The organism is Pseudomonas sp. PDM21, assembly GCF_014852505.2.
Lineage (GTDB): Bacteria > Pseudomonadota > Gammaproteobacteria > Pseudomonadales > Pseudomonadaceae > Pseudomonas.
The window spans coordinates 2,312,613-2,369,521 of record NZ_CM181223.1 but is presented as its reverse complement, the minus strand read 5'-3'; the positions used below and the strand labels follow the sequence as shown (position 1 = coordinate 2,369,521).

The window sequence follows — 56,909 nt, the reverse complement described above, 5'->3', positions numbered from 1 at the left end:
AGAGCAACATTCCCAAGCGGCTGATCCCGGCGACCATCGCCCTGGGCGCGTTCAGTTTCACCATGGATGCCCTGCCCGGCACCCCGCAGATCCAGAACATCATCCCCACCGCCTTCTTCAACACCACCGGCTGGGCCGCGCCCTGGCTGGGGCTGATCGGCAGCCTGTTCGTGTTCACCGTCGGCATGCTGTTCCTCCGTCGCCAGGCCGGCAAGGCGCGCGCCGCCGGCGAGGGCTACGGCAGCGAGCTGCGCAACGAGCCGGAAACCGCCGACGACATCCGGCTGCCCAACCCGCTGCTGGCGCTCTCGCCGCTGGTGCTGGTGGGCGTCGCCAACCTGCTGTTCACCCACTGGATTCCCCAGGTCTACGGCAAGACCCACAGCCTGCAACTGGCCGGCATGGCCGCGCCGGTGGCCAGCGACGTGGCCAAGCTGACCGGCATCTGGGCGGTGCAGGCGGCGCTGCTGCTGGGCATCCTGCTGGTGCTGGTGACCAGCTTCGCGGTGATCCGCAGCAAGCTTGCAGAGGGCAGCAAGACCGCCGTGGGCGGCGCGCTGCTGGCGGCCATGAACACGGCTTCGGAATACGGCTTCGGTGCGGTGATCGCCTCGCTGCCGGGCTTCCTGGTGCTGGCCGATGCGCTGAAGAAGATTCCCGATCCGCTGATCAACGAAGCCATCACCGTCACCACCCTGGCCGGCATCACCGGCTCGGCGTCGGGCGGCATGAGCATCGCCCTGGCGGCCATGTCCGAGCAGTTCATCGCCGCCGCCCACGCCGCCAACATCCCGCTGGAAGTGCTGCACCGGATCGCGGCCATGGCCTCTGGCGGCATGGATACCCTGCCGCACAACGGCGCGGTCATCACCCTGCTCGCGGTTACCGGCCTGACCCACCGCGAGGCCTACAAGGACATCTTCGCCATCACCCTGATCAAGACCCTCGCGGTGTTCGTGGTGATAGGTACCTTCTACGCCACCGGGATCGTATAAGAATCCGCTTGTGGCTAGCTGCGCGTCGGCATAACTGCGTCAAAAGCAGGCGATGACTGCTCATTGACTACACGTCAACTCCGCGCCCTCGCCTGCTTGTTCCCTGTTCTGCTCCAGCTCGCAAGGCCACAAACGAATTCTGGGCAGTCCTGTGTATTGATAGTCGCAGCAATGCGGCCAACCCGTTCCAGAGGAGATTTGCATGACTCTCAAAGGCAAGACCGCACTGGTCACCGGCTCCACCAGCGGCATCGGCCTGGGCATCGCCGCGCGTCTGGCACAGGCGGGTGCCAACGTGGTGGTCAACGGCTTCGGCGATATCGACGCGGCGGTACGCGAGCTGTCGGTACATGGCACACGCATCGGCCACCACGGCGCAGACATGGCGCAACCCGAGCAGATCGGGCAGATGATCGAATACGTCGAGCGCGAGTTCGGCGGCCTCGACATCCTGGTCAACAACGCGGGCATCCAGCACGTCGCGGCGCTGGAGGAGTTCCCCGTGGAGCGCTGGAACGCGATCATCGCCATCAACCTCTCCTCGGTGTTCCACACCACCCGCCTGGCGTTGCCGGGCATGCGCCAGCGCGGCTGGGGGCGCATCCTCAATATCGCCTCGACCCACGGCCTGGTCGCCTCCGCCGGCAAGAGCGCCTACGTGGCCGCCAAGCACGGGGTGATCGGCCTGACCAAGACCACCGCCCTGGAAACCGCCACCAGCGCCATCACCTGCAACGCCATCTGCCCAGGCTGGGTGCTGACGCCGCTGGTGCAGCAGCAGATCGACGCGCGCATAGCGGCCGGTGTCACACCCGAACAGGCACGCCACGACCTGCTGGCGGAGAAGCAGCCGTCGCTCGACTTCGTCACTGCCGACCAGCTGGGCGAGCTGGCGCTATTCTTGTGTTCTGAAGCCGCCGCCCAGGTCCGCGGCGCCGCCTGGAACATGGATGGCGGTTGGGTCGCGCAGTGATCCACCCGCAGCGGCGAAGCACTTCCGGCGACGCTTCGTGTCAAGATGATGGGGGCCGCTGGTCGGCGGTGCCCACCGTTCCTTCGCTGGAGTCGTCGTCAATGAACCCACTGCTCTGGACACCCTCCCCCGAACGCATCGCCGCCACCCGGATGGACGCCTTCCGCCGCAAGGTGGCGCAGCAGCACGGAGTCGACCTGCCCGACTACGCCGCATTGCACGCCTGGAGCATCGCCGAGCGCGAAGCCTTCTGGCTGGCCATCATCGACACCTTCGGCGTGCAGTTCCACGAGGCACCCACGGCAGTCCTCGAGGAAGGCCCGGAAATGCCCGATGCGCGCTGGTTCCCCGGCGCCACCCTGAACTTCGCCGAACACCTGCTGCGCCGCCGCGACAACAAGCCGGCGCTGATCGCCATCAGCGAGGATGAGCGTCGCGAGGTGATCAGCCATGCCGAGCTGGCCGCCCAGGTCGCCGGCCTGCAGCGTGCCCTGCGCGAAGCCGGCGTGGGCGTCGGCGACCGCGTCGCGGCCTTCATGCCCAACACCTGGCAGACGGTGGTCGGCATGCTCGCCACCACCAGCCTCGGCGCCACCTGGTCGAGCTGCTCGCCGGACTTCGGCACCCATGGCGTGATCGACCGCTTCGGCCAGATCGAACCCAAGGTGCTGATCGCCTGCGCCGGCTACCGCTACGCCGGCAAGATGCTGGACCTCAGCGCCAAGCTCAACGAAATCCTCGCCCAGCTGCCCACCCTGGAGCAGCTGGTGATCGTCCCCTACGCCAACGGCCACGCGCGACGCAGCGACTTCCAGACGCCGGCGCTGGTCAGCCTCTGGCAGGACTTCTTCCACAGCGGCGGCGAGCCGGTATTCACCCCGGTGCCTTTCGACCACCCGCTGTACATCCTCTACTCCTCCGGCACCACCGGCGTGCCCAAGTGCATTGTCCACGGCGCCGGCGGCGTGCTGCTGCAGCACCTGAAGGAGCACGGCCTGCACGTCGACCTGGGCAACAACGACACGCTGTTCTACTACACCACCTGCGGCTGGATGATGTGGAACTGGCTGGTCTCGGGACTCGCCGTCGGCGCGACACTGGTGCTCTACGATGGCTCGCCCTTCCACCCCGGCCCCGAGCGCCTGATGGACCTGATCGACGCGGAGAACATCAGCGTGTTCGGCACCAGCGCCAAGTACATCGCCGCACTGGAAAAGGCCAACGTGCGGCCACGCCAGAGCCACTCGCTGGAGCGTCTGAAGACCCTGCTCTCGACCGGCTCGCCGCTGGCCCACGAGAGCTTCGACTACGTCTACCGCGAGGTGAAGCCCGACCTCTGCCTGTCGTCGATCTCCGGCGGCACCGACATCGTTTCCTGCTTCGCCATCGGTAACCCGACCCTGCCGGTGTGGCGCGGGGAAATCCAGTGCAAGGCACTGGGTATGGCGGTGGAAGTCTGGGACGAGGCCGGCAGGCCGGTGCGCGGCGAGAAAGGCGAGCTGGTCTGTGTGCGGCACTTCCCGTCGATCCCGGCGGGCTTCTGGAACGACGAGAACAACGAGAGATTTCTCGATGCCTACTTCGCCACCTTCCCCGGCGTCTGGGCCCATGGCGACTACGCCGAGGAAACCGCACACGGCGGTCTGGTGATCCATGGCCGTTCCGATGCCGTGCTCAACCCCGGCGGCGTGCGCATCGGCACCGCGGAAATCTATCGCCAGGTGGAGAAGATCGAACAGGTGCTGGAGTCCATCGCCATCGGCCAGGAGTGGCAGGGCGACGTGCGCGTGGTGCTGTTCGTGCGACTGCGTGGCGGCGTAGAACTGGACGAAGCGCTGCAGGAACGCATCCGCCAGACCATCCGCAGCAACACCACCCCACGCCACGTGCCGGCGAAGATTCTCGCAGTCGCCGACATCCCGCGCACCATCAGCGGCAAGATCGTCGAACTGGCGGTACGCAACGTGGTGCACGGCCAGCCGGTGAAGAACACCGACGCGCTGGCCAACCCGCAGGCGCTCGAGCTGTTCAGGGATCGGAAGGAACTGGAGAGTTGAGGTTCTCAGGTGACACCGTACCGATGCACTCCCCTCACCCCAGCCCTCTCCCGGAGGGAGAGGGAGCAGATTGTGCCGGCTGACGCCATGGATGCTCACTACACCGAACGGTCCCCTCTCCCGCTTGCGGGAGAGGGTTAGGGTGAGGGGCTCTTGCTCTTGTAGGAGCAAGCATGCTCGCGCGCCCTACACCGACAAATCAGAGTCGTAGGGCGCATAACCTGGAACAGGTTATCCGCCACCAACCCTGCGGCGGATAACGCTGGCGCTTATCCGCCCTACCAGAGCGGCCCGAGCGTCAGCCAAGCAGTCACCGCCCGGATGCGTGGTCCGGGCGGCGCTGATCAGGCGTCGCCCAGCGACTCGGTGCCCAGCTCGTCCCACACCGCCTCGGCGAGGTGGAAGGTGGCGTTGGCGGCCGGGATGCCACAGTAGATCGCGCTCTGCAGCAGGACTTCCTTGATCTCTTCGCGGGTCACGCCGTTGTTGCGTGCGGCGCGCAGGTGCAGCGTCAGCTCGCCTTCGCGGTTCATGCCGATCAGCATGGCGATGGTGATCAGGCTGCGGGTGTGGCGCGGCAGGCCGGGACGGGTCCAGATGTCACCCCAGGCATGACGGGTGATCATTTCCTGGAACTCTTCGTTGAAGGCGTTGCGCTTCTGCAGGCTGCGGTCGACGTGGGCGTCGCCCAGTACCGCGCGGCGCACCTGCATGCCGGCTTCGTAGCGTTCTTTCTCGTCCATCTCTAACTCCTACAAGAGCAAAAGCGATCAGGCACGCAGGAAGTCCAGCACACGCTGGCTGAAGGCATCGCCGGCCTGCACGTTGGACAGGTGCGCGGCGCGGAACTCCACCAGCTCGGCGCCGGGAATGCGTGCCTGCAGGAAGCGGCCGTCCTCGGTGGTGGTCACCGGGTCGGCAGCGCCGCAGACCACCAGGGTCGGCGCAGTGATCGCACCGATCTCGCCACGAAAATCGGCATCACGCACAGCCGCGCAGTTGGCTGCATAACCTTCCGGCGAGGTCTGCGCCAGCATGCCGACGATAGGCTCGACCTTGCCCGGCTCCGCCTCGGCGAAGTCCGCAGTGAACCAGCGCGAGATCGACGCGTCACGCAGGTTGCGCATAGCCTCGGCGCCGCCACTGAGCACGGTCTCGATGCGCGGGTTCCAGACTTCCGGGGTGCCGATCTTCGCGGCGGTGTTGCACACCACCAGACGCTCGATGCGCTCCGGCGCATGGATGGCCAGCCACTGGCCGATCAGGCCACCCATGGACAGGCCGCAGAAATGCGCGCGCGGGATGTCCAGCGCGTCCAGCAGGGCCAGCACGTCAAGGCCGTTCTGCTCGATGCTGTACGGACCGGGGGTGACCAGTGAGCCGCCGTGGCCACGGGTGTCATAGCGCAGCACGCGGAAGTGCTCGGCGAAAGCCGCGACCTGCGCGTCCCACATGTGCAGGTCAGTACCCAGCGAGTTGGACAGCACCAGCACGGGGGCGCCGGCGGGCCCTTCAAGAAGGTAATTCAGGTCGCCATCGGCGAGATGTACGGCAGGCATGCAAGGCTCCTATGGGGATTCTTTGCGCAAGGAAAGTACTTGGTGTTCGGCCAGCGCGCGCTCGACCCAGCGGCGCGCCTGGCCCAGGTAATGGGCGGGATCGAGCAGGCGATCCAGCTCTTCGGCAGTCAGTTGGGCGGCGACTTCGGCGTTGGCGCCGAGCACCGTGCGCAGGTGCGCGCCCTCCTTCACCGCCTGCTTGCAGCACTGCTCCACCAGGTGGTGCGCGGCGTCGCGACCAATGCGCTGGGCCAGGGCGATGCTCACGGCTTCGGCGAGCACCAGGCCACGGGTCAGGTCGAGGTTCGCCAGCATGCGCCCGGCGTCGACCTCCAGGCCTGGCACCAGGCTCAGCGCCTGTTGCAACGCACCGGAGACGAGGCAGCACAGCTCCGGCAGGCTTTCCCATTCGGCGTGCCACAAGCCGAGGCTGCGCTCGTGCTCCTGGGGCATGGCGGCGAACAGGGTCGAGACCAGGCCCGGCGCGCGGGTCGCCGCGCCAATCAGCACGGCAGCGCCCACCGGGTTGCGCTTGTGCGGCATGGTGGAGGAACCACCCTTGCCCGGCGCGGAAGGCTCGAAGACTTCGCCGGCCTCGGTCTGCATCAGCAGGCTGAGGTCGCGGCCGAGTTTGCCGAGGCTGCCGGCGATCAGGCCGAGCAGGCTGGCGAACTCCACCAGGCGGTCGCGCTGGGTGTGCCAGGGTTGTTCGGGGAGTTGCAGGTTGAGTTCTTCAGCCAGCGCTTCGGCCACGGCGAAGCCTTGCTCGCCCAGCGCGGCGAGGCTGCCGGACGCGCCGCCGAATTGCAGGCACAGCAGGCGCGGCTTGAGTTCGTTCAGGCGCTGGCGATGACGGGTGATCGCGCCCAGCCAGCCGGCGATCCTCATGCCGAGGGTGACGGGCGTTGCGTGCTGCAGCCAGGTGCGGCCGACCATGGGCGTGCCGGCGTGGGCTTGTGCTTTTACGGCGAGCGCGTCAGCCAGCCGGGCGAGGTCGCCTTCGAGCAGCTCGATGGCGCCACGCAACTGCAGGACCAGCCCGGAGTCCATGGCGTCCTGGCTGGTGGCGCCCAGGTGCACGTAGCGCTCGGCTTCGGCGTCTTCGGCGGCGATGCGCTTGCCCAGCGCCTTCACCAGCGGGATCGCGGAATTGCCGGCGCTGCAGATGGCCTGCGCCAGTGCGGCAAAATCGTAGAGTTCGGCGCGGCAGGCGGCGGCGATGGGCGCCACGGCGCTCGCCGGGATCACGCCCACACGGGCCTCGGCACGAGCCAATGCGGCCTCGAAGTCGAGCATGCCCTGCACCCGGCCGTGGTCGCTGAAGATCGCGCGCATGGCAGGCTGGGTGAAGTAGGCGTCGAACAGAAGGTGGGTGCTCACTGGGGTGGCTCCGGAGATCGGCGGGCGTTGTCGGACAGTATGACCGGAGAGCTGGCGTAGGGCGCATAACCTGGCACAGGTTATCCGCCGGCTACTCGACGGATAAGCGCTGGCGCGTTATGCGCCCTACGGTCTACACGGCTGAGCGATTACACGCGCTCGACGACCAACGCCACGCCCTGCCCTACGCCCACGCACATGGTGCACAGGCCGAGCTTGCCGCCGGACTTCTGCAGCTGGTGCACAGCGGTCAGTACCAGGCGCGCGCCGCTGGCACCCAGCGGGTGGCCGAGGGCGATGGCGCCGCCGTTGGGGTTCACCCGTGCGTCGTCATCGGCGATGCCCAGATCACGGGTCACCGCCAGGCCCTGCGCGGCAAAGGCTTCGTTCAGCTCGATGACATCGAACTGGTCGACCGACAGGTTCAGGCGCTCCAGCAGCTTGCGCACCGCCGGCACCGGACCGATGCCCATCACGCGCGGAGCGACGCCAGCGCTGGCCATGCCGAGCACTTTCGCCCTCGGCGTCAGGCCGTGTTTCTTCACCGCCTCGGCGCTGGCGAGGATCAGCGCCACGGCGCCGTCGTTCACGCCGGAAGCGTTGCCGGCAGTAACGGTCTTGCCTTCGCCGTTGACCGGCTTGAGCTTGGCCAGCGCTTCCAGGGTGGTGTCCGGGCGCGGGTGTTCGTCGGTGTCGACGACGGTCTCGCCCTTGCGGCCCTTGATCACCACCGGGACGATTTCCTCGGCAAAGTAGCCGTTGGCCTGGGCGACGCCGGCACGCTGCTGGCTGCGCAGGGAGAAGGCGTCCTGGTCAGCGCGGTTGACGTTGTAGTCATCGGCCACGTTGTCGGCTGTCTGCGGCATGGCGTCCACGCCGTACTGCGCCTTCATCAGCGGATTGATGAAGCGCCAGCCGATGGTGGTGTCCTCGATCTTCTGGCCGCGGCCGAAGGCGCTGTCGGCCTTGCCCATCACGTAGGGCGCGCGGGACATGGACTCGACGCCGCCGGCGATGACCAGCTCGGCCTCGCCGCTGGCGATGGCGCGGAAGCCGGTGCCTACCGCGTCCAGGCCCGAGGCGCAGAGACGGTTGAGGGTCACGCCCGGCACGCTTTCCGGCAGGCCAGCCAGCAGCAGCGCCATACGCGCCACGTTGCGGTTGTCCTCGCCGGCCTGGTTGGCGCAGCCGAGGTAGACCTCGTCCAGCGCGGCCCAGTCGACTTGCGGGTTACGTTCCAGCAGCGCCTTCACCGGCACGGCGGCGAGGTCGTCGGCGCGCACACCGGAGAGCGAGCCGCCGAAACGGCCGATGGGCGTGCGCACGGCGTCGCAGATGAAGACCTCGCGGCTCATTCCTCACCTCCCAGCTGGCCGTGGGCGGCGGCGGTGCGGGCTTCGAGGGCGCGCAGGGCTTCCAGCTCGACGTCGGTCGGCGCGACGGTCTCGGTCACCTGCTCGGCGAAGCGGATCGCCCAGCCGGTGTTCTCGACCACCTGCTCGCGGGTCACGCCCGGGTGCAGGGTGGTGACGATGAATTCGTTGCTGCCGGCTTCCGGCTCCATGATGCACAGGTCAGTGATGATCGCCACCGGCCCCTTGCCGGGCAGGCCGAGCTGCTGGCGGTGGTCGCCGCCCTCGCCGAAGCCGACCGAGGTGATGAAGGCCAGCTTGTCGACGAAGGTGCGGTGGGACTGCTTGAGGATGATCAGCACTTCCTTGGCGGAACCGGCGATCTCCGGCGCGCCGCCAGCGCCGGGCAGGCGCACCTTCGGCTTGTTGTAGTCGCCGATGACGGTGGTGTTGATGTTGCCGAAGCGGTCGACCTGGGCCGCGCCGAGGAAGCCGACGTCGATGCGCCCGCCCTGCAGCCAGTAGCGGAAAATCTCGCCGGTGGGCACCACGGTGTCCGCGGTTTCGGCCAGTTCGCCGTCACCGATGGACAGCGGCAGCACGCTGGGCTTGGCGCCGATGGGGCCGGATTCGTAGATCAGGACCACGTCCGGCGAGGCGGTCAGACGCGCGAGGTTGGCGGCCTTGGATGGCAGGCCGATGCCGACGAAGCAGACGGCGCCGTTCTTCAGACGGCGGGCGGCGGCCACGGTCATCATTTCATTGGTGCTGTAGGCGCTCATTACTTGGCCTCCGCGAGCTTGGCTTTGAACTCGTTGAAATCTTTCGTGCCGCGGATGTAGGTATCGATCCAGGCGTTGAAGGTGTCGCGGTCGCGGGCGATCGGGTCCCAGGCCTGGTAGAAGCGGTTGTCGCGTTCGGAGTAGCCGTGGGCGTAGGACGGGTGCGAACCGCCGGGCACCAGGCAGACGGCGGACAGCGCCCAGGTCGGTAGTACGCAGGAGTTCATCGGCGCATTCAGGTCGTCGACGATTTCCTCGACGGTGACGATGCAGCGCTTGGCGGCCAGGGCGGCTTCCTTCTGCACGCCAAGGATGCCCCACAGCAGCACGTTGCCCTTGCGGTCGGCCTTCTGCGCGTGGATCACGGTGACGTCCGGACGCACCGAAGGCACGGCGGCCAGTTGCTCACCGGTGAACGGGCAGTTGATGAACTTGATGTTCGGGTTGACCTTCGGCAGGTCGGAACCGGCGTAGGCGCGCAGCACGGCGAACGGCAGGCCCGAGGCGCCGGCGACGTAGGAGTTGGCGAGGTCGGCGTGGCTGTGCTCGTCGATCTCCAGCTCCCGCGGCCAGCCCTTCTCCACCGCGTCACGCAGGCGATGCAGCGAACCGACACCGGGGTTGCCGCCCCAGGAGAAGGTCAGCTTGCGCACGCAGCCGGCACCGATCAGCAGGTCATAGACCAGGTCGGGGGTCATGCGCACCAGGTGCAGGTCTTTCTTGCCCTGGCGGATCAGCTCGTGGGAGGCAGCGGTCGGGATCAGGTGGGTGAAGCCTTCGAGCGCGACGGTGTCGCCGTCGTAGACGAAGCGCTCGACCGCTTCGCGGAGAGTCAGGAGTTCAGCCATGGTCGGTCTCGTTGTGTAGGGGTGCCGATGGGAAAACAGTACCGTCGGGGGGATGGACGAACAATGCGATAATCGACTATTGGTGCGAATATCGAACACTTCTCTTAGGGGGCTAACGGCTGGATTGCGGGGCGGATCGAGCGGAGCCAGGCCCGCCACAGCACGAGTTCCAGTGCAGCAGAGCGCTCTGGGTAGGATGGGTGGAGCGCAGCGATACCCATGCTGTCGGCGCACGGATTGATGGGTATCGCTGCGCTCCACGCCATCCTACGGCGGGGTTACCGGCAAGGCCGGACGTTGGCGGGGATCACGCTTCCTGCAGCGCGCGAGGGCGGTTGCTGCGGTCCTCGGCATCGACGGAAACCGCCTGCTGCAGCTGGAAGTCGAACTCGATCTCGGCGAAGCGCCCGTCCACACCACGCGCCTTGGCGGCAGCCGCGTCCTCGACAAAACGCACCTCGCCGATCAGCCCGTCTCGGGTGGCGTAGGCGAAGTCGTCCCACAGGTACTGGTCACCCGCGAGGTTGATCTGCGTGGTCAGGTGGCGATGCCCCGGCGCGGAGATGAAGAAGTGGATGTGCGCCGGGCGCTGGCCGTGGCGACCGAGCTGGTCGAGCAGCTCCTGGGTCGGGCCGTCCGGCGGGCAGCCGTAGCCGCTGGGCACGATGCTGCGGGCCTTGTAGCGGCCTTCGGCGTCGGTGACGATGCGCCGGCGCAGGTTGAACTCGGACTGGGTGCTATCGAAGTACGAGTAGGTACCCTGGGTGTTCGCGTGCCAGAGGTCGACCACGGCGCCAGCCAGCGGCTTGCCCTGCGGGTCGAACACGCGGCCGGAAAGGAACATCACGGTACCCGCGTCCTTGCCGTCGTCCATCCGCGCTTCGCCTTCGGACAGCGGCGCGCCGGCCACATACAGCGGGCCTTCGATGGTGCGCGGGGTACCGCCGCCGATGCCGGCAGCCGCGTCCTGGGCGTCCAGCAGCAGGTCGAGGTAGTGCTCGACGCCGAGGCCGGCGACGACCAGGCCGGCTTCCTGGCGGGAGCCGAGTCGGTTGAGGTAGTCCACCGCTTTCCAGAACTCGTCGGGGGTGACGTTCATGTCTTCGATCAGTTTCGCGGTGTCCTGCAGGATGCGCAGGACGAGGTTCTTCACGCGCGGGTTGCCCTGGTCATTCAGGGCGCCGCTGGCCTCTTCGAAGAACTTCTGGATGTCGGCAGTCTGGGAAATCTTCACGGTCATGATGCGATCCTCAAGTCTTGTTCTTGTTGATTCGTCCGGGACGTAAATCAGCGGTCGTCGGTATGGATCGAGGACGGATGGCGACAGAGCCCGTCGACCTCGATGTCCATGTAGGGGAACAGCGGCAGCTGCATCAGGGTGTCGTGCAGTTCCTCGACGCTGGCGAGGTCGAACACGCTGTAGTTGGCGTAGTGCCCGGCGATGCGCCACAGGTGGCGCCACTTGCCCTCGCGCTGCAGGCGCTGGGCCAGCTCCTTCTCGTCGGCCTTGAGCTGGGCGGCTTTCGCCGGGTCCATATCGACGGGCAATTTCACGGTCATCTTCACGTGGAACAGCATCGGGTCTTCTCCTCTATCGGGCAGTCGGAAAGGGTTGCAAATCAGTGGCGTCGGAAGCGCGCCAGGCGCTCCTCGTCGAGGGTCAGGCCCAGGCCGGGCGTGCGCGGAACGTGCAGCTGGAAGTCGCGGTAGACCGGCGCCTCGGTGACGATTTCCTCGGTGAGCAGCAGCGGGCCGAACAGCTCGGTGGCCCAGGTCAGCTTCTCCAGGGTGAGGAAGGCGTGGGCCGAGGCCAGGGTGCCGACCGCGCCTTCGAGCATGGTCCCGCCGTACAGCGCGATGCCGGCGGCTTCGGCGATCTGCGCAGTGCGCAGCACGGCGCGCGGGCCACCGTTCTTGGCGATCTTCAGGGCGAAGATGCTGGCGGCGCCGTCAGCGGCGAGGCTGAAGGCGTCGGCCACGCTCTCGATGGATTCGTCGGCCATGATCGGCGCCGGGCTGCGCTGGTTCAGGCGCACCTGGCCGCTGCGGTTGATCCGCGAGATGGGCTGTTCGATGAGATCGATGCCGTTCTCGCCGAGCACCTGGCAGCCACGGACGGCCTGGGATTCGTCCCAGCCCTGGTTGACGTCCACGCGCACGCTGGCGCGCTCGCCCAGCGCCTTCTTGATCGCCACCACATGCTTGAGGTCCTGCTCCAGCGGGTTGGCGCCGATCTTCAGCTTGAAGATGCGGTGGCGGCGGATGTCGAGCATCTGCTCGGCTTCGGCGATGTCGCGGGCGGTGTCGCCGGAGGCCAGGGTCCAGGCCACTTCGAGACTGTCGCGCACGCGGCCGCCGAGCAGCTCGCTGACCGGCAGGCCGAGGCGCTTGCCCTGGGCGTCCAGCAGCGCGCTCTCGATACCCGAGCGGGCAAAGGTGTTGCCTTTGATCGACTTGTCCAGGCGCTGCATGCAGGCGTTGATGTTGCTGGCGTCCTGGCCCTTGAGCAGCGGCGCGAAGTGCGCGTCGATGTTGGCCTTGATGCTTTCCGGGCTCTCATTGCCGTAAGCCAGGCCGCCGATGGTGGTGGCTTCGCCAATGCCCTCGACACCGTCGGAGCAGCGCAGGCGGATGATCACCAGCGTCTGCTGCTGCATGGTGTGCATGGCCAGCTTGTGCGGACGGATGGTCGGCAGGTCGACGATGATCGACTCGATGCGTTCGATGACGGGGCTACTCATGGACGGCGTTCCGGTCTGGGATTTGTGGATGGGCCGGGCCGCACTGCGGCGATACCCGACAGGTGTTTTCACGATTGACGAAGGATTGCGCCGGGGCCTGCAGGCAGTCCAATATCGTTGCCATCTTGTTGCATACTCTGGAGGTATCATGGAACTGCGACACCTGCGCTACTTCCGCGAGGTGGCCGGCACCCTCAACTTCACCCGCGCCGCCGAGCGCCTGCACATCGCCCAGCCGCCGCTGAGCCGGCAGATCCAGCAGCTCGAGGAACTGCTTGGCGTGGCACTGCTGGAGCGTGGCCGTCCGCTGCGCCTGACCGACGCCGGGCGCTACTTCCACGAGCAGACCGGCACCCTGCTGGCGCAGCTGGAAAGCATCTGCGAGAGCACCCGGCGCATCGGCCAGGGCGAGCGCCAGTGGTTCGGCATCGGCTTCGCGCCCTCGACGCTGTACGACGGCTTGCCCGAGCTGATCCGCGAGTTGCGCGGCGACGCCGCTCTGGAGCTGGGGCTGCAGGAAATGACCACGGTGCAGCAGGTCGAGGCGCTGAAAAGCGGGCGCATCGACATCGGCTTCGGGCGCATCCGCATCGACGATCCGGCGATTACCCAGCAGGTCTTGCGCGAGGAGCCGATGGTCGCCGTGCTGCCGGCCGGGCATCGCCTGCTGGGTGCGCCGCTGAGCCTGGAACAGCTGGCCGGCGAGGACTTCGTGCTCTACCCCGCCAACCCGCGCCCCAGCTACGCCGACCACGTGCTCGCGCTGTTCGCCAACCACGGACTGAGCGTGCGCGTCGCGCAGTGGACCAACGAGCTGCAGACCGCCATCGGCCTGGTCGCCGCCGGGCTGGGCGTGGCGCTGGTGCCGGCGTCGGTGCAGCAACAGCACCGCGCCGACATCGGCTACGCCACGCTGACCGACGCCGGGGCGGTCTCGCCGATCATCTTCAGCCAGCGCCGCGGCGACGTCAGCGCGCCGCTGCAACGCTGCCTGCAACTGATCGGCGCAGACCTGCCGTAGGCGCATCATGGCGGTGCCTCAGCCCAGGTCGCCGCCACCCACCGGCAGGGTCACGCCGGTGATGTAGCTGGCTTCGTCGGAAGCGAGGAAGAGGATCGCGCCGACCTGCTCGTCGATGCTGCCGTAGCGCTTCATCAGGCTGCTGTCGAGGGTCTGGTCGACGATCTGCTGGTACCAGACCTTCTCCTGCTCACTCTGCTGCGCTGCGTTGCGCGGGATGCGCCGCGGCGGCGCTTCGGTGCCGCCGGGCGCGGTGGCGTTGACCCGCACGCCGCGCTCGGCGGTCTCGAAGGCCAGGCATGCGGTCAGCGCGTTCACCCCGCCCTTCGCCGCACCGTAGGGCACGCGGTTCACCCCACGGGTGGCGATGGACGAGACGTTGACGATGGCGCCCGCGCCCTGCTCGAGCATCGGCACCAGCGCGGCGCGGCAGCACCACAGGGTGGGGAACAGCGAGCGGCGCACCTCGGCTTCGATCTCGTCCTCGGCGTAGTGCTCGAAGGGCTTCGCCCAGATGGTGCCGCCGACGTTGTTGACCAGGATGTCGAGGCGGCCGAAGCGCGCCAGCGCCTGATCGACTACACCCTGGCAGTCGGCAAAGCGCTCCAGGTCGGCAGTCAGGGTGAGCACTTCGCCGTGCTGGCCGAGGGCGTCCTGCAGTTCGTGGACGATTTCCGAGCGGTCCACGGCGATGACCCTGGCGCCCTCTTCCACCAGCCGCTCGGCGACGCGCCGGCCGATACCCTGGGCGGCGCCGGTGACGAGGGCAACCTTGTTGTCGAAACGGGACATGACGTTCTCCTGTCAGTGTGCGGCCACGAGCCCGCCCGAGGGCTTCTCGCTGCCGCGGATAAGGGCCACGGCGATCAGCGCCAGCAGCAAGGGAACGGCCAGCGCCAGGTAGAAACCGGCGACGCCGCCCCATTCGAGGAAGGTTCCGCCCAGGGCGGAACCGATGATGGCGCCCACCCGGCCCAGGCCGATGGCCCAGCCGGTGGCGGTGGCGCGCAGGCTGGTCGGGTAGGCCGAAACCACCAGGTAGTTGAGGGCGATCTGCTGCCCGCCAATGCCCAGGCCCGCGGCGCCGACCAGCAGGAACACCAGCGCCCAGTTGTCGCCGCTCAGGGACAGGCCAAGGCTGACCATCACGCCGAGGGCGAACAGGCCGAGTAGCACGTTGCGGGTGTTCAGGCGCGGCAGCAGGATCGACAGCGGGATGGCGCAGAGGATGAACACCGCATTGACCGTGACGGTGCCCAGCGGCGCCTGCTCTACCGGCAGGCCGGCGGTCTTCAGCACAGTGGGCAGCCAGGAGAGGAACATGAACCAGGCCACCCAGTTGAACAGGTAGGTCAGCCACACGGCGAGGGTATTGCGCGCCAGCCCCGGCCCGAACAGGGCGCGTACGCTGGTGCGGGTGGCGGCTTCCGGCACGCTGAAGCGCACGTCATCGGCGAGCGTCCGCGAACTGATCCGCGCGAGAATGCGGCGCACCTGCGCCGTCTCGCCCGAGCGGGTGGCCAGGAACTGCAGCGACTCCGGCAGCGCGAAGTACAGGCCGACCAGCAGCACCAGCGGCAGCAGCCCGCCTGCGAGGAAGATGCCCTGCCAGCCGATCAACGGCATGAGCTGGGCAGCGAGCAGCCCGCCGAGCATGGCGCCCGCCGGAAGGCCCAGCAGAATGCCGGTGACGATGGCGCCACGCAGGCGCGCCGGACCGTACTCGGAGGCCAATGCCAGCAGCACCGGCGTGGCGCCGCCCATGCCGAGGCCGGCGAGGAAGCGCAGCACCAGGATCTGCTCGGCACTGCTGGCGAAGGCCGTGGCCAAGGTCGCGAGGGCGAACAGAGCGACCGCGCCCATCACCGTCGGGCGGCGACCGAAGCGGTCACCGAACAGCCCAAGCGCCATGGCACCCAGGGCCATGCCGACGATGCCGGCGCTGAGGATCGGCGCCAGGCCACCGGTGGAAAGCTGCAGGGTCTCGATGATCGCCGGGCCCGTGTAGGCAATGGCCTGGGTATCGAAGCCATCGAAGATGGCGACCAGGAAACACAGGGCGAACACGCGCCACTGGAAGGAACTCAAGGCGGCGTGATCTATCACGTCAGGTATGTTGCACGTCTGGCTCATGTGGGTCTCCGCTGCGAGGGCAATGCCTCGCTGATTGTTGTTATGCAGGCCCTGCCAGGGGCCCAGCCCGGAGGCTAGGGCGCGGTGGCACCGAGGAAAAATACTTTGTCGGCATGCCTGCATACCCACTGGGTATGCAGGCGTATTCCGGGCTCAGGCGGCGCTGGCGGCAAACTTCTCGTAATAGAAATTCGCCGGCGTGATGCCCTGCTCGCGGATGTACTGGCTGACCGCCTCGACCATCGGCGGCGGACCGCATAGGTAGATGTCCACCTCGCCGTCGTTCAGATGCACCGGCTCGATGTGCTGGGTGACGTAGCCCTTTTGCGGGTAGCTGCTCTCGGGACTGGCCACGCAGGCGCTCCAGGTGAAGTTGGGGATGCGCGCGGCGAAGGCTTCCAGGCGATCCATCTCCACCAGGTCGAAGTCATGGGTGACGCCGTAGATGAGGTGCAGCGGATACTCGCAGCCGCGCTCGGCGATCTGTTCGAGCATCGCGGTGAAGGGCGCCAGGCCGGTGCCGCCGGCCAGCAGCAACAGCGGCCGCCTGATCTCGCGCAGGTAGAAGCTACCCAGCGGGCCGACCAGGGACAGAGCGTCGCCGGCTTTCGCCAGGCCGGTGAGGAAGCTGCTCATCAGGCCGCCCGGCACGTTGCGGATCAGGAAGCTGACCTCACCGCCCTTCTGCAGCGAGCTGAAGGAGTAGGCGCGGCTTTGCTCGCTGCCCGGCACCTGCACGTTGACGTACTGCCCCGGCAGGAAGGCCAGCTTGCTCAGCGATTCGCCCTTGATCGACAGCGCAATGGTGCTTTCGGAGAGCTGGCGCACTACGCTGATGCTGGCCTCGAAACTGGCCTGGGCGGTCTTGCAGACTTGCGAGGAGGCCGGTACGCGCACCACGCAATCACTCTGCGCGCGCATCTGGCAGGTGAGCACGTAGCCCTGCTCGGCTTCGTCCTCGGTCAGCGCGTCCTCGATGTAGTCCTGGCCCAGGTCATAGCGGCCGGATTCGGCGAAACACTTGCAGGTGCCGCAGGCGCCGTCGCGGCAATCCAGCGGAATGTTGATGCCCTGGCGGTAGGCCGCATCGGCCACGGTCTCGCTGGGGCTGGCGTCGATGAAGCGGGTAACGCCGTCTTCGAAGTTGAGCGCGATCTTGTTCATGTCATTCGCCTCAAAAACGCGGCTTGAAGCGTCGCGAGCGCAGGCCGGGCAAGGCGGAGGACGGTTCGGAAGCGCAGTTCACTCTAGTGAATGAGCATTACGGACCGTTCTCCAACGCAGCACGGGCAAGCGCAGCAGCTTCACGCCGTGTTTTTCAGATGTGGTAGATGTCGATGACTTGCCTGACGTAGTCGTTCTTCAGCACGACCTTCTTCGCCTTTACCAGCGGCTGCTCGCCGCGTACATCGAGCGTGTAGAAGCTGGTGCCGAAGTAGCTGTCGACGGTCTTGTAGCGGAAGCTCAGGGTGTGCCAGTTGAAGCGCACCTGGCACTGCCCGTCAGCCTCGCCGAGCACCTCGATGTTGCTCAGGTTGTGCGAGGTACGAGTGTCCGGCAGGGTCGCGCTGGAGCGCTCGGTCTTGATGCGGAACACGCGGTCTTCCAGGCCGCCACGGCTGCCGTACCAGATCAGCGAGATTTCCCGCTGCGGGTCTTCGGTGAGCTGGTCGCGGTCGTCCCAGGAGGGCATCCAGAAGGTGGCGTCAGCGGCGTACAGCTCCAGCCACGCATCCCAGTCCTTGTCATCGAGGTAGCGCGCTTCGCGGTAGAGAAAGTCGCGAACGGTCTCGTAGCGGCTCATCACACGCCCTCCTCTGTCACGGCGATGCGATTGGCCTGCTCGGCGGCCAGCGCATCGATCATGGTCTGCTGCCAGTACTGGTGCTGCAGCACGAACAGGCCTTCGTCCTCGGTGCGCACGCCGGACAGAGCCGGCGCCAGGTCGATCTCACGCGCTGCGTCGTCGGCGCCGTCGATCCAGTGCTTCGCTCCGCGCGACATGTCGTTCCAGCCACCCGCGCTGCCCTGGTAGGCCTGCTGGCAGGAACGGAACTCCTCCAGGTCGTCCGGCGTGGCCATGCCGCTGACGTTGAAGAAGTCCTCGTACTGGCGGATTCGCTGGGCGCGCGCCTCGCTGCTCTCGCCCTTCGGCGCGATGCAGTAGATGGTGATCTCGGTACGGTTGACGTCGATGGGCCGGGCGATGCGGATCTGCGAGCTGAACTGGTCCATCAGGTAGACGTTGGGGTACAGGCAGAGGTTGCGCGAGTTCTCGATCATCCAGTCGGCGCGGGCGCGGCCATGGTCGCGGGCGAGCTCGTCGCGACGCTCGAAGGCCGGGCGCGCCTCGGGGTTGGCCCAGCGGCTCCAGAGCAGCAGGTGGCCGTGGTCGAAGGAGTAGAAACCGCCGCCGTGCTTGGCCCAGCCACCGGCACTCATGGTCTTCACTTCTTCGCCGGCTTCGCGCTGCTGGCGCTGGCTCTGGGTGGCAGCGTAGTTCCAGTGCACCGAGCTGACGTGGTAGCCGTCGGCGCCGTTCTCGGCGGTGAGCTTCCAGTTGCCTTCATAGATGTAGCTGCTGGAACCGCGCAGTACTTCCAGGCCTTCGGGGGACTGGTCAACGATCATGTCGATGATCTTCGCCGACTCGCCCAGGTGCTCCACCAGCGGCTTGACGTCGGCCTTCAGGCTGCCGAAGAGGAAGCCGCGATAGGACTCGAAACGTGCCACTTTCGTCAGATCATGGGAGCCCTCGCAGTTGAAGCCTTCCGGGTAACCGGCCTCGGCCGGGTCCTTGACCTTGAGCAGCTTGCCGGAGTTGTTGAATGTCCAGCCGTGGAACGGGCAGGTGTAGCTTGCGCGGTTGCCGGACTTGTGCCGGCAGAGCATCGCGCCCTTGTGGCTGCAGGCGTTGAGGAAGGCGTTGAGCACGCCGTCCTTGTTGCGCGCGATGAAGACCGACTGGCGACCGATCATCGTGGTCAGGAAGTCGTTCTTCTCGGGAGTCTGGCTTTCATGGGCGAGGTAGACCCAGTTGCCTTCGAAGATGTGCTTCATCTCCAGGTCGAACAGGCGCGGGTCGGTGAACATCTCCCGCCGGCAGCGGTAGACGCCTTTGGCAGGGTCTTCCTCAAGCAGCGAACGCAAGTAGTCGATACCCAGGGACATGGCCGGGGCCTCCGTTGTTATTGTTCAGGCAGGCTCAGGTTAGGGCTGGGTTGGCGGGGGCAATATCCGCTTTGTGCAGAGTGCTATCCGTTTTCTGCAGGGTTGCCGTGAAGCCGCAACGAAGGCCCGCGCGAGCAGGCCGCCGGGGATTCAGAGGTGGAAGATAACGCCGTATTCAGCGGCCACTTCGACGGTCTTCGGTACGTCCACGGGGCCGGGCGCAAGCTCGCGATCCAGGGCGCGGAACATCTCGATGGCCTGGCTCTGGGCGCCGGTGATTTCGAGCATCTCGCCACCGCCGGGGCCGAAGTTGAAGCCATGCAAGGTGCCGGCGGGAATGTGGATCAACGTGCCGGCCTGGCAGGCGGCCGTGCGTTCGGCGACCGTGAAGACGACTTCGCCGTGGAGCACATAGAAGGACTCGTCCCAGTCATGGGTGTGCGGCGGCGGCCCGGCACCCTCCTCGCCTGCCTGAAAGGTAATCCGCTGCGCCGCCGAGTCGGTGTCGGCGACCAGCACGTTGATACGGATGCCGACGACATTGAGGGCCGGGCTGCGCGCTCCCGGCGAGAGAATGAACGGGGTGGGATTCATGGACGCGACCTCGCTGGGATTGCGCAGGAATTGCGCACGCCTCTTCCCAGTACAGCCCCACCCCGGCAAGCGAAGCGGGGAATCGGAGGAACGGCAGCACGTAGGGCGCATAACCCGGAACGGGTTATCCGCCGGCCACCTCGCGGCGGATAACGCTGGCGCGTTATGCGCCCTACCAATCGGCTTTCGCAGGAATGGCCTGGTGCCCTGCCGCCTTCCCCGGCGAACGCTTGAGTAGGATGGGTGGAGCTTGCGATACCCATGCTGTCGGTGCGCCGGAATTGATGGGTATCGCTGCGCTCCACGCCATCCTACGTTGGTGCTCAAGCATAACCTCGGCGTGAGCCAGCAGAGATCAGCTGCGGCGCTTGAGCGTCTCCGACGGCAGCTCGCCGAACTGCTGGCGGTAGCCTTCGGCGAAGCGCCCCAGGTGCAGGAAGCCATAGTCCAGCGCCAGCTCGGTGACGTTGCGCACCGGGCAGGCCGGATCGGCCAGGCAGGCACGGATGCGCTCCAGCTTGAGGCGGCGGATGTACTGGCGCGGCGTGGCGCCGGCATGCCGCTCGAACAGCGCATAGAGCGACCGCAGGCTCATGGAGGCCTGGCGCGCCAGAGCTTCGACGTCGATGTCCTCGCGCACGTGGCCTTCGATGTACGCCTCGATGCGTTCGAAGGAAGCGCTGGCACCGGCAATGGGTTCGCGGCTGACGTTGGTCTTCAGCAGGGTCAGCAGCTTGCTGGCGACTATCTGCTGGTAGTGCTCTTCGACCCGCGCCAGGCGCTCGCCGGCTTCGGACTCCTGGCAAACCATCGACAGCAGGTTGACGAAGCCTTCCAGTTCGCCCAGCTGGTAGCGGTTCTCGGTGAAGCGCACACCGGCGCGCGGATGGCTCCAGCGCTGCTCGGCACAGATGGATTCGAGCAGCGTCACCGGAATCTTCAGGATGAATTTCTCGCAGTCCTCCGAGTAGGTCAGGTCGACCGGGTCGTCCGGGTTGATCAGCAGCAGCTCGCCCGGCGCCAGGTAGTGCTCCTGGCGCTGGCCGCGCCACAGGCAGTGGCCGCTGAGGAGGATCTGCAGGTGGAAGATGCTCTCCAGCGCCGGCGAGGTGACGCGCACCGCGCCGCCATAGCTGATGCGGCACAGGTCGAGGCTGGCAAAACGGCGGTGGTTGAGGCTGGCCTGGGGATGGCCGTGGGCCGGCAGGCGCAGGTCGTGGGTGCCCACATGCTGGTTGACGTAGCCGGACACTGCATAGGGGTCGGCACGCTCGAACACGCGGCTGCGCTCGCTCAGCAGGCTTTGCATACAGGCACTCACTCTTGTGGCTGGCCGCGTTCTTCGTCGCGGCTCGTGCGCCCAGTCTATGCCGTGGCCCGGAATACGGGCATCGGCCGGGATGGACGGTCATGCGGGCAATCCGGATGCAAGGCAGGCCCGCGAATCCGCTTCACCCTAGGGGTCGGTAGCGGCCGGCGCAATTCGACCTGTGGCGCAGTGTTCGCCAATCGCACGCTTTTGTCGCCCACTCATTGCCAGCAGGTGGTGCCGGTTCCCGTGCCGGTGTTGCTGCGGGTGCCGGCCTGGTCGAGGCTCAGGCTCAGACACGGCGCGTCCTTGGCCTGGGCCCCCGTGGCGGTGGCGGTGAGTGTGTAGGTGGTGGCCGTGATGTTGGAAATGGCCAGGCTGTAGTACTGCAGAGCGTTGACATTGCTGGTCATGTTCAGCCCGGCAGCAGTGCTGGCGTAGGCGTTGTTCTGCGAGTAGTAGCGCTCCTGCCGGGCCGCCGCCTCGCTGAGCACGGCCTGGGCTTCGACCCGGTGGCTGCGCAGGACATAACGCTGGTAACTGGGGAAGGCCACGGCGGCGAGGATCGCTACTATCGCCACCGTGACCATCAGTTCGATCAGGGTGAAACCCCTCTCCCACCGACGTTGATTCATGCTTTCTCCCTGTCAGTTGGCTGGCTGGACCTGCCAGGTGCGCCGGCCGCTCACGATGCCGGAATTGGTGCGGATGGCGTCCGACAGGCCTGTCGTGCTGATGTCGGTGCCGCTGTAGGTGTATCCACCGGAGATGCTGATGTCGCCGCCTCCGGTGATGAAGGCCGAAAGCGCATCGAAGGTGCCGTCGTTGTTCAGGTCGAAGACGTTGTACGGCGTCAGCCCGCCCCGCTCGGGATCGATCGCGTAGCGGGTGCCGGAGAGGCCGGCGGCGCAGGTGCCGGTCTGAGGAGTCGAGCTGCTGAAGATGAGGGCGGAGCCGTAGAGCGTCATGTCATAGATCTGCCGCTCGCCGGTCACCGGGAAGTCGAAGTACCAGCCCCATTTGTTGACGTTGGCGTCGGCGGTGTTGCCGGAGGTGTCGTACCAGACCACTTCGTTGTTGCTCAGGGTGTAGGTCGAGGTGCTGTTGAAAGTCCCCGTGCTGAGCGTCTGTGCCTGCAGGTTGCTGCGAGTGCGCGCCGCCGTCAGTGAGGAGGTGGTGGCCTCGCCGGCGATCTTGCGGTCCCAGATGCCGTAGACACTCTGTTGCGCTGTGGAGGTCTTGTCGGCGGTAAGCAGATAGCGGCCCGTGCCGAAGGCGACGATATAGCCGGTGCCGCTGGGGTGATCGACCAGCGACGGCGCGGTGGTGATCGGTTGGCGCGTACCGCTGGCATTGCGCGCAACGTACAGCGGGTTGCCGCCGAAGGAAACGGCGTATCGCGCCTCCGAGGCCGTGCTGTTGAGCGGGTCGCCCACGCTGGTGTCGATCAGGTCGAAACGCCAGAGGTTGCCCAGCAGGTCGCCGCCGTAGGCATAGTCGGCGATGCCGTCATTGTTGGCGTCGGCTACGAACAGTCGCGACAGGCCGTTGTTGAGGGCATCCAGAGAGGCGGTCTCGGCGGCGGTCAGGCTCGGGGTGGCGGTGATTTTCTTCAGCAACGCACCGGTCTGGATGTCGATGATCAGCAGCGACGCAGTGCTGCTGCCGATGTCGTAGCCATTGGGCACCAGTGCCACCCACTTGCCGTTGTGCAGGCGCGCAATGGAAGGCCGCGCCGCCGTGTAGCCGAGGCTGCTGTCGTTGTCGCTGGTGAACTCCCAGAGCAACCTGGGCGCGGCAGGGTCGGTGACGTCGAGGGCGAACACCTCGCGGCCGCCAGCGCCGAGGCTGCCCAGCAGGACCTTGTGCCAGGCCGAGCCGTAGTAGACGTCGGACACCACGGGCGTGCCGTCGACGAAATAGCGGTGCTCGGTGCCCTGCTGCTTGCCGTAGTCCGGCGCGGTGAGGGCGTTGAGGTTGGGGATCACCGCGCTGGGGATGAAGGCGAAGATTTCGGCGCCGGTGGTCGCGTTGAAGGCGTGCAGCATGCCGTCGTTGGCGCCGACATAGACCACCGAGGGCTTCGCCGCCAGCGCGGTGGCGAAAGCCGCATAGGTGGTGCTGCCCTCCAGGGCGTCGGCGCGCGAGGACAGATAGTCGGAGCCGCTGACCAGCACCGGTGCCGAATTGATCATATCGCCGAGCAGCGTCGTGCGGGTACGGAAGGTGTTGTTCTCGCCGCGCAGGAATCCGACCCGTGCCTGCCCCTGGGTATCCACCACTCCGGCGACGGTGCGGTTGAGCTGGGTCTGCTGGGCGGCAGTCAGGTTGCTCCAGTTGAAGGCGGTGAGCGCTCCGCTCTTGGCGAACAGGATGTTGCGCGTGCTGGGTGTGCCCAGTTGCGCCGACGCGCGCCACAACGTGGTTGTGGTCGTGGTGACGGCGCCGGAGCTGCTGGTGGTCATGGTTCTCTGCTTCTTCAGCAGGTCGCCGGTCCAATCGCCAGTGACGAAGCTGGTGCCGTAGGTGTAGCTGCCACTGTCCAGCGACTGCGAGTCCACCGCCACGGCAGCGACGGAGGTGTTGAGCTGGAGGATGTCGTCGAAGGCCGACTTGAGCTGGGACGCCAGCTTGCTGGGGTTGCTGACCAGGAAGTAGTTGTCCGGCACGCCATCGCCATCGCGGTCCCAGTTGGTGAGGTCGGTCTTGCCGTACTTGGCGGCGTACCACAGGGGGTCCTGCAGGTTGGTCACCGCAGTGGTGGCCGAGGGCGTGAAATTGCGCGTGTGGTAGGCCAGGCGGTTGCCGCTGAGCGCCCCACTGCTGCCGCTCAGGCCGGGCAGCAAGGCGCAGGTGACACCGGTCACCGAGCAGTCGCCGGGGAACTTGCCGTCGGGCGTGTCGAGCCTGTTGCGCACCGAGCCGCTGCCGCCGCCGGTGACCTCCAGGTACACGCCGTCCTTGGTGGTGCCGGCCATGGTGTAGCCCATGTGCGACTCGTCACCGGCCACCGAGTATTCGGTCTGGCTGGTCACGTCCACGGTGCCATCGCTCCTGGCCGTCACGGTGTAGAGCACGATGGCGTCCATGTCGTAGTCACGGCCCTGGGCGGAGTCGTCGTAGACCACGCGAAAGGTGATGGAGGTGAGGTTGCCGGCGCTGTCGCGGGTCAATGTGTCGATGTAGAAGCCGGTGATCTGGCTGACCACGCTCTGGCTGACGTTCATGCTGAACGGCACCAGGCGCAGCGTCCCCTTGCTGGTCTTGATGCGGATGTTGGGCAGGGTCGAGGACTGGGCGATGGAGAAGCTCTGCACCCGGTTCGAACCCGCAGTGGTGAGCGCGTTCTGGCTGCCGAAGAAGGACACGGCCGAGGTCGCGTAGCTGCCCTGGCGCGTGGGCTCTTCGGCAAGCCCGCGGAGGGTGGCGAAGCTGCTGGCGGTCTTGGCGGTGGGCGCCGAGTCATTGGTGCCGCCGGACTGGCCGACGTTCACCGAGGCGCTGCCACCCACCTCGCGGCTCCAAAGGGTGGCGCCGATGCTGGCGAAGTTGAAGCTGATATCGTTGGTCGGCTGGCTGTCGGTGCCCAGGGAGCTGCCCGGCACATCCGAGTCGTAGCTCGGGTTGACGTCGCTCATCAGCGTCATGAACGGCCGGGTGCAGGACGGATAGGTGCTGTAGGGGTTGGCCCAGCTGGTCAGGCTGGAGAGGCCCAGGTTGGTGTCGGCTGTGCCGGCCGCGTAAGCCGCGGTCGGCGCCTTGCCAGCGTAGTAGCGCAGCGTCTCGTAGGCCATCTCGCCGAGCGGGTTGCCCCAGTCGACGCACTTGCCGTTGGTCAGCGGATTGAGGTTGTAGCCGCTGGAGTCAGTGCAGCCGGCGGAAAACACCAGGCGGTCGAGGTTGGCGACTATGCCGCTGTTGTTCACGTAGCAGCGGCCGTTGAGGCAGCCGGTGCCGGTGGTGGAGTCGGTCAGAAAGCGCCCGGTGGAGCTGTTGTATTCGTTGCTGAAGGACGCCGCCGCCTTGCGCACCACGCCACCGCGCAGGTTGTTGGCGTAGGTGCCGGTGACCAGGCCGAAGTACATCTTGTCCGAGGCGCCGTAGTCGTGGAGCACACCGGTAGGTTTGTAGAGACTGCCGTACTGGGCGCAGTTGCTTTCCAGCAGGCCGGCCACGCACACCTGCACCCGGACGTTGAGGTCGTACGCGGGGATGATGGTGGTGTCGCTGTTGGTGGTGCTGGTGACGGTGTTGGTGCCCTGCGCCGACTCGCGCGACACCCAGCCCCAGATCCGGTAAGTGCCCAGCAGCGCCTGCTGCAGGCTGGTGATGATCCGTAGCCTCGGCGCGGCGTTGCTGTTGTAGGAACCCAGCGTGCTGGAGCCGATCGAGGTGTTGGCGAAGAGTACGTACTTGCCGTTGGTGGGGACCGGGATCGGGGTGTAGTCCGCCAGGCTGTAACCGTCGCGGGCGACGCTCAGGTACTCCTTGCCCCAGCTGTGCGCGTCGTTGGGGATGAAGGCGCGCTCGAGCACCGTGGAGAAGGCGCTGTCGGTAGAGCGGTAGCCGCCGTAGAGCACCTTGCGCAGCACATCCTGGCGCGACATGGTGAGGTAGTTCAGGTAGTCGCCGCTCCAGCGGCCGATGGCGCTGGTGCATTTCTTCGTGCTGGTGGTGCTGGACGGCGCGAAGGTGCCGCTCAGCACGTCGTAGACGTAGCACTTGTAGGAATCGAAGTAGCCGGTGTAGTCGATGCTGGGCTTGTAGTAGGTGTCCAGCTGGCCATCGCCGTCGATGTCGGAGGCGTCATTGTAGGCCGGGAAGTACAGTTTCTGGTCGCGACCGACCACCAGCATGTTCATCGGCGGGGCGATGTTGCTGACGAACAGCGGCGTCTGCGCCAGGGACGCGCCCCAGGCCTGGGCGCCCGCCAGGCAGGACAGCAGCAGGAACAACGTCGCGCGCAGCATTCTCATGGTGCAAGCCATGGCGTCGGCATCCTTGTACGAGCGCAACGATTCACTGGATCACCAGCCCGAAGGTCGAGCGCAGGCACAGCGCGTCGGCGCCGCAGGCCTTGCTGGTGGCGGTGCCCTTGTAGGCCTGGGAGTTGACTTCGTAGTAGTAGGTGCACCCCACCTGCCCCTTCGACAGGTAGGAGTTGGCGCTGCCACCCGCGCCACCCTTGCAGTTGTTCGAGATGTAGCGCAGGTACCAGCGCGCACTGCGAAGCAGGCTGGTGCCGCCCTCCATCCCGGAGTACAGGTTGGACTTGCTGAAGTCGGTGCTGTAGTTGGTCGCCGCTGCGGTGAAGCACGGCGAGGTGCCCGCCGTGCAGTTGTCCAGTGCGCGGATGCTCTTGCGCAGGCGCCCTTCCCCTTCGCGCAGCGCGGACTCGGCCGCACTCATCAGCCGCTGCTGCTCCAGGCGATTGCCGGTCATCCGCCCCTCCAGCTGCATGCCACGCATGCCGCTGACGGCGGCCAGGGTAATCAGCAGCAACATCACCAGCGCGACGAACAACACCGCGCCGCGCTGCCGACGGGGAGACAGTCGTTTCATGGCATCAGGTTCCTCAACATGCTGGTACCGCTGACGATGCGTCGCACGGGCCCGTCGCCGTCGGTGCAGGCCTTGCTGCCGTAGAGGTCCTGCCAGCGCTGGCAGGTGGTGGCAACCAACCCGCCGCTCACCGAGCCGCTGCTGGCCAGTAACAGTGCGTAGCGCAGGCTGCGCACCGTCTGGCCGGTGGCTGGCGTAGCGACGTACTGCGTCACCTGGCGGTCGAATTCGTCACTGCTGCTGTCCACCCCGAAGTCGAAGCGCAGCGCCACTACGTTCTCCACCAGGGTGCTGCCGTTGCAGGCCAGCTTGCCGTTGCTCAGGGTGAATTTTTCGATGACATTGTTGCTCGGGCTGTAGTTGCTGTAGGGCTTGTTGACCCCGGCGCGGCTGGCCAGCGAAGCGCCGGTGCAATCGACGTCGGTGGTGTCGCGCGGCTGATAGCGCAGGCAGATGGTATTGGCATCCATCCGCACCAGCGCCTGACCGGCGGCGAAGACGCAGCCGTTGCTGGTCTGCGCGGGAAACGCGGCGGTCATGCGCGAGGACGGCAGGCGCCGGTAACCGGCTTTCGACAGGCGCCCATCGAGCATCTGCTGGGCATAGCGCGCACTGTCCTGGTTCTGCACCTGGCCATCGAAGTAGCGCGAACGGTTCTGCCCGTCGAGGAACATCTGGGTCATGCCCAGGATCAGGAACAGGCTCAGGCCCATGGAGATCATCAGCTCGATGAGCGTCACCCCAGCCTGGGCACGCACGCCTGGCCGGCGCATCCTAGGGTTCCTCCCGCAGCACGTAACGGCAGATGGTGTTGTCGCCGGTGGCGTTGGCGTCAAGGCACTCGCCAGCCTTCACCCGCCAGGCCAGCTGGATCTCGATGGCTGACCCGCTGTTGCTGCACTTGCTGGTGCCGTTGGTACGACACACATAGAACTCGCCGGCCAGGCCGGAGGCGCCGGGCAGCGCCTGGTTCACTCGCTGCGACCAGCAGGCCAGGCGCTGGCTGGCAGTCAGCGACGCCAGTGAGGCGCAGCTGCTGGGGGCAGCGGGAAAAGACGCGCTGGCGGCCTTGTAGTAGCCCCAGCTGGACGGTGGCACCACCTGGGCCGCGCTGCCGTCCTGGGTCGAGTAGATGTCGGTGCGCATCATTTCCATCAGCTCGTCCGCCAGTTCCGCCGCGTTGCTGCGCAGGATGGTGTCATGGGCGTAGCCGGTGGTTCGCCCCTGCATCGCCAGCATGCCGAGCACACCGAAGCAGGTGACCAGCAGAGCCACCATCACCTCCACCAGACTGAAGCCCGCCATGTTCCGCCTCGCCGTGCGCCCTATCATTGGCCGGTTGCTCCCTGCAGGCTGATGTAACCCGAAGCGGCCACCTTGATATTGAACGCCTTGCTGGTGCCGCTGCTGGAGATGCCCAGGTCCGCCGCCGCGGCGCTGCCGTCAGGCTTGAACGAGAGGTTGTTGACGCTGCTGCTCACGCTGAGGCTGCCCGGCAGGTCCAGGCGCTGGCTCACTGAGGTCGTGGTGATCGAACCACAGGTGCTGGCGCGCACGACCACCCACTGCAGATTTCCACTGCTGGGGCAGAGCGTGAGGGTCTGGCGGGTATTCACCGCATCCGCGCGGGAGGCCTGGAGCAGCCGGAAAAGCGTCGAAGCGCCGCTCTGCACCCGGCTGGATTCGATCAGGTAGCGGAAGCCTGGCAGGGCCACGCCGGCGAAGATCGCCAGCAGCGCGACAACCACCATCATCTCCACCAGGGAGAAGCCTTCCTGGCGTCCGGGGCCCCGCCGCGATATCAGGCGGGAAAATAAGCATCCAACTGCATGAAGAACCATGGACTTTTCCAACGATGGTCAGGTGGCCGGGCCCCGTGTGGAGCCCCCCTTCCGGGGTGCCAGGACAAAGATTGGCTATTGGTCCGACAGCAATTTCTTCAGGGAGTTGAATCTAATTCAGCGAAACGGGGTATTTTTTCGACCGCTCATTCCCGCTCAGCGACCGTTCATCCTATTGACGCCAGAACAACCGACATTGCGTCGAGCTCTGCGGCGTAGGAAACGTTCGCCGGCGGAAGAGCCACGACCTTGCATCGCGGCCCCTTCAGACGCGTCCGTCAGGTCGCATCGGCGTGGCTCACCAGCCCCTTGATCAGTACCGCGGCGGTGGCGATGGCGGCGGGCACCATCAGCGCGGTCAGCACCTGCTCGAAGTTCCAGCCCAGGCCCAGCAGCGTGGCGCCAATCCAGGCACCGAGGATGGCGCCGAAGCGGCCGATGCCAAGCATCCAGGACACCCCCGTGGCGCGGCCCTGGGTCGGGTAGAAGCGCGCAGCGAGGGACGGCATGGCCGACTGCGCGCCGTTCACGCACATGCCGGCCGCCAGCACCAGGGTCGCCAGCAGCGTGACGGTGCCCAGGCTCTGCCCGACGCAATAGGCGAACACACCGGCCAGGCAGTAGAAGATGCCGATGACCTTGTGCGGATTGAAGCGGTCCATGGCCCAACCCACCGCCACCGAACTGAGCACCCCGCCGAGCTGGAACAGCGCACCGATGAAGGCAGCCTGCTCCATGCTCGCGCCGGCGTCGCGCACCAGCGTCGGCAACCAGCTGGTGAGCAGGTAGACGATCACCAGGCCCATGAAGTAGGTCAGCCAGAGCAGCAGGGTTCCCGCGCTGTAGGTGCCGGAGAAGATCACCTTGAACACGTTGTGGCTCTGCACCGTCTTCTGCTCGGGCACGCTGAAGTCACGGGCGGCAACCACCTCGGCCGGCGCGATGGGCGCCAGGGCGCGCTTGACCTTGTCCGCGCCGCGATTGCGCACCACCAGGAAGCGCGCAGACTCCGGCAGCCACACCAGCAGCACCACCGCCAGCACCAGCGGCAGCACGCCGCCGAGCAGCAGCAGGCTGTGCCAGCCATAGGCCGGGATCAGCTTGGCGGAGACGAAACCGCCCGCTGCCATGCCCAGGTTGAAGCCGCAGAACATGCTGGTAACCAGCAGCGACTTGAGGCGCTCGGGGGTGTACTCCGAGAGCAGCGTGGTGGCGTTGGGCATCGCCGCGCCCAGGCCGATGCCGGTCAGCAGGCGCAGCGCCATCAGTTGCTCGAGGTTGCTGCTGTAGGCCGAGATCAGGCTGAACAGCCCGAAGAGGAACACCGCCACCACCAGCACGCCCTTGCGCCCGAAGCGGTCGGCCAGCGGGCCGGAACCCAGGGCGCCGAACACCATGCCGATCAGCGCGGCGCTCATCACCGGGCCAAGGCTGGCGCGGTCGATGCCCCAGTCCTGGGTCAGCGCCGGGGCGATGAAGCCCATGGCGGCGGTATCCAGGCCGTCGAGGAAGACGATGAGGAAGCACAGCAGCACGATGCGGCACTGGTACAGCGACAGCGGCTGGGCGTTGATGAAGGACTGGACGTCGAGGGTGCCGGCAGCGGGCACGTGGGCGGAGCTGGTCATGCGAAGACTTCCTGCGAAGGCGTCGTCGCGGGAAGGCCGGCTTTATCGCCCTGCACTCCCGCAAGCTGGACAGGAATGAGGCGCGAGCCGGTGGACGCACGGACCGGCGGATGGGGCAGGCACACAGGGGCCATGGCTGACGCTCATTGTTGTTATTGCCCGTCCGGCTGGACGGGTCGCTCAACAGTACGAAGAGACGTTCAGCCGTTCAATTCGATAATCGCGCCTGTGGGCGGTTAGCGAACAGGGAATAGCAGAGGCCGGCGAAAGACGCTCCGACCTCCCTCACACTCAATGGAACAGCCGCGTGCCCAGTTCGCGGCTGGCCTCCAGCAGCACCGGCAGGAAGCGCGTTTCCAGTTCCTGGCGGGAGACGCGGCCGGCGTGGGTGCCGACGTTCAGCGCAGCCAGCACCTGGCCGGCGGAGTCCTTCAGCGGCACGGCGATGGAGCGCAGGCCCACCTCCAGTTCCTGGTCGATGATCACCCAGCCCTGCTGGCGGATCTCGGCGATGCTCGCGCGGAGCATTTCCGGGGTATGCACGGTGCGGCTGGTCTTCACCTGCAGGTCGGCATGGGCCAGGTAATCCTCCAGCGCATCGTCGTTCAGCCCGGCAAGCAGGATGCGGCCCATGGACGTGCAGTAGGCCGGCAGGCGGCTGCCAACGCTCAGGTCCACCGAGATCAGGCGCTGCGGCGTGGCCGAGCGGGCGATGTAGAGAATCTCGTCGCCCTCCAGCGTGGCCATGGAGCAGGCTTCGTGCAATTGCTCGCTCAAACGGTCGAGGATTGGCTGGGCGGTGACTGCCAGCGGCGTCGAGGACAGGTAGGCGTGACCGAGGGTCAGCACCTTGGGCAGCAGCGAATAGGTGCGGCCGTCGGAGGTGACGTAGCCTAGCTTCATCAGCGTGTGCAGGCAGCGGCGCACAGCGGCGCGGGGTATCTCGGTACGGTGGCTGATCTGTGCGATGGTCAGGTGGCGCTTGCGCTCCTGGAACGCATGAATCACCGCCAGGCCACGGGCCAGCGAGGTCATGAAATTCGGGTCGCCGGTGAAGGCCTCGATGCGCTTGGCGGGCGAAGCGATGATCGGCGGCGCGAGGGGCGGCAGGCTGGCACGGGGAGCGTCGGTCATTGTTGTTGTCCTGGCAGGCGAATGCCGGGCGATTATCGACACGCGCGGGCGATTATCGCAACACGACCGATCGATTATCGAACAGAGCTTATTAGAACACCGCAGGGGCGCGCCACGCACTCGAGCGCAGGCATCGCCTGCCCCTGCAAAGGCAATCCGCCAGACGCTACCTAAAGCGGCTCCAGCTTCAACTGCCGCAACCGACTCAGCGTGCGCGAGAAATCCAGCGCCGCACCGCCCGCCGCCAGGTCCTCCAGCGACACCGTGGCGAACAGCTGCAGCTTCAGCTGCCGGTCGTAGGCGATGTCGATGAAGTTGAGGAAGCGCATGCTCACGTCCGGTGGGTAGTCCGCCAGCGGGCCGAGGCCGCTCACCGCCATGCGCGGGTAGTGCTCGATCAGCCACAGGTAGTCGTTGGCCGAGCGCGGGCGTTCGAACATCTCGCTGAAATCCATCCACGCACAATGATCGTCGTGGGCGTGCACCTTCAGCGGATGGTGGTTGACGCTGAGTACCTCGTCGAACTTCGCGTCCGTCGCCAGCCCCAGCCGGGAACCGATCAGCTCGAGGTCATCGGCGCGCGCCGGCCAGAGGAAGCTACCCCACTCCTCCAGCGATGTGCTGTGCTCGCGGTAGTCCTGTCCGGCGTCCACCGAGATCACGTCGAAGCGCTTTTCGATCAGCTCGATGGCCGGGCGGAAGCGCTCGCGGTACAGCGGATTCGGACAGAGGTTTTCCGGCTCGTAGTTGGACGTACAGACCAGGCCTACGCCTTCGTCCACCAATACCTTCAGCATTCGCCCCAGGAGCATGGCGTCGCCGATGTCGTGCACGTGGAATTCGTCGAAGCACAGCAGCCTGGTTTCTTCAGCGATGGCGCGGGCGACGCGCACCAGCGGGTCCGACTGCCCGGTGATTGCCAGCATGCGCACCTGCAGTTCCTGCAGGAAGGCGTGGAAGTGCACGCGGCGCTTGGCCTGGGTCGGCGCAGCAGCGAAGAACTGGTCCATGACGAAGCTCTTGCCGCGCCCCACCCCGCCCCACAGGTAGACGCCCGCCACCGGCTTGCGCAGGAAACCATGGCGACCGGCAAGGAAGTCGTCGAGCCAGCTCGCGAGGTGGTCCACCGCTGCCATCTGCGCATCATCCGCGCGGTAGCCGCGCTCATCGAGCGCGGCGGCGAAATGCCGCCGGACACGGTCGGCGACCGGCTCGGCGGATGTTTCATGTAGTCGTGTATCAGAAGTCAAAGAACACCGTTTCCGCATTTCCCTGGACGCGGATATCAAACCGGTAAGCGAGCCTTCCGTCCACCTCGCAACGCTTTGCAATGAGGGTTTGCCGACGTTCGGGCTGCTCGATGAGGTTCAGCACCGGGTCCACGGCGTTGGCCTGCGCCTCGTCTTCGAAGTACAGGCGGGTCTGCAGGTGGATGTTGATGCCACGGGCAAACAGCGAGACGTTGATGTGCGGCGCCATGGGCACGCCGGCGGCGTTTTTCACCACGCCGGGCTTGATGGTCTGCACCTGCCACTCACCGGCATCGAAGGTCGTTGCCGTGCGTCCGAAGCCATTGAAGGGCTTCTCCTGATCGTAGGCCGCGTCATACACACCCTCATGATTCGCCTGCCACAGCTCCAGGAAGGAGTCGCGGATCAGATGGCCGTTGCCGTCGTACACGTTACCGATCAGCAGGATGTGTTCGCCGGGCGCGCCGGGCTTGGCCATCTCGCTCCAGATTTCCTGGTCACGGGCCGGGTTGCCAGCGGCGGAAAGCGCCAGGCCGATGTGTACGTAAGGGCCGGCGGTCTGCGAGGGGGTTTCCGGCAGCAGTTCGATAGGCATGGTCGGTCCTCCTCACTTGTTCTCGAAATGGGTCTTGCGTTGGCCGCGCAGCACGATGTCGAAGCGGTAGGCCAGGCAATCCATGGGGTTGGCGTTGCTCATGTCGAGCTTCGCGATCAGCGACTCCACCGCGTCCGGGTTGGCGATGGACTTGACGATGGGGCACATCGGGATCAGCGGGTCACCCTCGAAGTACAGCTGGGTGATCAGCCGCGTGGAGATCGACGGCCCGCTGATGGAGAAGTGGATGTGCGCCGGGCGCCAGTCGTTCGGGCCGTTGCGCCACGGGTACGGGCCGGGCTTGATGGTGCGGAAGACGTAGCGCCCTTCGCTGTCGGTCAGTGCACGGCCGACACCGCCGAAGTTCGGGTCCAGCGGCGCCAGGTAACGGTCGTTCTTGTGGCGGTAGCGGCCGCCGGCGTTGGCCTGCCACATCTCCACCAGGGTGTGCGGCACGGGCTTGCCGTACTGGTCCATGACCCGACCGGAAACGATGATGCGCTCGCCGATGGGCAGGCCACCGTTGTTGAAGTTGAGCAGCAGGTCGTTGTCGTGCTCGCCCATCTTCAGGTGCGAGAAGTCCGGACCGCTGGTTTCGGAGACCGATTGCGGAATGCTCACCAGCGCCTGGCGGGGGGAGCGGGCGATGGAAGTCTTGTAGTCGGGGGTGAGGGCTTTGGGGTGCCAGTTTCGGTCACGAATGACGAAGCGGCTGTTTTCCGCGTCGGACATGTCGGTCTCCTCTTGTTCGATTTATAGGAGCCTGTTGCATCAGGCAGTGCGACGGAGTGTCGCCCGCCTACCCGACGCCGAAAACTGAAAAGACGCTCACCATCCATAACCAATAAGTTATGGATAAACCCCCTCGCGGTACGCTTCCCCGACTTCGCGCAGCACCTCCAGGCACCAATGCGCACCGAGCGAAAGCGGCAGCGTCGAGTTGCTGCAAACCCCTACTGAACCGCCCGGTTCCTGTACATCCAGAGGCAGTTCGACGAGCTCGCCGGAGCGCAGGTCCAGGCGCACCGAATCCAGCGGGGCGATCCACAGCGCGTCGCTGGTCAATACATAACGGCGGCTGAGTACCGTGGACAGGGTTTCCAGTCGGCGACGCGGCTGGCCGAGGCCGCTCTGCACCAGCAGGCTGTCGGCGGACTTGCGGATGGTGGTGCCGGCCAGCGGCAGCACCAGCGGCCAGTCGTCCAGCGCCGAGGGCGGCAGCGGTCGGCCCAGCAGCGGGTGCCCGGCGCGGGCCACCAGGGTCATGGATTCGCTGTACAGGTGCTCGAAGGCGAGGCCCTGGATCTGCGGGCTTTCGGTCATGCGGCCGACTACCAGGTCCAGCTCGCCCACGCGCAGTTGCGAGAGCAGGTGCGCGCTCGGCCCGGTCACCACGCAGGCCACCAGCGCCGGATGGCGCTCGTGCAGGCGCCGTACCGTCTCCGGCATCAGCAGGCTTTCCACGGTGGAAAGCACGCCAAGGCGCACGGTGCTGGAGGCGTACTCGCCGCCGCGCAGGCTGTTCACCCCGTCGCGCAACGCCTGCACGCAAGGGCCGGCATAGCGCAGGAAGGCAACGCCCGCCTCGGTCAGGCTGGCGCCGTTCTTGCCGCGCTCGAACAGGCTGGCTTGGAGCAGGTCCTCCAGTTCCTTGAGCGTCTTCGAGATGGCCGGCTGGCTCACCGCCAGGGCGTCCGCCGCGCGGGCCAGGCTGCCCTGCCGGGCCACTTCGAGGAAACACACCAGGTGGCGGAACTTGATACGCGAATCGATATTCATGGCGGCTCAACGCGGCTCGCGGAACGCGCGGGGCGAGACCCCGGCGTAGCGCTTGAAGAATCGGGAGAAGTAGGCAGGTTCGGAGAAGCCCAGACTGTCCGACACCTGCTGGATGGTCATGGCTGTGTACACCAGGTTGCGCTTGGCCTCCAGCAGCAGGCGCTGGTGGATCATCTGCAACGCCGACTGCCCGGCCAGTCGCCGGCACAGCGCATTGAGGTGCGCGGCGCTGATCCCCAGCGCCGCCGCGTAATGCTCGATGGGCCGGTGTAAACGGAAGTCCTGCTCGAGCAGGCGGGAGAACGCATGCACATGCTCGACGCCGCGATCCTGCTGGCTCGCCTGGGCGCGTGCCTGCTCCAGCGCCCGGCGGCTGAGCCAGACCAGCAGCATGTTGAGCAGCGACTGCAGCATCAGGTCGCGGCCCGGCGCATGCTGGGCGTACTCGCGCTCGATGGACTCGAACAGCGCATCCAGCTGGCGCTTGCCCTCGCCCACGGCGAAGCACGCCGGCTGTTCCAGCACCGGGCTTTGCAGCAGGCCGCCGAGCTGCTCGGCCAGCGGCAGGCCCATGCTCAGCACCCAGCCCTGCACGTCCTCGGCAAAGCGGAAGCCGTGCACAGCCAGCGCCGGTGTGACCTGCAGCGAAGCCTCGCGGACCGGCGTCACCCGCCCTTCCACTTCCAGCTCCGCCGCGCCGGACTGCACATAGAGCAGCTGCACCAGGTCGCCATGCCGGTGTGGGCGGATTTCCCAGTCGTGCAGGCGGCTGCGCGAAGCGATGGACTCGCAGTGGATCAGATCCGGCGTCGGCCACACCGTCGTCTCGCCATACAGGCGGAACACCGGGACCGGCGTGTCAGCACATTGTTCGATCACCGCCCACATCCATGAAAAATCCAAGAAGACTGTTGGAAATTACCTTCAAAGGCCGATCCCATCCACAAAAAATGCAGGAGACAAAAACAACAGCGCTCTCCAAGGAGCCACCCCATGAAGACTCAAGTCGCCATTATCGGCGCCGGCCCTGCCGGCCTCCTGCTTGGCCAGCTGCTGCACAAGGCTGGCATCGACACCGTGATCCTCGAACGCCAGACGCCTGACTACGTGCTCGGCCGCATCCGCGCCGGCGTACTGGAACAAGGCACCGCCGACCTGCTGCGCGAAGCCGGCGCCAGCGCCCGGATGGACGCCGAAGGCCTGCTCCACGACGGCTTCGAACTGGTCCTCAATGGCCGCCGCGAGCGCATCGACCTCAAGGCCCTCACCGGCGGCAAGCAGGTGATGGTCTACGGCCAGACCGAAGTCACCCGCGACCTGATGCAGGCCCGCGCAGCCAGCGGCGCGATGAGCGTGTACGAAGCGGCCGACGTGGCGTTGCATGACGTCACCAGCGAAAAGCCCTACGTCACTTTCACTCACCAGGGCGAACACGTGCGCCTGGACTGCGACTACATCGCCGGCTGCGACGGCTTCCACGGCGTGGCCCGCCGCAGCATTCCCGCCGAGCGCCTGAGCGTCTTCGAGCGCGTCTACCCGTTCGGCTGGCTTGGCCTGCTCAGCGACACCCCGCCGGTCAACCACGAACTCATCTACGCCAGCAGCGAGCGCGGCTTCAGCTTGTGCAGCCAGCGCAGCGCCACCCGCAGCCGCTACTACCTGCAAGTGGGGCTGGAAGAGAAGGTGGAAGACTGGTCCGACGAGCGCTTCTGGGAAGAACTCAAGCGCCGCATTCCCGAGGACGCCGCACGCCAGCTGGTCACCGGCCCGTCGCTGGAAAAGAGCATCGCCCCGCTGCGCAGCTTCGTGGTGGAGCCGCTGCAATACGGCCGGCTGTTCCTCGTCGGCGACGCCGGCCACATCGTCCCGCCCACCGGCGCCAAGGGCCTGAACCTCGCCGCCAGCGACGTCGACGCGCTGCACCGCATCCTCGTGAAGGTCTACGGCGAGGGCCGCGTCGACCTGCTGGAACAGTATTCGCCCATCGCCCTGCGGCGCATCTGGAAGGCCGAACGCTTCTCCTGGTGGATGACCTCGATGCTGCACCAGTTCCCCGACAGCGACGCCTTCACCCGGCGCATGCTGGAGACCGAGCTGGACTACTTCCTCGGCTCCGAGGCTGGCCGCACGACCATCGCGGAAAACTACGTCGGCCTGCCGTTCGAGGACGTGGCCTGACTCACGCCGTACGAATCGATTCCCCTGTAGGAGCGCGCCAGGCGCGCGATCGCGGGCATGGGTTAGGCGCCCCCCGCGTCTCCTACAGCGAGACTCTGTCGTCAGCCCAAACGTTGTAGCCCCGTAGGGCGCATAACGCGCCAGCGTTATCCGCCGTTCAAGAGCCGGCAGATAACCTGTTCCAGGTTATTCGCCCTACGATTCTGTAGGAGCGAGCTTGCTCGCGAACCGCCCTACACCGGAGCTGCCGGTAACGCCATTCGCGAGCAAGCTCGCTCCTACAAACAGCCCACGACTATCCTTACCCTCCAGCCACGCCGCTCGCCGCGACACCGCCGGAGGCCGTCATCGACCCGGACGAAGCGAACTTCCTCAGCTACCTGCTCGCCGAAAGCGGCGACGGCGACGCGCGCGCCTTTGCCACGCTGTACCGCAGCACGGCCTCGCGTCTCTACCCACTGGCGCTGAAACTGAAGACCGATCAGACAGAAGCGGAAGCCCTGCTGGTCGACACCTTCCTCCACGTCTGGACCGACGCCGACCGCTACCACCCCACGCGCATCGCCGCGCTGGACTGGATGATCGCCCTGCTCTACCAGCTCGCCGACCGCCCTTCCCCACCAGCCAGCGACGAACCCTGGCCGGAACTGCCGCCGCCGGACGAGCTCTGGCCCGTCATCCACGCGCGCATTCCCGATGACGAGGCCGACAGTCCTGGCCTGCGCTGGCCGCTGATCATCGCCAGCGTGGTCGGCGTACTGATCGGCGCGGCGATCTGCCTGAGCCTGCTGCTGGAACTGCGCCCCGCGTCCTAGGCATTCACCTGAAGGACGATGGGTATCGCTTCGCTCCACGCCATCCTACGACGTGCCAAATTTCCGCCTCGGAGCTTTCCGTAGGATGTGGTGGAGCGCAGCGATACCCATGCTGTCGCCACACCACCACTTCCCCGCGAATCCGCAAACACCCCGCCCCAGCCCCGTAACCCACCATAAAAACCCTGAATTCCGTACGGCATCACCTTGCCAAGCCGCCGCGTACTTGGCATAAACGTCCGATTCTTTTTCGCACACATAACAAGGAAGTTTCGATGCGCATTATCGGCCGCGTCCTACTTGCAGTCCTGCTGCTGCTTTTGCTCATCGGGGGCGTCATCGCCTGGTACACCGCGCATCCCAATCTCCCCGAGTATTCCAGGCCGGAGAAGATGATCCACCTCGACCAGTGGAGCCCGGCAGACCGCGAAACCTACTACTACACGCCCCAGGGCACCCAGGTGAAAGGCCTGCGCTACGACTGGTTCACCCACCTCGAGCAGCCCTTCTCCAGGGACAAGTTCGCCAGCCCCGAAAACCTCGCGCGCTTCGGCTTCCTCATCGAGCCCGAGCAGATCGGTCGCGACGCTGACGACACCCTGGCGGCCACCTCCAGGAACCCCGGCAACCTGCCGGTCGGCTTCGCCCGCCACCAGGACGGCGAGAGCGGCGCCTGGTACCTTGACATCACCTGCTCCGCCTGCCACACCGGCGAGTTGCGCTACAAAGGCACCGCTGTGCGCATCGACGGCGGCGCCGCCATGCACTCCATCGCCTCCACCGTGCCTACCCTGCGCGGCGGCGCGTTCGGCCAGGCGCTGGGCGCCAGCCTTGCCTCCACCTACTACGTGCCGTGGAAGTTCGACCGCTTCGCCAAGGGCGTGCTGGGCGACCGCTATCCCAAGGGCAAGGCCGCACTCAAGCGCGACGTGCGCAACGTGCTTGGCACCCTGGTCTCCACCGCCTGGAACGACACCCACCGCGGCCTCTACCCAACCCTGGAAGGCCCCGGCCGCGCCGACGCCTTCGGCCGCATCGCCAACAGCGTTTTCGGCGACGGCATCGATGCCTCCAACTACCGCGTCGCCAATGCCCCGGTGAACTACCCGCAGGTGTGGGACATCTGGAAGTTCGACTGGGTGCAGTGGAACGGCTCGGCCATGCAGCCCATGGCACGCAACATCGGCGAGGCCCTCGGCGTCGGCGCCACCCTGCGCATGTTCGAGAGCGACGGCAAACCGGTGATGGGCGATGAGCGCTACGCCTCCAGCGTGCGCCTGCGCGACCTCTACACCCTGGAAGAGACCCTCAAGCAGCTCAAGCCGCCGGCCTGGCCGAAGGATGTCTTCGGCGAGATCGACCTGAAGAAGGCCTCCCAGGGCCGCGCCCTGTTCCAGGCCAACTGCGTGTACTGCCACGGCCCGCACGTGAAGGAGCCGGGCGCCAAGGACTACATCGCCCCGGCCCGCGTGCCCGAGTGGCGCATGAAGATGGTCCCCACCAGCGAAATCGGCACCGACCCGACCACCGCCGACAACATCGCCGACCACACCTTCGACGTGCGCCCGCTGAAGCTCAAGCTCGATGAGCTGCAGAACATGAACGTGGTCCTCGTGCCCAAATCCGACGCGCTGGACCTGTCGAAGATCTCCGCCGCCAAGGGCCTGGCCTACGTCACCGCCTTCGTCGAGCAGCGCGCCTACCGTGACGCGCACATCAGCCCGCTGCAGCAGCAGGAAATGAACGGCTACGGCCTGCCCATCGGCGTCCGCGAACTGCGCGCTTACAAGGCCCGCCCGCTGGACGGCATCTGGGCCACCCCGCCCTTCCTGCACAACGGCTCGGTGCCCAACCTGTTCCAGATGCTCTCCCCGGTGGCCGAGCGCGACAGCCAGTTCTGGGTCGGCAGCTTCGAGTACGACCCGAAATACGCCGGCTACCGCACCGAGCGCTTCCCCGGCGGCTTCCTCTACAAGACCAGCGTCACCGGCAACAGCAACGGCGGTCACGAATTCCGCGACGGCTGCCGCCAGGACGGCGTCATCGGCCGCGCCCTGTCGCCGGAAGAACGCTGGGCGCTGGTGGAGTACCTGAAGGTGCTGGGCAACCCCGACTACGAAAGCAAGCTCGACCCGAACCTCCCCACCCCGCCGTGGACGCCGGGGCCGAAGTGCGAGTGAGCCAGGCAGGGGAATACGCCACCACTCGGACCAGCTCCCTCTCCCTTCGGAGCGGGGCGCGTAGCCAGGGCTGGGGAGAGGGAAACGCCCAGCTCCGATCCAACCCGGAACACCGATCCGCCCCCTCTCCCTCCGGGACAGGGCTGGTGTGAGGGCCAGCCCTCGCTCCGAATCACCACCGAAACACCGAACCCATCCCCTCTCCCTTCAGGGAGAGGGTTAGGGAGAGGGAAACGCCCGGCACCAGGCCCACCCCGCTGCACCCGCAAGGGCCAGGGAACGGAATCCCCTCCATAAAAAGAACACGAAAGGACCCCGTGCCATGCGCTCCCTGCTCACCCGAATCTGGCTCTTCCTCGGCAAATGGCTCGGCCGTCTGCTGCTCGCCGTCGTCGCCATCGGCCTGCTCGGCTGGGGCATCGGCAGCCTCTACTACGCCTGGAAATTCTCCGGCCCGGTCTCCGCCCAGGAACAAATCCCACCGGGCGAAGCCCAGCTCACCCAGGCCATCATCGAAGACGCCGTGCGCATCGTCGAACAGCACCGCGACAACACCCGCGTACTGCGCGACGCACACGCCAAGGCCCACGGCTGCGTGAAGGCCGAAGTCACGGTCGCCAGCGACCTCGCCCCCGGCCTGCGCCAGGGCGTGTTCACTGAACCGGGGCACAAATGGGAAGCCATGGTCCGCTTCTCCAACGGCAACGCCTACCCGCAGTTCGACAGCGCCCGCGACGCCCGCGGCATGGCCATCAAACTGCTCGACGTACCCGGCACCAAGCTGATGCCCGGCAAGGGCCACGACACCGAGCAGGACTTCGTCATGTTCAACCACCCGGTGTTCTTCGTCCGTGACGTCGCCGAATACCGGCAGAACTTCGCAGCCCAGGCCAGCGGCCAGAAGGTCGCCGCCTTCTTCCCCAGCTGGAAGCCCAGCACCTGGGAAATCCGCCACCTGGTCATCGCCCTGCAGACCCTAGCCCCCGCCCCGGACAGCCCCCTGCAGGCCGGCTACAACGGCATAGCCCCCTACAAGCTGGGCGACGCGAACAACATCAAATACCGCGTCATCCCGCTGAGCGAAGGCTGCCCGGCCTACCAGCTGCCCAAGCTCAACGAGAAGCTGCCCAACTTCCTGCGCACCGCGATGTACCAGCAACTCTCGGTCGACCGCATCCCCGCCTGCTTCGCCCTGCAAGTGCAGAAACAGGACCCGAACAAGTACATGCCCATCGAAGACGTCAGCGTCGAATGGAGCGAGCAGGACTCCCCCTTCCAGACCGTCGCCACCGTCAGCATCCCGCCCCAGGACTTCGACAGCCGCGAGCAGAACCTCGCCTGCGACAACCTCTCCTACAACCCCTGGCACGCCCTCCCCGAACACCGCCCGATTGGTGGCATCAACCGGCTGCGCAAGGCGGTTTACGAGGCGGTGAGTGTTTATCGGCATGAGCGCAATGGGGTGGGTGGGGAATGACTCAGCCCACTCACAAAGCGGTAGCACCTGATATTCAGCGGCAAGAGAGCTCGCGGTAGATGATGTTTCACGATTGGCTGATCGCCCAAGGCAAGAGCCAGAAGACCATCAAGCACTACACCGGCGCCATCGACGGGCGCCTAAAAGTTTTGGCAATGCACCTCGACAATGGTGACTTTGCGCTGGGCGATATCAAGTCCAGCGCGGCATTCGCCGACATTTGCCAGACGTTCGATCCAACTGAGGAAATCCTGCCGCTCAACACGCGTGGAAAGGACATGTATCGCCGCGCCCTGGTTATGTACGCGGAGTACCGGGACAGCTCGCTGAACGAAGCGGCACTCGTCCAAGTCGACTTCCTGCAATCCGTGCAGAAAGCGCTTCAAGACTCAAGCGAGCAGCGACGGACCCGCCTGGCAAAAGCCCCAAAGATACCGAGCAAGAAAACGGTCCGCGCAGTGGTGTTTAACCGCAACCCCGATGTGGTCGCCGAGGTATTGCTACGTGCAGAAGGGAAGTGTGAGGGCTGCAAGGAGCCAGCCCCCTTCAAGCGCAAATCCGACAGCTCGCCGTATCTGGAGGTACACCACCGAATACCGCTCGCCCAGAACGGCGAGGACACGGTGAAGAACGCCATTGCGCTTTGCCCAAACTGTCACCGCGAAAGGCATTTCGGCTGAAAGAAACTGCAGACTCACCGCCCAACAGCGAGTCTATCGAATGACCAAGGAACACTCATGAACCGCCTCCTACGCACCTCCCTCCTAACCTTGACTACTGCCGTGCTATTCCCTATTGCCAGCGCGCATGCCGCCCAGGAGTACTTGGTGATGGCTCCGCTGGATGAAGTACGGCACAAATGCGATAGCGACCTGCCCCGCCTTGGAATCGGATGTACCCTCGACGGCAACCCGATCGGTGGCGAGGCACAATGGATCAAGGTCACCGAGAACCTGTCGCAGGACGAGTGGGCCGCTGGAGTGACCGTCAGCGCTGTACTTCAGCTGACGACGCGCACCACGGCCAACGGCATTCCCTACCTCGCCGCCACCAGCTACCAGGTCACCAGCCAGGCACCGAAGCAAAAGGAAACTCGCTTCGGCAGCACGTTCTGGAAAGTCATCCGCGCCCAGGTGTACAGCAAACCGATCGACGACCCGATCTCCGTGCAATACCTGAAGGACGCCAACGACAACCCCACGCCTGAGCAGCTGGCCGCCCGCGACTTCGCCGCGAAGGACGCCGAAGCTCGCCAGTACGCCGCATCCCCTGAAGCACAGCGCGGTATCTCCGCCGACCTGATTCTTGATTGCGATCTGCGCATAAAAGAAGCGCGCGAAACCATCGCCTACGAAAAGAAGGTGGGCGCCACTTCCGGCTTTGTGAACAAGCTGAACCTGCGTCAGGCAGGCGAGCAGATCGTTCAGTGCCAGGAGGACATGAAAGCGTACTGGAGTGACTACAAGAGCAACGGCGGCAAGTCGCGCAACGTCGAACAACTCAGGGCCGAGCGAGCGAACTGAATGAGCGGCCTGAGCAAGTCTCCACAGCTTTCGCGAACGAAATGGCTGCAGCATCGACTGCAATACTGAGACAGAGCGTGCAGTGCCGCCCCCGGAGCGAACGGTGCCCGCCACCTCTGTTGTCCGAGTCAGCTTGATCCTTCTATCGTCCACCCGCCCCGTGGAAAAGACGGGGCCGGGATTAGCAGCCCGAAACTCCAGAGACAATCGCCGATCTGTATCGGCGGCCCAACCATTTGGGCCGTCCACCGGAACGCGGCGTGTTGGATCGTGTGGCTGCTGATCCAACATCGTCCGTAGGTGGTCTGCTCGCAGTAGAGATGCGACTGAAATGGACGATTCATCCCTGCCAACCCCACTCCCCTTCCTCCGCAATCGCCGCACCCTGCGGTCCCTGCTGATCGACGATCAGGTCTGGTTCATTCTCTCCGACTTCTGCCGCGTGACCGGCTACCCGCACGAAGAACGCCTGGCCATGCGCATGGCCGACGACCCGATTCGCCAGGGGCTCCTGCTGACCGAGGACGGCCTCGAACTCGATTACGTGCTGCTGAGCGAATCCGCCGTGTACCAGGCGCTGGTGACGTTCAACGTGCCGGACTATGGCGCGCTGCGGCGCTGGATCAGCGGCACGGTGGTGCCGCAGGTGCGCAGCCAGTTCAATGCCGCCGGCCCGCGCCATGTGCAGTTGCAATTCGAACGGCACTGCCTGCGGGTGCTGGATTGGCAGGATGATCTGTGGGTGAGCTTCGGCGACCTGCCGCGCGTCCTCGGCGGGCGCTCGCCGATTGCCGGGCGCAGCGGCTGGCGGGGTTGGGCGAAGCGGCTACGGACGTAGGGCGCATAACGCGGTACGCGTTATCCGCCGTTTGGCCGGAACCCGGACCACACCGAGCACAGCAATGGCGCAACGCATAGCGGCGTACAACTGCGAGCGGTTCTGCGCCTCACTAGGAAATGCCGTTCGTAGGATGGCGTGGAGCGCAGCGATACCCATCAATGCCTGCGCGCCGACAGCATGGGTATCGCTGCGCTCCACCCATCCTACAAAAGCCGCCCGCGATGACGGCTCAGTAAACTTCCGGCACCTGCAGTTCCTGCGGAGTGGGATGCCGGCGGTAGCCTTCGTGGCGCTGCCGCTCGGGCAAATCGACAGCGGGCTGTTGCACTTCCTGGTAGGGAATCTGGCTCAACAGGTGGCTGATGCAGTTCAACCGCGCGCGCTTCTTGTCGTCGGCCTGGACGATCCACCAGGGCGCTTCGGGGATGTGGGTGCGTTCGAGCATCACTTCTTTGGCCTTGGTGTAGGACTCCCAGCGGCGCCGCGATTCCAGGTCCATCGGGCTGAGCTTCCACTGCTTGAGCGGGTCGTGGATGCGGCTGAGGAAACGGTAGTGCTGTTCCTCATCGGAGATGGAAAACCAGTACTTGAGCACCTGCACGCCGGAGCGCACGAGCATGCGCTCGAACTCGGGCACGCTGCGGAAGAATTCCTCGTACTGGGCGTCAGTACAGAAGCCCATCACCCGCTCGACTCCGGCGCGGTTGTACCAGCTGCGGTCGAACAGCACGATCTCCCCCGCCGCCGGCAGGTGCGAGACGTAGCGCTGGAAGTACCACTGGGTGCGTTCGCGATCGTTCGGCGCGGGCAACGCGGCGACCCGGCACACGCGCGGGTTCAGGCGCTGGGTGATGCGCTTGATCACCCCCCCCTTGCCGGCGGCATCGCGACCTTCGAAGAGGATGACCACCTTGTGGCCGGTCTTCACCACCCAGTTCTGCAGCTTGACCAGCTCGGCCTGCAGGCTGAACAGGGTGTGGAAGTAACGCTGGCGCGCCAGGCGTTCCTCGTGGGTCTGCAGGCTGCCTTCGCGCAGCCCTTCGAAGTCGTAGAGTTCGTCGAACAGTTCGAGTTCGAGCTCTTCGTCGCGGTCATCCAGCAGGTCGCGCTGGACGCGTCGTGGGAAGTTCTTGTCATCGAGCAGCATGGTGGGTTGCCTTGTGCCGTCACTGGCTCAGTCACATCGAGTGACACTTTCATGACAGAAAAATGTAATCACGCTTTATGACGAATTCATTACAGCCAGTGAAAGATATTTCTTACAAAGCCCGTGCTAGAGCGTTCTTCGATAGGACACCCGATAAATCAGGAAGATCTTGATGACACGGGCGAGCCGCCGGACGGAGCTGATATCGAGGCGATATCAGCGCAAGGAAACGGCCGCGAACACCCATTCACGGCCGCCAACAAGTGGGGAAAAGTCAGGCGTCAGCCAGCGGGCGCGGCTTGTTGACGTACTTGAAGGTGCCGGAAGCGGTCGCGACGACCACACCTTGGCTGTTGCGCAGCTCGCCCTCGCAGAAGGCGATGGAACGGGTGTGGTGCTGGACCTTGCCGTGGGCTTCGAGCACTTCGCCGACTTCGCCGCCGGGGCGCAGGAAGCTGGTCTTCATCTCCACGGTCACCACGCCGCGATAGGCTTCGTCGGCATCGCTGGCACTCAGGGCCATGGCAACATCAAGCAGGGTCATGATCAGGCCACCATGGGCGTTGGCCCAGCCATTCACATGCTGCGGTTCGACGCGAATGACCAGGCGGCCCGGCCCGTTTCCGTCTTCCGCCGGGGCGTGGCGGAACTGCAGGAAATCGAGCATGGGAATAGCGATGCCACGGTGGGCGGTGTAGAGCTTGAGCTGGTCGATATCGAGGGGCATGGGGCTTCCAGGTGCACGAGTGAGGCCAGGCGATGTTCCCCGCTCAGGCCAGCGGATCGCAAGCCCGAAGTGGCTTCATGCACGACAGGAATGCCCGGCGATTGCAGCGCTCGGGCGAACAACCGGCGCCCCTCGCCCCGGGTGGTCAGCGCGAGCGGCGGGTGCCGTTCTTCTTTTCGCTCTGGCGCTCGACGGCCTGGACGAAGAGTTCCTCGACCAGCAGTGACTGGATCGGTGCGCGGGTTTCCAGCGACAGGCTCATGGCCTCCAGCTTCTGGTTCACCCCCAGGCGGGCGATGCCGCACAGCAGAATGCGCTGGGCGCCGAAGATGCTGCCCTTGTCGACCAGTACTTCACGGGGCTTTTCGCCGTCCAGGTAGCTGACCTTGAGGGCGATGGCGGTGTCGTCGCTCACGGCCAGGTTGAGCCAGGTGGCGACGTTGAACTCGACCACCCAGCCCAGGCCTGTCTTCTTGGCCACGGCTTCACGGACCAGATGAGCGGGAACCGGACCCAGGGGGGTGCTGTGGTTTTCCATGGGGCTACTTCTGACTGCTGCGGGTAGAGCGAAATGCGCTAACGGTACCGCTGATTTTATGTGAAGCAGTTCAAGTTTTCAGTCAGAATTTTGTAAGACAACCGCTATCAGGTATGCATGACGTTACAGAAGCGAGCCGCTCTGGAATGCTGCTCTGCTGCCTGAATGAGCTGAAGGAAGGGCGCACGGCAGCTCCGGGATACCGAATACTGTCCGACGAAATGAAGGGCGGGGTTCTGCGTCACGCAAGGCCGGTCCGGCGCGATGCCGAATCGACCCTGCCGTGTCTCCTTGGCTGGCGCAAGCGCCAGTGAGGCCGGGCTCTGGAGCCCACTTGCTCAGGCCACGCCAGCGAAAGTGCGGGGCCTGTGTTCGCCCGAGCGGTTCTTGCGCACTTCCCGGCGCTCTCTGAAGTCCAGTTCTTCCAGGGCGTCCATGCGCTCCTGCAGGTCTTCGATGACCTGCGGGGTCAACAGCTTGCGATGTCGAGTCATATGCACCTCCTGCGTGCTGATGCCTCATTAATTGGACTAGCACGCGGGTACGAAGATTCAACAGCCAGACGGGGTGGATTGACCAAACGGTCAGGCGAGCGAGGCGTAGGCATTGTGCAGAAAAGCGTCGCGGGCATGGCCCGCTCCTACAGGGAATGCCGGTGTAGGAGCGGGCCATGCCCGCGATCAGCGCCTGAAAGGCGCTCAATCGATCACCGCAATTCGTCGATCAGGCCCGCCACCGTCACCAGCACCGCTCCCGCCAGCGCCTTCGAACGCGCGCCACTCCACCCGGTGCGCGCATTGGGCGACAGGTTGTGGTCCTTGAACGGCATCTCCAGGGTCAGCGACAGGCAGTCATAGGTGCGACCGACGTGGTTGCAGGCCAGGGTCAGGTTGGCCTGGCCGGGAGCGTCCTTCGGGTAGCCGTGCAAGCTCTGGAATTCGCCGTTGGCTTCCAGGCGCTCGCGGAACAGGCTTTCCAGGCGATCCAGACGCGGCGTGAACTCCGGGTTGCCTTCGCAGCCGGCGGCAAACACGAAGGGGATTTCCTCGTCGCCGTGCACGTCGAGGAACAGGTCCACGCCGTACTGGGCCATCTGCTCCTGCACGAACAGCACTTCGGGGCTCTCTTCGGCGCTGGGAGCGGCCCAGGCGCGGTTTAGGTCCTTGCCGGCGGCGTTGGTGCGCAGATGGCCGTGGAAGGCGCCGTCCGGGTTCATGTTCGGCACCAGGTAGAAGTCGGCGCGCTCCAGCAGGCGCTGGATGTCGGCGTCGCCGGATTGCAGGCGCTCGATCAGGCCTTCCATGAACCATTCGGCCATGTGCTCGCCGGGGTGCTGCTGGGCGATCAGCCAGATCTTGCGCGCACCCGCCGCGCCCTTGCCGATGCGCAGCAGGGGCAGCTCGCGACCTTCGAGGCTATGCCCGTTGGCGAGCAGTTCGGCGCCGTTGGCCTGGGCGCGCTCCACCAGTTCGGCGTGGCGTGCGCGGATGTAGGGCTCGAAGTAGGCGAACCAGGCCTGGGGCTGCTCGGCATCGAGGGCGAAATGCAACCCATTGGAGTCGTAGGTACTCGGCACGCGGAACCACTCGCGCTGGTCGAACGACGCCACGGCGTTGTAGCCCGGCCAGCCGCCGGTGTAGCTGGAGCCGGGGGTGTTGGTCAGGCTGAACTGGTACTGTTGGCCGGGCTCGAGGCCCTCGGCCTTGAAGTGGAACCACTGGAAATGCGGGCTTTTGGTATCCGGGCGCAATGCCAGGCGCACGTGGCGCGGGTCGCTGTCGTCAATGACCTGGATGTTGCCGCTGTCGAAATCGCAGTCGATCTTCATGAATTCTCCGTAGGCGCACGAACCTGAGGCGCCAAAGCCCTGCATTTTCGCCCTCCCCGCGGCGCCTGTCATGTAGCGGCGACTTGCTCGTGCAAATATATTATGAATGTAATATAAATCAGGTAACGGATTGAAGCGGCCCTGCGCTGGTGATCCAGCGACCACCGGCTAACCTCGATTGACCCTTTCCACTGACTCTTTCCAAGCATGGAGAACACGGCATGAGCGCATACGATGTGATCGTCATTGGCGGCGGCCCCGGTGGCTACAACGCTGCGATTCGCGCGGGCCAGCTGGGCCTGAAAGTCGCCTGCGTGGAGGGCCGCGAGACCCTCGGCGGCACCTGCCTGAACGTCGGCTGTATGCCGTCCAAGGCGCTGCTGCATGCGTCCGAACTGTATGAGGCGGCGGCCGGCAGCGAGTTCGCCAACCTCGGCATCCAGGTCAAGCCCAAGCTGGACCTGGCGCAGATGATGAAGCAGAAGGCCGAAAGCGTGACCGCGCTGACCAAGGGCGTGGAATTCCTGTTCCGCAAGAACAAGGTGGACTGGGTCAAGGGCTGGGGCCGCATCGACGGGCCGGGCAAGGTCGAAGTGACCGGCGCCGACGGCAGCAAAAGCACGCTGACCGCCAAGGACATCATCATAGCCACCGGCTCGGAGCCCTCCCCGCTGCCGGGCGTCGAGGTCGACAACCAGCGCATCCTCGATTCCACCGGCGCGCTGTCCATCCCCGAGGTACCCAAACACCTGGTGGTAATCGGTGCCGGGGTCATCGGCCTGGAGCTGGGCTCGGTGTGGCGTCGCCTGGGCGCGGAAGTCACGGTAATCGAATACCTCGACCGCATCTGCCCCGGCATGGACCTGGAAACCGCCAGGACCTTCCAGCGCGCACTGACCAAGCAGGGCATGAGCTTCAAGCTGGGCTCGAAGGTCACCCAGGCCAAGGTCAGCGGCAAGCAGGTGACCCTGAGCGTGGAGCCGGCCGCCGGCGGCACGGCGGAGACGATCCAGGCCGATTACGTCCTGCTCGCCATCGGCCGTCGCCCCTATACCCAGGGCCTCGGGCTGGAGAGCGTAGGCCTCACCACCGACAAGCGCGGCATGCTGGAGAACCACGAGCACCGCAGCAGCGTGCCGGGCATCTGGGTGATCGGCGACGTCACCTCCGGCCCGATGCTCGCGCACAAGGCCGAGGACGAGGCCATCGCCTGCGTCGAGCTGATCGCCGGCAAGGCCGGGGAAGTGAACTACGACGTGATCCCCAGCGTGATCTACACCCACCCGGAAGTCGCCACCGTGGGCAGGACCGAGGAACAGCTCAAGGCCGAAGGCCGCGCCTACAAGGTGGGCAAGTTCCCCTTCACCGCCAACAGCCGGGCGAAGATCAACCACGAGACCGAGGGCTTCGTGAAGGTGCTGGCGGACGAGCGCAGCGACGAGATCCTCGGCGTGCACATGATCGGCCCGAACGTTGGCGACATGATCGCGGAGTACTGCGTGGCGATGGAATTCCGCGGCGCCGCCGAGGACATCGCGCGCACCTGCCACCCGCACCCGACCCGTTCCGAGGCACTGCGCCAGGCGGCGATGAACGTGGACGGCTGGGCCATGCAGGCCTGACCGCCCGTCGCTTCTGACGAGCGGTAGGTGCGGCGCGATAGCGCACCCACCACAACGCTGCAGGCCACGGCTGACGCGGCCTGTAGCGTTAGACTCGGATTAATTTGCGACTACTTTGTGTACAAACGCGACATGGGCTGTGACTTTCTTCGACTCTGAAACCATCAATTGCGTGAACGAACACGAAAGTGGATGAACCGCTTTCGCCACCTTCGCAATGGATTACCGCAGAGAGATCACAACCATGCATGCGACTCTTCGTTTCAACGAGGCTCTGCTGATCACCGGACGAGCCTTCCAACCCTTCAATTGTGTGACCTGGGTTGACCAAGGGGGCGACGGCAGCCTCGACCTGTCCGTCCTCGATCGTACCGGTGCCCGTCTGCTGGGCCTCACCCGCATTCCCAGCTCCGCCTACTCCGACCCGGAGCAGCTCGAAGGCCTGCTGAACCAGGCCCGCGACGAGCTGAACCGCGAAGGCTACCGCCTGCAGGAATGGCACATGCCCGCCTGATCCGCAGACAGGTACCCATGAAAAAGCCCGGCCTCCGCCGGGCTTTTTCATGGGCGCTGCCAGCCGTCGGCAAGTGCTCAATTTCCCGCCTCTGCCGCCGATAGCGCGTTATCGGTCGCCTCACCGGCTGCATCGTTTCAGCTTCGATTCCGAACCCTGGCTTCCCACTCGTCTGAATCCGCCCTCGTGACGCGGCTTTCGCGGGTGCAGCGACCGACAATGATGGCAATTTGCAGCCATCCTGTGCTCTGCTTCGCACTGACTACCCAGTCTCGTCTTCCACCGGGCCTTCGGCACGCAGTACGGTCTTCGTTCAATGCTCGATCTGCAGCGATATTTCTACAGCGGCGACACCCCTTCGCTGCTGGTTTTCGGCGAGCACAACACGGCGCTGGTAGCGCTCTCCGTCCTCATCGCCATCTTCACCTCGGCCATGGCCCTGCAGCTGTCGGGCGTGGCGCGGCTCGCGCGCAGCCCGTTCTACCGCCAGCTGGCCATCGGCACCGGCGCGGTGGCGCTGGGCGGCGGCGTGTGGGCAATGCACTTCATCGGCATGCTGTCCTTCCAGCTTTGCGCGGCGGTGCGCTATGACCCGCTGATCACCCTGCTCTCCGGCCTGCCGAGCCTGTTCGCCTCGTGGGTCGCCCTGAACCTGCTGGCCCGGCGCAACGTCAGCCCCCTGCAGCTGATCGGCGGCGGCGTGCTGGTCGGCGCCGGCATCGGCGCCATGCACTACAGCGGCATGGCGGCGATGCAGATGGCCCCGCTGCTGCGCTACGACCCATGGATGTTCACCCTGTCGATCCTGGTCGCCGTGGTGCTGGCGGTGATCGCGCTGTGGGTGCGCTTCGGCCTGCGCGGGCGGATGCGGCCGAACCTGACGATCCTGGTCAGCGGCGTGGTGATGGGCCTGGCGATCGCCGGCATGCACTACACGGGCATGGCCGCCGCACGCTTCGTCGGCCGGGAGGAATTTGGCGTGCCGCAAGGCGTGCAGGGCAGTTTCTACCTGGCGATGGCGGTGTCCATGGCCACCGTCAGCCTGAGCATCTGCGTCGCCGCGGTGAACGGCCTGCTGCGCTACCGCCAGCTGTTCCAGGAACTGCAGCGCCGGCGCAAACACCTGGACTCGCTGCTCGACGCCGCCGTCGAGGCGATCCTCACCATCGACCACAGCGGCGTGATCCGCTCGGTCAACCACGCGGTGCTGCGCCTGTTCGGCTGGCACCCCCACGAACTGGTCGGCCAGCCGATGCAGGTGCTGATGAACGAGGCCTACGGGCAGCAGTTCCGCATCGCGCTGGAGAACTACAAGCGCAGCGGCGAGCGCCAGTTCCACAACTCCGAACTGGAGCTCGAAGGCCTGACCCGCGACGGCCGTGAATTCCCCGCACGGGTCAGCCTTGGCGTCACCGACCACGACGGCAAGCCCTGGTTCGTGGTGTTCGTTGCCGACATCAGCGAGCGCCGCGTGATGGAGCAGGCCCTGCGTACCAGCGAGGAACAGTACCGCTCGCTGATTCGCAACATGCCCGGCATCGCCTTCCGCGTCCTGCCGGACGACGTCTGGAGCACGCTGTTCGTCAGCGACGCCGTCGAGGCCGTCACCGGCTGGTCGGCACAGGACTTCATCGACCGACGCATCACCTTCGGCGAGCTGTATCACCCCGATGACCAACCGGCGGTGAACGAAGAAGTCCGTCGCGCCATCGCTGAACGCCGCAGCTATGTCGTCGAATACCGCATGTTCGACCGCAGCGGCGCGGAGCATTGGATCTGGGAAGGCGGCAGCGCCTGCTACGACGAAGCCGGCAAGCCGCAGTGGATCGACGGCGTGCTGCTCGACCAGACCGAAACCAAGCTGCTGAGCAACGAGTACGAAGGCAAGGTCACCGCCATCGGCCGCGCCATGGCGCTGATCGAGTTCGACCTCGACGGCCGCGTGCTCGCCGCCAACGAGAACATCCTCGAACTCTTCGGTTACACCGAAGCCGAGGTGCTGGGCCAGCACCACAGCCTGTTCTGCCCGCCGGACGTCGCCGCCAGCGCCCGCTACCAGACGTTCTGGCAGGGGCTGCGCGACGGCGAGTACAGCGCCGGCGAATACCGCCGCCTGGCCAAGGACGGACGCGAAGTATGGATCCACGCCACCTACAACCCGATCCTCGACTTCGATGGCAAGCCGGTGAAGGTGGTGAAACTGGCCACCGACCTCACCCCGCGCCGCGTCATGGAACAGGAACTGCGCAGCGCCCGCGACCGCGCCGAACAGGCCGCTGCCGCACGCAGCAGCTTCCTCGCTAACATGAGCCATGAAATCCGCACGCCGATGAACGCCATCATGGGCTTCACCGAACTGCTGCTGGATTCGCCGCTGGAAGAGAACCAGCGGCGCTACCTGACCACCGTGCAGAACGCCTCGCGCTCGCTGCTGGGCCTGCTCAACGACATCCTCGACACCGCCAAGCTCGACCGTGGCGCCATCGAACTGGAAGCCCTCGACTTCTCCCTGCCGGAGCTGTGCGAGCAGGTCTGCGCGGCGCTGCGGCTGTCCGCCGAGCGCAAGGGTCTGAGCCTGCAGATCGACTACGGCCAGCGCGCCGGCGAGTATTTCCAGGGCGACCCGCTGCGTCTGCAACAGGTGCTGACCAATCTGCTGGGCAATGCGGTGAAGTTCACCGAGCGCGGCGAAGTCCGGCTGGTCATCAGCGGCGAGCCGGGCGCGCTGCGCCTGGCCATCCGCGACACCGGCATCGGCATCGCCGCCGACCGCCTGGAACGCATCTTCGACCCCTTCGCCCAGGCCGACGCCTCCATGAGCCGGCGCTTCGGCGGCACCGGGCTGGGCACCACCATCTCGCGCCAGTTGGTGGAGCTGATGGGCGGTCGCATCACCGTGGAAAGTGAAGTGGGCCGCGGCAGCGTGTTCACCGTCGACCTGCCGTTGCCGGCCGGGCGCAGCGTGCAACCGACGGCCCGCAGCCACGCGCCGAGCCTGCCACCGCTACGCATTCTGGTGGCCGACGATGTACCGCAGAACGTCGAGCTGCTGGAGCTGAACCTGCGCCGTCTGGGCCACCACCCGTATAGCGTCGGTGACGGCCAGGCCGCCGTGGATGCGTACAGCGCAGAGGACTTCGACCTGATCCTGATGGATGTGCAGATGCCCGGCATGGATGGCCTGGAAGCCACCCGGCGGATCCGCAGCATCGAGCAGGATCGGGGTGTGGAGGCCGTGCCGATCATCGCCCTCACCGCCAGCGTGCTCGACCGCGACCGGCAGAATGCCCTGGACGCCGGCATGAACGGCTTCGCCAGCAAGCCGCTGGACCTCACCGGCCTGCTGGATGAAATGGCCCGCCTGCTCGGCGCCGCTCCGGCGGTACGTAGCGCGCAGGCCAGCGAAAGCACGCCACTGGCGACCCTGGACTGGGCCGCCGGCGCACGCCTGTGGGGTGGCCCGCTGCCCATGGCGCGGGCCATCGTGCGCTTCCTCGACGAGCAGGAAGCCGGCCTGAATACCCTGAAAAACGCCGTGAGCGAAGGTGACCGCGCCGTCATCACCTCCCTCGCCCACCGCCTGCGCGGTGCCGCCGCCAACCTTGCCCTGCCGCGCCTGGCCAGTGCCATCGGCGCGCTGGAAGGTGCCGCCGAGCATGGCCCGGCTGAGCAGCTGAACTCCACGCTGGAGCGTGTCCGCGTGGAGTTCGCCACGGTCCGCGAGTCGGTGCCACGGGTGCCGGAAGCGGTTACCGAGGCGGTCGGCCAGATCGTCGGCGAGGCAGCATCGCAGGACCTGCGCGACGCGCTGCAAGCCCTGCAATTGGCGCTCTCCCGCGGCGGTCTTGACGACCAGGCACTGGAACGCCTGCGCATGGGCACCGCCCAGGGCGAGCACCGCGAGGCCTTCGAAGCCCTGCGCTACGCCATCGACGATTTCGACTTCGACCAGGCCCTGGAATGGGTCCGGACCCTCGGCACCCGCCTGGAGCAAGCATGACCCAGACCGCCCAAGATCATCGGCCCTGCCTGCTGCTGGTGGACGACGAAGCCACCAACCTCCAGGTGCTGCGTCACATCCTGCAGGACGACTACCGCCTGCTGTTCGCCAAGGACGGCGACAAGGCGCTGGAACTGGCCAACCGCGAGCGCCCCGACCTGGTCCTGCTGGATGTGATGATGCCCGGCATGACCGGCTTCGAAGTCTGCCAGCGGCTCAAGGCCGAGCAGGCCACCTGCGCCATCCCGGTGATCTTCGTCACCGCCCTGGCCGACGTGCCGGACGAGGCCAAGGGCTTCGAGGTGGGCGCGGTGGACTACATCACCAAGCCGGTCAGCCCGCCCATCGTCAAGGCCAGGGTGCGCACGCACCTGTCACTGGTGCGCGTGGAGGAGCTGCGCGAGACGCGCCTGCAGATCGTCCAGCGCCTGGGCAAAGCCTCGGAGTACAAGGACAACGAGACCGGCCTGCACGTCATCCGCATGAGCCACTACGCACACCTGCTGGCGCGCGCCGCCGGTTATTCGGAGAAGGCCGCCGACGACCTGCTCAACGCCGCGCCCATGCACGACGTGGGCAAGATCGGCATTCCCGATGCCATCCTGCGCAAGCCCGGCCGGCTCGACGAGCACGAATGGCAGGTGATGCGCCAGCACCCGGAGATCGGCGCGCGGATCATCGGCGAGCACGACTCCAACCTGCTGCGCCTGGCCCGCAGCATCGCCCTCACCCACCACGAGCGCTGGGACGGCACCGGCTACCCGAAGGGCCTGCGCGGCGAGGAGATTCCCATCGAGGGGCGCATCGTCGCCATCGCCGACGTGTTCGACGCACTGACCAGCGTGCGCCCGTACAAGCCGGCGTGGAGCATCGACGAGGCGGTGGAACTGCTGCGCCGGGAGAAAGGCAGCCAGTTCGACCCGGAGCTGGTGGAGCTGTTCCTCGGCTGCCTGCCCGACATCCTCGCGGTGCGCGAGCGCTGGGCCGACGCTGGCTGAGCTGAACGGCGGGCCGCGCAAATCCTGCTTTACTCTCAGGCCTTCCCCCTGCCGAGAGTAAGCAAGATGAATGCGAAACAGCACGACACCCTGCTGGCAACACTGCAGGCCCGCTTCGACCAGCACCCTGAACGCCACAAGGGCATCGACTGGGCGGACGTCCAGGCGCGCCTGAAGGCCGCCCCGGCCAAGCTCAAGGCCCTGGAGCAGATGGAAGCCACCGGCGGCGAACCTGACGTGGTCGGCCGTGAGAGCGCCAGCGGCGCCATCCTGTTCTTCGACTGCTCCGCCGAGACCCCGGCCGGCCGCCGCAGCCTCTGCTACGACCGCGAGGCGCTGGACGCACGCAAGAAGGACAAGCCCGCCGGCTGCGCCACCGAGCTGGCCGCGCAGATCGGCATCGAGCTGCTGGATGAGGCGCAGTACCGCCAGTTGCAGGAGCTGGGTAGCTTCGACCAGAAGACTTCCAGCTGGCTGCGTACCCCCGGCTCCATGCGCAAGCTGGACGGCGCGCTGTTCGGCGACCGCCGCTACGAGCGGGTCTTCACCTACCACAACGGCGTGCAGTCGTATTACGCGGCGCGGGGCTTTCGCGGCGTGCTGAAAGTCTGACGGAAGGCTGGATGTAGTCCGTTTCTGAACGATTCCTGTACCGCCGCTGAACTTTCCCGGGGCCGCCAGGCGGCCCTTGATACAAGTCAGGCGAATTCCTCCGGGTGGCGCGCAGCCTTGTCGCATCCCACTCGATGACGAGGAACTTTCCGTGAAAACCCCCGCCTGCCTTCTGCTCGCCAGCCTGCTGGTCGGTTGCGGCCCGACTCCCCCGGTGCCGGCCGACAGCGTTCGCCCGGTGAAGCTCTACAGCGTGCCCGCAGCGGCCGCCGAAGGTGTGCGTCAATTCCCCGGCCAACTGGTGGCCTCGGATGAAGTCGACCTGTCCTTCCGCCTCGCCGGACATCTCAAGACCCTGGCGGTGAAGACCGGCCAGCGCGTGGAGCGCGGCCAACTGATCGCCGAACTCGATGATGCCGACCTGCGCCTGCGCCTGCGTGACCGCGAAGCCACCTTCAACCTGGCCCGCGCCCAGTACCAGCGCGTCGCCACGCTCAACGAGCGGCAACTGGTGGCCCGCGCCGAGCTGGACCAGCGCAAGGCCCAGTTGGATTCCGCCGAGGCCGCGCTGAAGCTGGCCCGCCAGGAACTCGGTTATGCGCGCCTGACCGCGCCGTTCGACGGCGTCATCGCCCAACTACCGGTGCAGAACCACCAGATGCTGCAACCCAAGCAGCCGGTGGCGATCCTGCAGTCCGCCGATACCTATGACGTGCAGTTCCAGCTGCCGGAAAGCCTGCTGGAGCGCGTCGACGGCGCCAGCCTGCGCACTGACTACCAGCCCATCGTGCGCCTGGCCCGCGTGCCCGGCCGCGACTTCCCCGCGCAGTACAAGGAACACAGTACCCGCCCCGACCCAGCGACCCTGAGCTACACCGTCACGCTGACCCTGCAGCGGCCGAAGGACGTCACCCTGCTGCCGGGCATGAGCGCCACCGTCGAGGTGGACTTCGCCCAGCTCGGCCGCGACGCCCAGACCAGCCTGCGCATCCCGGTGGAAGCGGTGTTCAGCGCCGATGACGGCACGCCGGGCCAGAGCCAGGTGTGGGTGGTGAAAGGTGCTGGCGATGCGCTGCATGTCGAGCGCCGCGCGGTGCAGCTCGGCCAGCCGGGCGCCGAGGGCATCCAGATCCTTTCCGGGCTCGAGCCGGGTGAGCACATAGTCGCCGCCGGCACTGCCGAGCTGCGCGAAGGCCAGCGCGTGC

The 56,909-nt window shown here is 66.1% G+C and carries 51 protein-coding genes (2 of these 51 cut by a window edge); 17 read left to right on the top strand and 34 right to left on the bottom strand.

Annotated elements, in window-relative coordinates; translation table 11 throughout:
• The 3 genes from IB275_RS11285 to IB275_RS11275 all read left to right on the top strand — a co-directional run.
• Window positions 1-995, top strand: the 3' portion of a protein-coding gene (locus IB275_RS11285; RefSeq protein WP_192296275.1) for a GntP family permease. It extends 397 nt beyond the left edge of the window; the window shows 995 of its 1,392 coding nt (coding positions 398-1,392); the start codon falls outside the window, past its left edge; it ends in the stop codon at window positions 993-995.
• 202 nt (window positions 996-1,197) lie between these two features.
• Window positions 1,198-1,968, top strand: a complete 771-nt coding sequence (locus tag IB275_RS11280; protein ID WP_192296274.1) for a 3-hydroxybutyrate dehydrogenase — start codon at window positions 1,198-1,200, stop codon at window positions 1,966-1,968.
• Between the two features lie 101 nt (window positions 1,969-2,069).
• Window positions 2,070-4,025, top strand: coding sequence for an acetoacetate--CoA ligase (locus tag IB275_RS11275; RefSeq protein WP_192296273.1), 1,956 nt, complete (start codon window positions 2,070-2,072; stop codon window positions 4,023-4,025).
• Between the two features lie 344 nt (window positions 4,026-4,369).
• On the opposite strand, the gene pcaC is transcribed toward IB275_RS11275, so the two are convergent.
• The 9 genes from pcaC to IB275_RS11230 all read right to left on the bottom strand — a co-directional run bounded on the left by pcaC (window position 4,370) and on the right by IB275_RS11230 (window position 12,687).
• Window positions 4,370-4,768: a 4-carboxymuconolactone decarboxylase gene (pcaC, locus tag IB275_RS11270; protein WP_045208224.1), complete on the bottom strand. Its 399-nt coding sequence runs from the start codon at window positions 4,766-4,768 to the stop codon at window positions 4,370-4,372.
• Between the two features lie 27 nt (window positions 4,769-4,795).
• Window positions 4,796-5,584, bottom strand: coding sequence for a 3-oxoadipate enol-lactonase (pcaD, locus tag IB275_RS11265; protein WP_192296272.1), 789 nt, complete (start codon window positions 5,582-5,584; stop codon window positions 4,796-4,798).
• Between the two features lie 9 nt (window positions 5,585-5,593).
• Complete coding sequence (locus IB275_RS11260; protein ID WP_494514444.1) at window positions 5,594-6,919, bottom strand: 3-carboxy-cis,cis-muconate cycloisomerase; 1,326 nt, start codon at window positions 6,917-6,919, stop codon at window positions 5,594-5,596.
• 194 nt (window positions 6,920-7,113) lie between these two features.
• The gene (pcaF, locus tag IB275_RS11255) at window positions 7,114-8,319 is read right to left on the bottom strand and encodes a 3-oxoadipyl-CoA thiolase (RefSeq protein ID WP_192296270.1); all 1,206 of its coding nucleotides are present in this window, start codon (window positions 8,317-8,319) and stop codon (window positions 7,114-7,116) included.
• The gene (locus tag IB275_RS11250; RefSeq protein ID WP_138216258.1) at window positions 8,316-9,098 is read right to left on the bottom strand and encodes a CoA-transferase subunit beta; all 783 of its coding nucleotides are present in this window, start codon (window positions 9,096-9,098) and stop codon (window positions 8,316-8,318) included. The genes pcaF and IB275_RS11250 overlap by 4 nt, the downstream gene beginning before the upstream one ends.
• Entirely contained in the window at window positions 9,098-9,946 is an 849-nt protein-coding gene (locus IB275_RS11245) for a CoA transferase subunit A (protein WP_192296269.1), read from the bottom strand. The genes IB275_RS11250 and IB275_RS11245 overlap by 1 nt, the downstream gene beginning before the upstream one ends.
• A 307-nt stretch (window positions 9,947-10,253) precedes the next feature.
• Window positions 10,254-11,186 carry a catechol 1,2-dioxygenase gene (catA, locus tag IB275_RS11240; protein WP_192404359.1) on the bottom strand — a complete coding sequence of 311 codons (933 nt, stop codon included), beginning with the start codon at window positions 11,184-11,186 and terminating at the stop codon, window positions 10,254-10,256.
• A gap of 47 nt (window positions 11,187-11,233) precedes the next feature.
• A complete protein-coding gene (gene catC, locus IB275_RS11235) occupies window positions 11,234-11,524 on the bottom strand; it encodes a muconolactone Delta-isomerase (protein ID WP_081516603.1) in 291 nt (96 codons plus the stop codon).
• A 41-nt stretch (window positions 11,525-11,565) separates the two neighbouring features.
• Complete coding sequence (locus IB275_RS11230; RefSeq protein ID WP_192295493.1) at window positions 11,566-12,687, bottom strand: muconate cycloisomerase family protein; 1,122 nt, start codon at window positions 12,685-12,687, stop codon at window positions 11,566-11,568.
• 148 nt (window positions 12,688-12,835) lie between these two features.
• On the opposite strand from IB275_RS11230, the gene IB275_RS11225 reads away from it, so the two are divergent.
• Window positions 12,836-13,708, top strand: coding sequence for a LysR family transcriptional regulator (locus tag IB275_RS11225; RefSeq protein ID WP_192295492.1), 873 nt, complete (start codon window positions 12,836-12,838; stop codon window positions 13,706-13,708).
• An 18-nt stretch (window positions 13,709-13,726) separates the two neighbouring features.
• Here IB275_RS11225 and IB275_RS11220 read toward each other — a convergent pair whose 3' ends face one another.
• The 20 genes from IB275_RS11220 to IB275_RS11125 all read right to left on the bottom strand — a co-directional run bounded on the left by IB275_RS11220 (window position 13,727) and on the right by IB275_RS11125 (window position 35,580).
• On the bottom strand, window positions 13,727-14,500 hold the full coding sequence (locus IB275_RS11220; protein ID WP_192295491.1) for a 1,6-dihydroxycyclohexa-2,4-diene-1-carboxylate dehydrogenase: 774 nt from the start codon (window positions 14,498-14,500) through the stop codon (window positions 13,727-13,729).
• Window positions 14,501-14,512: 12 nt separating this feature from the next.
• A complete protein-coding gene (locus IB275_RS11215; RefSeq protein WP_192295490.1) occupies window positions 14,513-15,841 on the bottom strand; it encodes an MFS transporter in 1,329 nt (442 codons plus the stop codon).
• A gap of 153 nt (window positions 15,842-15,994) precedes the next feature.
• On the bottom strand, window positions 15,995-17,005 hold the full coding sequence (gene benC / locus IB275_RS11210; protein WP_192295489.1) for a benzoate 1,2-dioxygenase electron transfer component BenC: 1,011 nt from the start codon (window positions 17,003-17,005) through the stop codon (window positions 15,995-15,997).
• A gap of 154 nt (window positions 17,006-17,159) precedes the next feature.
• The gene (gene benB, locus IB275_RS11205; RefSeq protein WP_225601932.1) at window positions 17,160-17,645 is read right to left on the bottom strand and encodes a benzoate 1,2-dioxygenase small subunit; all 486 of its coding nucleotides are present in this window, start codon (window positions 17,643-17,645) and stop codon (window positions 17,160-17,162) included.
• Window positions 17,645-19,012 carry a benzoate 1,2-dioxygenase large subunit gene (gene benA, locus IB275_RS11200; protein WP_192295488.1) on the bottom strand — a complete coding sequence of 456 codons (1,368 nt, stop codon included), beginning with the start codon at window positions 19,010-19,012 and terminating at the stop codon, window positions 17,645-17,647. Before benA ends, benB begins: the two co-directional genes overlap by 1 nt.
• A 150-nt stretch (window positions 19,013-19,162) precedes the next feature.
• Window positions 19,163-19,606, bottom strand: coding sequence for a cupin domain-containing protein (locus tag IB275_RS11195; protein ID WP_192210871.1), 444 nt, complete (start codon window positions 19,604-19,606; stop codon window positions 19,163-19,165).
• Between the two features lie 355 nt (window positions 19,607-19,961).
• Complete coding sequence (locus IB275_RS11190; RefSeq protein ID WP_192295487.1) at window positions 19,962-20,915, bottom strand: AraC family transcriptional regulator; 954 nt, start codon at window positions 20,913-20,915, stop codon at window positions 19,962-19,964.
• Between the two features lie 221 nt (window positions 20,916-21,136).
• Window positions 21,137-21,550: a type IV pilin protein gene (locus tag IB275_RS11185; RefSeq protein ID WP_192295486.1), complete on the bottom strand. Its 414-nt coding sequence runs from the start codon at window positions 21,548-21,550 to the stop codon at window positions 21,137-21,139.
• A 12-nt stretch (window positions 21,551-21,562) separates the two neighbouring features.
• The gene (locus IB275_RS11180) at window positions 21,563-25,891 is read right to left on the bottom strand and encodes a pilus assembly protein (RefSeq protein WP_225607880.1); all 4,329 of its coding nucleotides are present in this window, start codon (window positions 25,889-25,891) and stop codon (window positions 21,563-21,565) included.
• 43 nt (window positions 25,892-25,934) lie between these two features.
• Window positions 25,935-26,477, bottom strand: a complete 543-nt coding sequence (locus IB275_RS11175) for a pilus assembly PilX family protein (RefSeq protein WP_192295485.1) — start codon at window positions 26,475-26,477, stop codon at window positions 25,935-25,937.
• Entirely contained in the window at window positions 26,474-27,250 is a 777-nt protein-coding gene (locus IB275_RS11170; RefSeq protein ID WP_192295484.1) for a PilW family protein, read from the bottom strand. Before IB275_RS11170 ends, IB275_RS11175 begins: the two co-directional genes overlap by 4 nt.
• Window position 27,251: 1 nt before the next feature.
• Window positions 27,252-27,782 carry a type IV pilus modification protein PilV gene (pilV, locus tag IB275_RS11165; protein WP_225607879.1) on the bottom strand — a complete coding sequence of 177 codons (531 nt, stop codon included), beginning with the start codon at window positions 27,780-27,782 and terminating at the stop codon, window positions 27,252-27,254.
• A gap of 23 nt (window positions 27,783-27,805) precedes the next feature.
• Window positions 27,806-28,231, bottom strand: coding sequence for a GspH/FimT family pseudopilin (locus tag IB275_RS11160; RefSeq protein ID WP_494514443.1), 426 nt, complete (start codon window positions 28,229-28,231; stop codon window positions 27,806-27,808).
• A 365-nt stretch (window positions 28,232-28,596) separates the two neighbouring features.
• Window positions 28,597-29,946: a 4-hydroxybenzoate transporter PcaK gene (gene pcaK, locus IB275_RS11155; RefSeq protein ID WP_192295481.1), complete on the bottom strand. Its 1,350-nt coding sequence runs from the start codon at window positions 29,944-29,946 to the stop codon at window positions 28,597-28,599.
• A 291-nt stretch (window positions 29,947-30,237) separates the two neighbouring features.
• A complete protein-coding gene (locus IB275_RS11150; RefSeq protein ID WP_017519476.1) occupies window positions 30,238-31,080 on the bottom strand; it encodes an IclR family transcriptional regulator in 843 nt (280 codons plus the stop codon).
• A 170-nt stretch (window positions 31,081-31,250) separates the two neighbouring features.
• Entirely contained in the window at window positions 31,251-32,330 is a 1,080-nt protein-coding gene (gene zapE / locus IB275_RS11145; RefSeq protein WP_192295480.1) for a cell division protein ZapE, read from the bottom strand.
• Complete coding sequence (gene pcaG, locus IB275_RS11140) at window positions 32,320-32,925, bottom strand: protocatechuate 3,4-dioxygenase subunit alpha (protein ID WP_151186601.1); 606 nt, start codon at window positions 32,923-32,925, stop codon at window positions 32,320-32,322. Before pcaG ends, zapE begins: the two co-directional genes overlap by 11 nt.
• A 12-nt stretch (window positions 32,926-32,937) precedes the next feature.
• A complete protein-coding gene (pcaH, locus tag IB275_RS11135; protein ID WP_138216277.1) occupies window positions 32,938-33,657 on the bottom strand; it encodes a protocatechuate 3,4-dioxygenase subunit beta in 720 nt (239 codons plus the stop codon).
• Window positions 33,658-33,774: 117 nt separating this feature from the next.
• The gene (gene pcaQ / locus IB275_RS11130) at window positions 33,775-34,704 is read right to left on the bottom strand and encodes a pca operon transcription factor PcaQ (RefSeq protein ID WP_192295479.1); all 930 of its coding nucleotides are present in this window, start codon (window positions 34,702-34,704) and stop codon (window positions 33,775-33,777) included.
• Window positions 34,705-34,710: 6 nt separating this feature from the next.
• Window positions 34,711-35,580 (bottom strand): helix-turn-helix domain-containing protein, encoded by an 870-nt coding sequence (locus tag IB275_RS11125; protein ID WP_192295504.1) that lies wholly within the window; start codon window positions 35,578-35,580, stop codon window positions 34,711-34,713.
• A gap of 117 nt (window positions 35,581-35,697) precedes the next feature.
• Between IB275_RS11125 and pobA the strand changes: the two genes are divergently transcribed.
• From pobA to IB275_RS11090, 7 genes are all read left to right on the top strand, one after another.
• Window positions 35,698-36,882: a 4-hydroxybenzoate 3-monooxygenase gene (gene pobA / locus IB275_RS11120; RefSeq protein WP_192295478.1), complete on the top strand. Its 1,185-nt coding sequence runs from the start codon at window positions 35,698-35,700 to the stop codon at window positions 36,880-36,882.
• Between the two features lie 578 nt (window positions 36,883-37,460).
• A complete protein-coding gene (locus IB275_RS11115; protein WP_192295477.1) occupies window positions 37,461-37,697 on the top strand; it encodes a hypothetical protein in 237 nt (78 codons plus the stop codon).
• A gap of 275 nt (window positions 37,698-37,972) precedes the next feature.
• The gene (locus IB275_RS11110; RefSeq protein WP_192295476.1) at window positions 37,973-39,877 is read left to right on the top strand and encodes a di-heme-cytochrome C peroxidase; all 1,905 of its coding nucleotides are present in this window, start codon (window positions 37,973-37,975) and stop codon (window positions 39,875-39,877) included.
• Window positions 39,878-40,199: 322 nt separating this feature from the next.
• Entirely contained in the window at window positions 40,200-41,354 is a 1,155-nt protein-coding gene (locus IB275_RS11105; protein WP_192295475.1) for a catalase family protein, read from the top strand.
• A 59-nt stretch (window positions 41,355-41,413) separates the two neighbouring features.
• The gene (locus tag IB275_RS11100; RefSeq protein WP_192295474.1) at window positions 41,414-42,034 is read left to right on the top strand and encodes an HNH endonuclease; all 621 of its coding nucleotides are present in this window, start codon (window positions 41,414-41,416) and stop codon (window positions 42,032-42,034) included.
• Window positions 42,035-42,091: 57 nt separating this feature from the next.
• The gene (locus IB275_RS11095) at window positions 42,092-42,877 is read left to right on the top strand and encodes a hypothetical protein (protein ID WP_192319095.1); all 786 of its coding nucleotides are present in this window, start codon (window positions 42,092-42,094) and stop codon (window positions 42,875-42,877) included.
• Between the two features lie 331 nt (window positions 42,878-43,208).
• Window positions 43,209-43,715: a BRO-N domain-containing protein gene (locus tag IB275_RS11090; protein WP_192295472.1), complete on the top strand. Its 507-nt coding sequence runs from the start codon at window positions 43,209-43,211 to the stop codon at window positions 43,713-43,715.
• Window positions 43,716-43,947: 232 nt separating this feature from the next.
• On the opposite strand, the gene ppk2 is transcribed toward IB275_RS11090, so the two are convergent.
• From ppk2 to IB275_RS11065, 5 genes are all read right to left on the bottom strand, one after another.
• Entirely contained in the window at window positions 43,948-44,865 is a 918-nt protein-coding gene (ppk2, locus tag IB275_RS11085; RefSeq protein ID WP_081516572.1) for a polyphosphate kinase 2, read from the bottom strand.
• A 274-nt stretch (window positions 44,866-45,139) separates the two neighbouring features.
• On the bottom strand, window positions 45,140-45,592 hold the full coding sequence (locus IB275_RS11080; RefSeq protein ID WP_138216286.1) for a PaaI family thioesterase: 453 nt from the start codon (window positions 45,590-45,592) through the stop codon (window positions 45,140-45,142).
• Window positions 45,593-45,737: 145 nt separating this feature from the next.
• On the bottom strand, window positions 45,738-46,130 hold the full coding sequence (locus IB275_RS11075; protein WP_192295471.1) for a hypothetical protein: 393 nt from the start codon (window positions 46,128-46,130) through the stop codon (window positions 45,738-45,740).
• A gap of 338 nt (window positions 46,131-46,468) precedes the next feature.
• A complete protein-coding gene (locus IB275_RS11070; protein WP_192295470.1) occupies window positions 46,469-46,624 on the bottom strand; it encodes a hypothetical protein in 156 nt (51 codons plus the stop codon).
• A gap of 212 nt (window positions 46,625-46,836) precedes the next feature.
• The gene (locus tag IB275_RS11065; protein ID WP_192295469.1) at window positions 46,837-47,958 is read right to left on the bottom strand and encodes a M14 family metallopeptidase; all 1,122 of its coding nucleotides are present in this window, start codon (window positions 47,956-47,958) and stop codon (window positions 46,837-46,839) included.
• Window positions 47,959-48,179: 221 nt separating this feature from the next.
• On the opposite strand from IB275_RS11065, the gene lpdA reads away from it, so the two are divergent.
• The 6 genes from lpdA to IB275_RS11035 all read left to right on the top strand — a co-directional run.
• The gene (gene lpdA / locus IB275_RS11060) at window positions 48,180-49,580 is read left to right on the top strand and encodes a dihydrolipoyl dehydrogenase (RefSeq protein ID WP_192295468.1); all 1,401 of its coding nucleotides are present in this window, start codon (window positions 48,180-48,182) and stop codon (window positions 49,578-49,580) included.
• A 244-nt stretch (window positions 49,581-49,824) separates the two neighbouring features.
• Window positions 49,825-50,094: a DUF1652 domain-containing protein gene (locus IB275_RS11055; protein WP_081516567.1), complete on the top strand. Its 270-nt coding sequence runs from the start codon at window positions 49,825-49,827 to the stop codon at window positions 50,092-50,094.
• Window positions 50,095-50,410: 316 nt separating this feature from the next.
• Complete coding sequence (locus IB275_RS11050) at window positions 50,411-54,094, top strand: PAS domain S-box protein (protein WP_192295467.1); 3,684 nt, start codon at window positions 50,411-50,413, stop codon at window positions 54,092-54,094.
• Entirely contained in the window at window positions 54,091-55,092 is a 1,002-nt protein-coding gene (locus IB275_RS11045) for a response regulator (protein WP_192295466.1), read from the top strand. The genes IB275_RS11050 and IB275_RS11045 overlap by 4 nt, the downstream gene beginning before the upstream one ends.
• Window positions 55,093-55,158: 66 nt before the next feature.
• Window positions 55,159-55,704 (top strand): DUF4256 domain-containing protein, encoded by a 546-nt coding sequence (locus IB275_RS11040; RefSeq protein WP_192295465.1) that lies wholly within the window; start codon window positions 55,159-55,161, stop codon window positions 55,702-55,704.
• A 151-nt stretch (window positions 55,705-55,855) separates the two neighbouring features.
• Window positions 55,856-56,909, top strand: the 5' portion of a protein-coding gene (locus IB275_RS11035; RefSeq protein WP_192295464.1) for an efflux RND transporter periplasmic adaptor subunit. 29 nt of this gene lie beyond the right edge of the window; the window shows 1,054 of its 1,083 coding nt (coding positions 1-1,054); it begins with the start codon at window positions 55,856-55,858; the stop codon falls past the right edge of the window.

Excerpts from the sequence above, each read along its gene's own strand:
- IB275_RS11280 (WP_192296274.1), top strand. The coding sequence starts at position 1,198 with ATGACTCTCAAAGGCAAGACCGCACTGGTCACCGGCTCCACCAGCGGC.
- IB275_RS11275 (WP_192296273.1), top strand. The coding sequence starts at position 2,070 with ATGAACCCACTGCTCTGGACACCCTCCCCCGAACGCATCGCCGCCACC.
- pcaC (WP_045208224.1), bottom strand. The coding sequence starts at position 4,768 with ATGGACGAGAAAGAACGCTACGAAGCCGGCATGCAGGTGCGCCGCGCG.
- pcaD (WP_192296272.1), bottom strand. The coding sequence starts at position 5,584 with ATGCCTGCCGTACATCTCGCCGATGGCGACCTGAATTACCTTCTTGAA.
- IB275_RS11260 (WP_494514444.1), bottom strand. The coding sequence starts at position 6,919 with ATGCGCGCGATCTTCAGCGACCACGGCCGGGTGCAGGGCATGCTCGAC.
- pcaF (WP_192296270.1), bottom strand. The coding sequence starts at position 8,319 with ATGAGCCGCGAGGTCTTCATCTGCGACGCCGTGCGCACGCCCATCGGC.
- IB275_RS11250 (WP_138216258.1), bottom strand. The coding sequence starts at position 9,098 with ATGAGCGCCTACAGCACCAATGAAATGATGACCGTGGCCGCCGCCCGC.
- IB275_RS11245 (WP_192296269.1), bottom strand. The coding sequence starts at position 9,946 with ATGGCTGAACTCCTGACTCTCCGCGAAGCGGTCGAGCGCTTCGTCTAC.
- catA (WP_192404359.1), bottom strand. The coding sequence starts at position 11,186 with ATGACCGTGAAGATTTCCCAGACTGCCGACATCCAGAAGTTCTTCGAA.
- catC (WP_081516603.1), bottom strand. The coding sequence starts at position 11,524 with ATGCTGTTCCACGTGAAGATGACCGTGAAATTGCCCGTCGATATGGAC.
- IB275_RS11230 (WP_192295493.1), bottom strand. The coding sequence starts at position 12,687 with ATGAGTAGCCCCGTCATCGAACGCATCGAGTCGATCATCGTCGACCTG.
- IB275_RS11225 (WP_192295492.1), top strand. The coding sequence starts at position 12,836 with ATGGAACTGCGACACCTGCGCTACTTCCGCGAGGTGGCCGGCACCCTC.
- IB275_RS11220 (WP_192295491.1), bottom strand. The coding sequence starts at position 14,500 with ATGTCCCGTTTCGACAACAAGGTTGCCCTCGTCACCGGCGCCGCCCAG.
- IB275_RS11215 (WP_192295490.1), bottom strand. The coding sequence starts at position 15,841 with ATGAGCCAGACGTGCAACATACCTGACGTGATAGATCACGCCGCCTTG.
- benC (WP_192295489.1), bottom strand. The coding sequence starts at position 17,005 with ATGAACAAGATCGCGCTCAACTTCGAAGACGGCGTTACCCGCTTCATC.
- benB (WP_225601932.1), bottom strand. The coding sequence starts at position 17,645 with ATGAGCCGCTACGAGACCGTTCGCGACTTTCTCTACCGCGAAGCGCGC.
- benA (WP_192295488.1), bottom strand. The coding sequence starts at position 19,012 with ATGTCCCTGGGTATCGACTACTTGCGTTCGCTGCTTGAGGAAGACCCT.
- IB275_RS11195 (WP_192210871.1), bottom strand. The coding sequence starts at position 19,606 with ATGAATCCCACCCCGTTCATTCTCTCGCCGGGAGCGCGCAGCCCGGCC.
- IB275_RS11190 (WP_192295487.1), bottom strand. The coding sequence starts at position 20,915 with ATGCAAAGCCTGCTGAGCGAGCGCAGCCGCGTGTTCGAGCGTGCCGAC.
- IB275_RS11185 (WP_192295486.1), bottom strand. The coding sequence starts at position 21,550 with ATGAATCAACGTCGGTGGGAGAGGGGTTTCACCCTGATCGAACTGATG.
- IB275_RS11180 (WP_225607880.1), bottom strand. The coding sequence starts at position 25,891 with ATGAGAATGCTGCGCGCGACGTTGTTCCTGCTGCTGTCCTGCCTGGCG.
- IB275_RS11175 (WP_192295485.1), bottom strand. The coding sequence starts at position 26,477 with ATGAAACGACTGTCTCCCCGTCGGCAGCGCGGCGCGGTGTTGTTCGTC.
- IB275_RS11170 (WP_192295484.1), bottom strand. The coding sequence starts at position 27,250 with ATGCGCCGGCCAGGCGTGCGTGCCCAGGCTGGGGTGACGCTCATCGAG.
- pilV (WP_225607879.1), bottom strand. The coding sequence starts at position 27,782 with ATGGCGGGCTTCAGTCTGGTGGAGGTGATGGTGGCTCTGCTGGTCACC.
- IB275_RS11160 (WP_494514443.1), bottom strand. The coding sequence starts at position 28,231 with ATGATGGTGGTTGTCGCGCTGCTGGCGATCTTCGCCGGCGTGGCCCTG.
- pcaK (WP_192295481.1), bottom strand. The coding sequence starts at position 29,946 with ATGACCAGCTCCGCCCACGTGCCCGCTGCCGGCACCCTCGACGTCCAG.
- IB275_RS11150 (WP_017519476.1), bottom strand. The coding sequence starts at position 31,080 with ATGACCGACGCTCCCCGTGCCAGCCTGCCGCCCCTCGCGCCGCCGATC.
- pcaG (WP_151186601.1), bottom strand. The coding sequence starts at position 32,925 with ATGCCTATCGAACTGCTGCCGGAAACCCCCTCGCAGACCGCCGGCCCT.
- pcaH (WP_138216277.1), bottom strand. The coding sequence starts at position 33,657 with ATGTCCGACGCGGAAAACAGCCGCTTCGTCATTCGTGACCGAAACTGG.
- pcaQ (WP_192295479.1), bottom strand. The coding sequence starts at position 34,704 with ATGAATATCGATTCGCGTATCAAGTTCCGCCACCTGGTGTGTTTCCTC.
- pobA (WP_192295478.1), top strand. The coding sequence starts at position 35,698 with ATGAAGACTCAAGTCGCCATTATCGGCGCCGGCCCTGCCGGCCTCCTG.
- IB275_RS11115 (WP_192295477.1), top strand. The coding sequence starts at position 37,461 with ATGATCGCCCTGCTCTACCAGCTCGCCGACCGCCCTTCCCCACCAGCC.
- IB275_RS11110 (WP_192295476.1), top strand. The coding sequence starts at position 37,973 with ATGCGCATTATCGGCCGCGTCCTACTTGCAGTCCTGCTGCTGCTTTTG.
- IB275_RS11105 (WP_192295475.1), top strand. The coding sequence starts at position 40,200 with ATGCGCTCCCTGCTCACCCGAATCTGGCTCTTCCTCGGCAAATGGCTC.
- IB275_RS11100 (WP_192295474.1), top strand. The coding sequence starts at position 41,414 with ATGATGTTTCACGATTGGCTGATCGCCCAAGGCAAGAGCCAGAAGACC.
- IB275_RS11095 (WP_192319095.1), top strand. The coding sequence starts at position 42,092 with ATGAACCGCCTCCTACGCACCTCCCTCCTAACCTTGACTACTGCCGTG.
- IB275_RS11090 (WP_192295472.1), top strand. The coding sequence starts at position 43,209 with ATGGACGATTCATCCCTGCCAACCCCACTCCCCTTCCTCCGCAATCGC.
- ppk2 (WP_081516572.1), bottom strand. The coding sequence starts at position 44,865 with ATGCTGCTCGATGACAAGAACTTCCCACGACGCGTCCAGCGCGACCTG.
- IB275_RS11080 (WP_138216286.1), bottom strand. The coding sequence starts at position 45,592 with ATGCCCCTCGATATCGACCAGCTCAAGCTCTACACCGCCCACCGTGGC.
- IB275_RS11075 (WP_192295471.1), bottom strand. The coding sequence starts at position 46,130 with ATGGAAAACCACAGCACCCCCCTGGGTCCGGTTCCCGCTCATCTGGTC.
- IB275_RS11070 (WP_192295470.1), bottom strand. The coding sequence starts at position 46,624 with ATGACTCGACATCGCAAGCTGTTGACCCCGCAGGTCATCGAAGACCTG.
- IB275_RS11065 (WP_192295469.1), bottom strand. The coding sequence starts at position 47,958 with ATGAAGATCGACTGCGATTTCGACAGCGGCAACATCCAGGTCATTGAC.
- lpdA (WP_192295468.1), top strand. The coding sequence starts at position 48,180 with ATGAGCGCATACGATGTGATCGTCATTGGCGGCGGCCCCGGTGGCTAC.
- IB275_RS11055 (WP_081516567.1), top strand. The coding sequence starts at position 49,825 with ATGCATGCGACTCTTCGTTTCAACGAGGCTCTGCTGATCACCGGACGA.
- IB275_RS11050 (WP_192295467.1), top strand. The coding sequence starts at position 50,411 with ATGCTCGATCTGCAGCGATATTTCTACAGCGGCGACACCCCTTCGCTG.
- IB275_RS11045 (WP_192295466.1), top strand. The coding sequence starts at position 54,091 with ATGACCCAGACCGCCCAAGATCATCGGCCCTGCCTGCTGCTGGTGGAC.
- IB275_RS11040 (WP_192295465.1), top strand. The coding sequence starts at position 55,159 with ATGAATGCGAAACAGCACGACACCCTGCTGGCAACACTGCAGGCCCGC.